Consider the following 41,790-nt stretch of genomic DNA (forward strand, 5'->3'; position numbering starts at 1 on the left):
GGCTGACGGCCTCCCGGGCGCGGGAGCGGCTCAGGACGCCGGGCCGGCCGGCGGGGCGCCGGTGATCGCGGCCCGGTAGAGCGTGCTCACGGCGGTGCCGAAGTAGGCGCTGTAGGAGACCTGCGAGGTGTTGCCGCCGGTGTGGTAGCCGCCGATCACCCCGACCACCGCCCAGCCGCCGAACCAGGGCACCAGCATCGGCCCGCCGCTCGTCCCGCCGACGAAGGCGTCGCAGGCGATGCGCGGGAACGTCCCGGGCTCCGCCGGGTCGTCACTGGCCCATGGCGTGGTCCAGCTCCAGCACTCCAGCGGCTCGGCGGCGCCCGCCGGGTAGCCGATCATCCGTACGGGCGCGTGGACGTACCCGGTCCCGGTGAGCAGCTCGACCGCGCCGACCGCGTCCTGGAGCGGGGTCCCGTCCTGGTTCGGCTCGGTGACGGCGAGGGCCACGTCGTACTCGGCCCCGGCACGGGAGCCCAGGTCGTAGTACTGCTGCGGGACGTAGACCCCGCCGACGCGGACCGGGAAGACACCGAACGGCTTCAGCCCGTCGTGGTACTGCGGCACGAAGGCCAGGTGCCGCTTCGGCGACGTGCCCGCGTAACCCTTCAGGCAGTGCCCGGCGCTGAGCACGAGCGAGCGGCCGGGGCTGCGCACCACGGAGCCGCTGCAGGTGCGTCCGGTGCCGCCGGCGTCGGTCCAGAAGAAGGTGCCCGCCTGCGGTATGCCGGTGAAGCTTCTGCTGGGCGGGATGTACTCGCCGGGGCGGGGCCCGTCCACCGCGGGCGGGGCGGCGGAGGCGGCCGGACCGGCCCCGTCGCCCTTGGCGGTGTCGCCGGGCAGGGCCGCCGCCATCCTGGCCGGGGTCCAGTAGGCGTCGAGCCCGGCCGCGACGGGGTTCGGGCCGGCCGGCCCGCCGTCGGCGAAGGCCGCCGGGGCGAGTCCGGCGCAGAGCATCAGGGCCGACGCGCAGGCGGCGGCGTAGCGGACGATCCTTGTATTGCGCACCATCAGTTCCCCTCGGAGCGGACACAAGTGACGGTTCACCCTACGGGCGGCCCGTGCCCGCGTCCGCTGTTCCGCGCAGCGGGGGGACCGGTCGGTGCGGGCCGGTCCGGTGCGCGCTCACTGGCCCATGACGTACTTCACCGTCGGCCCGGTGGTCCAGCCGCCGTCCACGGCGAGTTCGGCGCCCGTGACGTACGACGCGGCGTCCGAGAGCAGGTACACGACGGCGCTCGCGATCTCGTGCGGCTCACCGACCCGGCCCATGGGGGTGTTCGGGTACTTGCCCTCGCCGCGCTCGATGCCGACGGACGCGGTCATCGGGGTGTACGTCATCCCGGGGTGCACCGAGTTGACCCGGATCCGGGCGGTGCCCAGTTCCACCGCGCCGATCTTCGTCAGCCCCCGCACACCCCACTTGGAGGCGCCGTAGCCGGCGGTCAGGGCGAGCCCCATCAGGCCCGCCGCCGAGGAGACGTTGACGATGGAACCGCCGCCGCACTCCTTCATCGCGGGGATCACGCTCCGCATGCCGATGAAGACGCCGGTGAGGTTGACGTCGAGCACCCGGCGGAAGTGCTCGACCGACTCGGACTCCAGCAGCCGGCCGGTCGAGATGCCGGCGTTGTTGACGAGCCCGTGCAGTGCGCCGAACTCCGCCACGGCGAAGTCGGCGACCGCGCGCCAGTCCTGCTCCGAGGTGACGTCGTGCCGCAGGAAGCGGGCGTGCGGGCCGAGTTCGGCGGCGGTGGCCTCGCCCTCGCTCTGAAGTACGTCGGTGATGACCACGCGGGCGCCGGCGGCGACCGCCTGACGTGCCGCCTCGGCGCCCAGGCCGCGGGCCGCGCCGGTGACGACGACGGTCTTGCCGGTGAGGTCGTGCATGATGTGCTCCTTGGGGTGTGATCCTGGCGGGCGGGCGCCCGCGCGGACGGCCGGCGGCCCGTCAGAAGTGGGTGCCGCCGTCGATGCGGACCTCGGTGCCGGTGATGAACCGGCCGTCCTCGCTGCCGAGCATGGCGACCACGGACGCCACCGTCTCGGGGCCCGCGAAGCCCTGGCCGAGCGCCGGGGCGAGCTTCACGAACAGGCTCATGTCGGCGTCCTCGGGCAGCCCCGGGCCCGCGCTCTGCCCGCTGGCGCCGCTGCCGTCCGTCATGCCGGAGGAGATGGAACCCGGCTGCACGGCCGTGAACCGGATGCCGCGCCCCGCGTACTCGGCGGCCAGCGCGTGCGTCATGGACTGGATGCCGCCCTTGCTCGCCGCGTACGCCGCCATGTACGGGTGCGCGAACATCGCGGAGGTCGAGCTGAAGTTGACGACCGCCGCGTCCCGCCCTTCCAGCAGCGCCGGTATGCACTCGCGGATCACCAGGAAGGTGCCGACCAGGTTGACCTGGAGGACGCGGGTGAAGGCCTCCAGACTCGTCTCGTGGGTGTGCGAGGAGCGCAGGATCCCGGCCGCGTTGACCAGGACGTCCAAGCCGCCGAGTGCGGTGAGGGCCGAGGCGACCCCCTCGCGTACCGAGGTCTCGTCGGCGATGTCGACCACGAGCGTGGTGAGCCGGTCCGCGGCGGCACCGGCCTTCGCGACGGTGTCGCGCAGACCCCGCTCGCTGACGTCGGCGGCCACGACGGTGCCGCCCTCCGACAGGATGCGCAGCACGGTGGCCTGGCCGATGCCCGAGCCGCCGCCGGTGATCAGTGCGCGACGGCCTTCATAGCGGTTCATGTGCGTGTCTCCAACCCGGCCCCGGCGGTCGCCGACGGGGCCATGCGGCGCCGGTCTTCTCGCGCCCGGCGCTCCCGATGCCGTCACGGTACGCCTCGGTGACACGTTTTGCCACATCGTCGTACCGTGCCGGACATCGCTTCGGAGGCGTAGGCTTCGGCGGGTGAGCACGAAGCCGTCCGCGACCCTGACCGAGCGCCGCAAGGCCGCCACCCAGCTCGACATCGCCCATGCGGCGGCCGAACTCTTCGCCACGAGGGGCCCCGACGGCACGACGGCCGAGGAGATCGCCCGGCGGGCGGGGGTCGCGCTGCGCACCTTCTACCGGTACTTCCGCTCCAAGCAGGACGCCGTGAGTCCGCTGCTCGCCGACGGCGCCGACCGCTGGCGGTCCCTGCTGGAGGCCGCCGAGCCCGGCACCCCCCTGCCGCAGGCACTGGAGAACGCGGTCTCCCAGGCTCTCGCCACACCGGACGACGAAGCGGTGCGGGCGCTGCTGCGTACCCGCGGGCTGCTGCGCGCCGCGGCGGACGATCCGGCGCTGCGGGCGGTCTGGTACCGCGTCAACCAGGAGTCCGAGGAGCGGCTCGTCCCGGTGCTCGCCCGGCTCGTGGGGCAGGACGCCAGGTCACTCGAGGTGCGGCTGGCGGCGGCCGCCGCCACCGACGCGATCCGTATCGCGCTGGAGACCTGGGCGGGCACCGAGGCCGGCACGCAGGGTCCCGACTCACCCGCCGCCCTCGCGCTGCGCTGCCTGCACCGCCTCGTCGGCGTCATGGAGCCGTGGGGACGGCAGGAAGCCGCCGGGGCGGAGGCCCGCTGAGGCGTGCCTGCCGCGGGCGGGCCCGCAGGCGCAGGGCTCTGCCGGACGCGAAAGGCCTCGGCCCGGCTGGAAAGAGGTCGGGCCCGGCCGGAAAGGCTCAGCCCCGCCGGAAAAGACCTGAGCCCCGCCGAAGAACCTCAGCCCCGCCGAAAGACGTCGGCCCCGCCGGAAGGATCCGGCGGGGCCGAGGCGACGGGTGCCCGGGGCGGGCGGCGGGGCGGGGGCGGGGCGTCAGCCGGCCACCGGCGCGGGCTGCTGCGGCTCGCTGTAGACGCTCTCCACCTCGTCGACCGGGGAGGCCGTCGCGTTGTCGTACTTGGTGTGGTCGAGGATCTTCTCGCGGGCGGCGACGAGGACCGGGATGAGTGCCTGGCCCGCCACGTTGGTCGCGGTGCGCATCATGTCCAGGATCGGGTCGATCGCGAGCAGCAGGCCCACGCCCTCCATCGGCAGGCCGAGGGTGGACAGGGTGAGCGTCAGCATGACCGTCGCACCGGTCAGACCGGCGGTGGCCGCCGAGCCGATCACCGAGACGAAGGCGATGAGCAGGTACTCCTTGACCCCCATGTGCACGTCGAAGATCTGCGCCACGAAGATCGCGGAGATGGCCGGGTAGATCGCCGCGCAGCCGTCCATCTTGGTCGTCGCACCGAACGGCACGGCGAAGGAGGCGTAGTCCTTGGGGACGCCGAGGCGGATCGCCGACTGCTGGGTGACCGGCATGGTGCCGACCGAGGAGCGGGAGACGAACGCCAGCTGGATCGCCGGCCAGGCGCCCTTGAAGAACTGCAGCGGGTTGAGCTTGGCCACGGTGGCGAGCAGCAGCGGGTACACGCCGAACAGGACCAGGGCGCAGCCGACGTAGATGTCCACGGTGAAGGTGGCGTAGTTGCCGAGCAGGTTCCAGCCGTACTGCACGATGGCGCGGCCGATGAGGCCCGCGGAGCCGATCGGGGCGAGCAGGATCACCCACCACAGGGCCTTCTGCAGCAGTTCGAGGATGGACTCGGACAGGGTGAGGATCGGCTGGGCCTTCGGGCCGATCTTCAGGACCGCGACACCGGCGACGACCGCCATGAAGACGATCTGCAGGACGTTCAGCTCGGTGAACGGGGTGACGACGTCGGTCGGGATGATCCCGGTCAGGAAGTCGAGCCAGCTGCCCGCGTGGTCGGGCTTGGCGCCGTCGGCCGCGGTGAGGTCCGAGCCGGAGCCGGGGTTGGAGACCAGGCCGATCACGAGGCCGATCACCACCGCGATCAGCGAGGTGATCATGAACCAGAGCAGGGTGCGGCCGGCCAGCCGGGCCGCGTTGTTGACCTTGCGCAGGTTGGTGATGGACACCATGATCGCGAAGAAGACCAGCGGGGCCACGGCCAGCTTCAGCAGCTGGATGAAGATGCCGCCCACCTTGTCGAGGGTGGTGGCGAGCCAGGACACGTCGTAGGTACGGGCGACGAAGCCGAGTACCAGGCCGACGGCGAGGCCGAGCAGCACCTGGGCCCAGAAGGGGACGGGTATCCGGAAGCCGGACTTCGCGGGCTTGGGTTCAGCGGTGTTCGCGGACACGGACACACTCCAGTAGGAACGCGCGGGGCGGGACGAGCGGGGACGTACGTACAGGAAGCAGCGACCGTGAAGAAGTGTCAACGGCGCCGCCGCATCGGGAAGTTCGCGCTCAGGCGCGACAGGCCGCGGACATGCAGCGGCAGAGATCGACGTGCAGGCGCGCCACGAGCGGTACGCCCGTGACGGCGCGGCGGACGCCCGGGGAGGCGTCGGCGCGGTGCGCGGCTGCTGTCTTCATGACAGGAACGTTAACACTTGTACTTTGAGAACCTCAAAGCGAGTCTTTGATCGAAGCTGACCCGCTCGCTCCCATCGCGCCGGCCCGCTCGCTCCCATCGCGCCGGCGCCGCTCTCAGTGCCGCACCACCGCTCTCAGTGCCGCAGGGCCTCGAACGCGTCGCGTGCGGCGGTCCCGATGGCGAGGTCGATGTCCGGGGCCAGTCCGGCCCGCCGGTCGGAGCGGGTGAGGGCGGCTATCGCCACCCGGTGCCCGGAGTCGGCCTCCACCACACCGATCTCGTGCCGCAGGTGCAAGAACGTGCCGGTCTTGCCGCTCACCCGCAGCGCGTCGGCGCGCAGCTCGCTCGCGAGCCGCTGGGTGAAGAGCTGCGCCCCCATCAGCCGGCGCAGCTCCGCGGTCGCCGCGGGCCGGGAGATCTCGTCCTGCCACACGCGGTGCAGCAGGTCGACGAGCGCCGTGGCGCTCCCGGCGTTGGCGCGCGCGGGATCCAGCATCTCCAGGGTGTGCCGGCCCGAGCGCTCGTCCCGGACGGCCAGCTCCAGGGCGAGGGAGAAGTCGTTCCCGGCCGCTCCGGCGGCGCACTCGTACATCCGGTTCATCCGGTGCCGCACCCGCAGGTCGCCGCAGTCCCAGGCATGGAGCCGGGCGTCGACGTCCGCCGCCGGGACCAGGCCGAAGAGCGCGTCCGCGGCGGCGTTGTCGCTGACCGACAGCATCAGGCCCAGCAGGTCGCCGACGGCCACGGTGGCCGGGTGCCGGAACGCCGACAGCCCTGTGGGCCCGACGCTGCTGGTGGCCGGGTCGACCGTCACCGGCCGGTCGGCGTCGAGGTCACCGGCCGCGATCCGGTCCAGCACCACCAGGGCGAGCGGAACCTTGACCACCGAGGCGAGCGGCACGGGCGTCCGGGCGTCGAAGCCGAGCTGCGCGCCCGTGCCGAGGTCACGGGCGAGGAAGGAGCCGCGCATCCCGAGCGCCGCCCAGTCCGCCGCGATCGCCTCGGCGACATCGAGGAGCGCACCGTCACCGACGAAGTGCGCCGGACGGTACGCCGGGCCCGCGCTCACCCGTGCGCCGCCAGCCGCGCCACCGCGTCCTTGTCGCCGTCCCCGCCCGCGGACCGCGCCGCCGCCGGTCCGGGCGCCGCGGCACCGGTCCCGGAGGCCAGTACGGTCACCAGCCAGCGGGGCACCGGCCGCGCCGCCTGCCCCTCGCTCGCGCGCGGGGCGTACCCCCGGTGCAGCGAGGCGTCGTGCAGTGGCGCCCAGGCGACGCCGTGCAGCCGCGCGAACGGTTCGGTGCACAGCAGCCGCACCCGCCCGGCCAGCGTCTCCGCGAGCGCGGTCGCCATCGGCCCCGCCGGGCGCAGCAGGCCTTCCGGCAGTCCGGCCCGTGCCACGGCGCGGCCGAGCCGGTCCGCCGCGAACGGAACCTGGTCCTCCGCCACGGTGAGCAGCGGGAGGGCGGCCCGCGGGAGTGCGGCGCCGCGCCCCCGGCGGGGCCGCAGGTCCTCCAGGTGGACCGGGCGGGCACCGGGCGCGGGCCGGGCACCGGACGCGCGGACGTCCGGCGCTCCGGCCGGTGCAGCTGCCGGGTCCCGTGCCTCCGGCGTTTCCCCTGGTTCCGGTGCAGCCGCCGGGTCCCGTGCCTCCGGCGTTTCCCGTGGTTCCGGTGCAGCTGCCGGGTCTCGTACCTCCGACGCTTCCCGTGGTTCCGGCGCGGGCGCGCTGCCCACACCGAGCGGCACCCGCAGCGGGGCGTTCTCCGGGGCCACCCGTACCAGTGCGTACGCCAGTGATCCGTCGGCCAGACCCGCCTCCCGCCGCTCCGGCGGCAGTTCCTGCACCCCGAGCGTCACGCCGTGCTCGGCGCCCGCACGGATCACGCGCGCCAGGGCCGCGGGCCCGCAGTCGGCGGGCATCCCCACCATGCGCACGGCCGACTGCCGGGCCGAGCGCGCGGCCCGCCGCAGCCGCTCGGTCCGCTCCAGCACGTCCTGGGCGTACGGCAGCAGCAGGAACCCGAACTCCGTGGTTGCCACCTGGCGCCGCGAACGGTCGAACAGGAGACCGCCGAAGTGCTCCTCCAGCGTCTTGATGCGACGGCTGAGGAGGGGCTGGGCGATCCCGAGCCGGTCGGCGGCACGGGAGAAGCTCGCCTCGTCGACGGTCGCGACGTAGGCCTCCAGGTGTGCGAGCAGGTCCATGGCCCTTTCATATCAATAAGTAATGTGACCATCAATGTTCACTCTTGGACATGAGTGCCCTCCCGCTGATTCGCTGTTCCCTGTCGGCGGCTCCGGCGGCTCCGGCGGCCCCGGCGGCCCGGCGGCCGGCGACGGACAGCGAAACGGACGAACGGGAGATCTCTGCACATGACCAGTGACAGCCCCCTGCGGCGGCGCGGCCTGTTCAAGGCCGGCCTTGCCCTCTCCACGGCCGTGCTCGCCCCCGCCGTGACGGCCGCCCCGGCGAAGGCGGCCGCCGGGACGCCCGCGTCGGCGAAGGCCGCACCGGCCGGGGCGGCGGTCGGATCGCGTCACGTCGCGGACGAACTGCGCGTACTCGAACGAAGGTACGGTGCCCGGCTCGGCGTCCAGGCCCGCAACGCCCGCACCGGGCAGACCCTCTCCTACCGGGCGGGGGAGCGGTTCGCGATGTGCTCGACGTTCAAGGTCTTCGCCGCCGCGGCCGTCCTGCGCGACCACGACCGCTGCGCGCCGCTGGACAAGGTCGTGCACTACCCCCCGACGGACATCCTGCCGAACTCCCCGATCACCGAGCAGCACGTCGGCAGCGGCATGACCGTGGGCGAGCTGTGCGCGGCGGCGATCCAGTACAGCGACAACGCGGCGGGCAACCTGCTGCTGCGCGAGCTGGGCGGACCGGCCGGCCTCACCCGCTTCTTCCGCTCCCTCGACGACCGGGTGAGCCGCCTCGACCGCTGGGAGACCGATCTGAACACCGCGGTTCCGGGCGACCCGCGCGACACGACCACGCCCGGGGCCCTCGCGGCGAGCCTGGAGCGGCTGACCCTGGGACGGGCGCTGACCGGCGGTGACCGTGAACAGCTCATCACCTGGCTGAAGGGCAACACCACCAGCGCCGAACGCTTCCGCAAGGGGCTGCCGGAGGGCTGGGTCGTCGCCGACAAGACGGGCACCGGGGACTACGCGTCCGCCAACGACATCGGCGTCGCCTGGACGACCCGCGGCACCCCCGTCGTGCTGACGGTCCTCACCTCGAAGTCCGCGAAGGACGCGGCGGTGGACAACGCCCTCGTCGCCGAGGCGGCCGGTGTCGTCGCGCGCACCCTCGCTCCGGGCGAGTGACGGGACCCGCTCCACCGGTCCCGCGTCCATCCGCTGACCAGAGTCAGAGGATGGACGCGGGACAGATCGAGCGGGTGCGGCGCTTCAACCGCACGGTGACCGGACGCGTGGGCGTGCTCCACGACCACTACCTGGGGCGCGACCGCCCGGTCGGCGAGGCCAGACTGCTCTGGGAGATCGGCGAGCAGGGCCAGGACGTACGACGGCTGCGCGAGCGCCTGGGGCTCGACTCCGGTTACGTCAGCCGGCACCTGCGCTCCCTGGAGGCCGACGGGCTGGTGACCGTGGAGCCGCCGCCCCGCGACCGGCGGGTGCGCACCGTCCGGCTCACCGGCGCGGGCCGGGCCGAGCGCGCCCTGCTCGACGCCCGCAGCGACGACCTGGCCGGCTCGCTCCTCGCCCCGCTCAACGACACCCAGCGCGCCCGACTGGTCGCCGCGATGGCCGAGGTCGAGCGGCTGCTGACCGCGGCGACCGTCGCGCTGGACACGGTCGCCCCCGACCACCCCGACGCCCAGTACTGCCTGCGGTCCTACTTCACCGGGTTGCAGGAGCGCTTCGACACCGGCTTCGACCCGGCGCGGAGCCTGCTGCCCGACGCGGGCGAACTCCTGCCGCCCCGGGGCCTGTTCCTCGTCGCCCGGCTGCACGGCGAACCCGTCGGCTGCGCGGGCCTGAAACTGCCGCCCGGCGCCCCGGCGGAGACCAAACGCATGTGGGTCGCCCCGCAGGCCCGCGGGCTCGGCCTCGGCCGCCGCTTCCTGGCCGAGCTGGAGGCGCGGGCCGCCCGGCACGGATGCGACCTGCTCCGCCTGGACACCAACAAGGCGCTGATCGCCGCGCGGTCGCTGTACCACTCCTGCGGCTTCGAGGAGGTGGCCGCCTTCGACGACGAGCCGTACGCCCACCACTGGTTCGAGAAGCGGATCACCGCGCCGGCATCCGGCGGCCCCGGCACCGGCTGACGAGGGGCGCGGCCGGCCGGGGCGGCGCGCTCAGCGGTCGGCGGGGAGGAAGGGCAGCAGCAGCTCCAGCAGGGCGGCGGGACGGTCGAGCGGGATGATGTGGCCGCAGTCCTCCAGGACGTGCCCGGTCAGCCGGTCGGCGTGGGGTCGCAGCTGGTGTTCTAGCGCGCGGCCCACCGGGTGGGCGCCGATCGTGAGGGCGGGCACCGTCAGCCGGGCCGCGGCCACGGCCGCGCGGATCTGCCGGTCGCTCTCCGGCAGCGCCCGGTAGGGGCCGAGCGCCCCGCGCAGTGCCCCCGGCCTCGCGTAGGCGGCGACGATCGCCTCACGGACGTCCTTCCGCACGCCGCGCCCGAGCGTGCCGCGATCGAGGAACCACTCCACGTACGGCGCCTCGTTCCCGGAAAGGACGCGCTCCGCGAACCCCGCTTCACCATGGAAGCCGAACCACCAGGGCGGACCGCCGGCCAGGAAGTCCCCGGCACCGGGCAGGCTTCCCAGCAACGACTCCATCAGCACCAGTCGCCGCACCAGGCCGGGCCGGCGCATGGCCAGCAGGAAGGCGGGCGGTGTGCCGGCGTCGATGCCCACCACCGCCGCCGAGGTCACGCCGAGGGCCGTCAGCAGGCTCTCGGCGTCGGCCGCCAGAGTGCCCGCGTCGTATCCGTCCGCCGGCCGGTCGCTGTCCCCGAAGCCGCGGAGGTCCGGGGCGATGACCCGGTACCGGCCGGCGAGTTCGGCGAGGACGTCGGTCCACAGCCGCCAGGTGTGCGGGAAGCCGTGCAGCAGCAGGACGGCCGGCCCCCGCCCGGCGAGGGCCACGTTCAACTCGACACCGCCCACCGCGACCCGGCGCACCTCGACGTCGACGGCGGTGCCCGTGGCGTCGACGGCGGCGCCTGTGACGTCGGGGCCGGTGCGTGAGGCGTCGAAGATGCTCGTCGCATCCGTCGCATCCGTCGCATCCGTCGTGTCCGCAGGGTTGATCGTGTTCGTCGTGTCCGTCGCACCCATGTGTGCTCCCTTGAGTAACCAATGGTGACAAGGGAACCGTAGGGAACTAACCTGGACCGGCCAAGACCGCACTTCTCCCTCAGGTGGTGAGTTCCAGGTGACCTCCCAGGCCACGGACGTCCCCGCCCCCGCCCCCGGGCGCGGCGACCTGTTCGACCCGCAGTGCCCCACCCGCGCCCTCCTCGACCGTATCGGGACGAAGTGGACGTCGATGGCGGTCAAGGTGCTGGCGCGGGAGCACCCCGGCGAGGTGCGCTTCGGCGAGCTGCAACGCCGGATGCCGGGGGTCTCGCAGAAGATGCTGTCGGTCACTCTGCGCAACCTGGCGTGCGACGGTCTGGTCGCGCGCCGGGTCGAGCCGTCCGTCCCGCCGGGCGTGCACTACCGGCTCACGCCGCTCGGCCTGTCCCTGGAGAGTGTGCTCGCCGCGGTCCGGACCTGGGCCGAGGAGCACATGTCCGAGGTGGACCGGGCGAGGGAGGCGAGCCTTCGGGAGGGGGCCTGAGCAGCCGACTGGCCCACGGCCCCGCGCCGGGCGCCCGGGTCAGTCCACCGGCCAGGTGTGCGCCGGAGCGTTGAGGTGCATGTAGTCGATGTACAACTGCGTCATCCGGCGCAGCGACTCATGACGGCCGGCGCGGCCGGTGGCGTCGAGGCGATGGAACATCTCCTTCTGCCACACGGCACCGTTGCGGCCGGTCACGCACCGCTGCTCGATGATGCCGAGCAGCGGCTCCCGCCAGGCCTCGTCCATCCCGGAGAGTTCCAGTCCCTCGTGGGCCATCGGCAGCAGTCGCCGCAGGACGAGTTCGGGCACCGGGACCTCGCCCGTCCCCGGCCAGTACAGCCGGGCTTCGATACCGTGCCGTGCCGCCGTGTGGAGGTTGTCCTCGGCGGCCGAGAAGGACATCCGCGACCACACCGGCCGGTCCTCCTCGACCAGGGCCCGGGTGATCCCGTAGTAGAACGCCCCGTTGGCGAGGGTGTCGGCGACGGTCGGGCCCGCGGGCAGCACACGGTTCTCCACCCGCAGGTGCGGCTTGTCCTGGGCGACGGCGTAGACCGGGCGGTTCCAGCGGTAGATGGTGCCGTTGTGCAGGGTCAGTTCGGCCAGTTCGGGGATGTCGCCGCGGTCCAGCGTCTCGGCGGGGTCCTGTTCGTCGCAGAGCGGCAGCAGCGCCGGGAAGTAGCGGAGGTTCTCCTCGAAGAGGTCGAAGACGCTGTTGATCCACCGCTCCCCGAACCAGACCCGCGGCCGCACCCCCTGCACCTTGATCTCCTGCGGGCGGGTGTCGGTGGCCTGCTCGAACAGCGGGACCCGGGTCTCGTGCCACAGTTCCCTGCCGAACAGGAACGGCGAGTTCGCCGCGAGCGCGACCTGGACCCCCGCGACCGCCTGCGCCGCGTTCCAGTAGCCGGCGAACTCCTCCGGTGAGACCTGGAGATGGAACTGGGTGCTGGTGCAGGCGGCCTCCGGGGTGATCGTGTCCGCGTACGTGCGCAGCCGGTCGACGCCGTCCACCTCGATGTGCAGATCCTCGCCCCGGGCCGCGAAGACCTGGTCGTTGAGCAACCGGTAGCGCGGGTTCTCCGAGAGCGCGGCCTGGCCCACGTCCTCCTGCCGCAGCGTGGGCAGGATGCCGACCATGATCAGGTGCGCGCCGACCGACCTGGCACGCCGGTCCGCGTGATTGAGCGCGGCCCGGATCTCGGACTCCCACGCGTCGGGGCCGCCCGCCGTCAGCGCCCGGGGCGGGATGTTGGTCTCCAGGTTGAACCGGCCCAGTTCGGTGGCCCAGGCGGGGTCCGCGATCGCCTCCAGCACGTCGACGTTGCGCATCGTCGGCTCCGCCCGGTCGTCGACGAGGTTCAGCTCGATCTCCAGCCCCACCTGGGGACGCCCAGACTCGAACCGTGACTCGCGCAGCATCTGCGCGAACGCGTCGAGACAGTCCTGCATCTTGCCGCGGTACCGGCGGCGGTCCTCGCGGGTGAAGACCGTCGCCGGGACGTCCCGTCCCATCGGCGCTCCCCGGTCGACTTCTGGCCCCCCTCGGACAGCTGTCCCCCCAGCGTCGCACCCCCGGCCCGCTCCGACCACGCGGGACGCGGGGCCGGGCGCTCCCCGGGGCTCGGGCGGCGTCCGCGTGCACGGTGGCCCACGGTGCGGTACCCGCAGGGACGGGGCGCCGTGCTCTGCGTGACGTACAGGCGGGGAGGCAGCAGTCTCGTGGTCGACGCGCCGGACAAGACACTGGACGGCGAGGTCGCCGTCGTGGGCGGCGCGTCCCGCAACCGCGGCCGGCGCATCGGCACGCCCCTGGGGCCGAGGGCTCGCGGGTGGCCGTGCACCACAACAGCGACTCCTCCCGGGCCGAGGCCGAGGCCGAGGATGTGGTCGCGCGGATCGGACTCGTGGCGGAGCAAACCTGGGAGCTCCGGGGGCGTGATCTTACGGATCGCTGACGTCCTGCCCCGCCCGTGTCCCGCCTGCTCCCCGACCGCGCCGCCGGTGCGAGACTCGCTGGTGTGAGACGCGTACTCGTCGTGGACGACGACCCGACCGTGTCCGAGGTCGTCGCCGGGTACCTCGACCGGGCCGGCTTCGCGGTCGACGTGGCCGCCGACGGCCCCGCCGCCGTGGCACGGGCCGTCACCCACCCGCCCGACCTCGTGGTCCTCGACCTCATGCTGCCCGGCATGGACGGGCTGGAGGTCTGCCGCCGCCTGCGCCGGTACGGCCCGCTCCCCGTGATCATGCTGACCGCGCGGGGCGACGAGGAGGACCGGATCCTCGGCCTGGAGGTCGGCGCCGACGACTACGTCACCAAACCCTTCAGCCCGCGCGAGCTGGTCCTGCGCGTGGCATCCGTCCTGCGCCGCGCGGGGACAGCGGCGGCGGGCCCCGGACCGGCCGGGCACGGGCCGGGCGCCGGACCGGCCGGGGACGGGCTGGGCGCCGGCCCACTCGCACTGGACCGCACCGCACGGCGCGCCACCCGCGACGGACGCGAACTCGCCCTCACCGTGAGGGAGTTCGACCTCCTGGAGTACTTCCTGCGCCATCCCGGCCGTGCGACGGGCCGGGAAGAACTCATGCGTCAGGTGTGGGGCTGGGAGTTCGGCGACCTGTCGACCGTCACCGTCCACGTGCGGCGGCTGCGCGAGAAGATCGAGGACGACCCGGCCCGCCCCCGGCTGATCAGCACGGTGTGGGGCGTGGGCTACCGCTTCGACCCCCCGGCGGCGCCCGCCGCGGACGGGGAAGGAGCCCCTGATGGCCGGTGACATGCTGCTGATCGCCCTGTACGCGGCCATCGGCGCGGCGGCGGCGGGACTGGCGGGCGCGGTGGTCCTGAGAATGCTGCGCCACCGCTCGGTCGCGCTGTCGCTGGCCGTGGTCGCGGCCGTCACCGTGACGGCGATGTTCGCGGGGACTCTGCTGGTGTCGTCGGCGATGCTGCTGTCCGACCACGACCTGTGGGTCGTCACCGTGGTGTGCGCCATGGCGGCGGTCGTCTCGCTGGCGGTGGCGCTCGTCCTCGGCCGGGGCGTCGTCAAGGGCGGCCGCGCCCTGGCCGAGGCCGCCCGCGCCCTCGGCGACGACGGCGGCTTCACCCCGCCCGCCGAGCCGCCCGTGGCCGAACTGGCCGAACTCAGCCGCGAGTTGTCGGCCACGAGCGCCCGCCTGGCGGTCTCCCGGGAGCGGGAGCGCGCGCTGGAGGCCTCGCGCCGGGAACTGGTCGCCTGGATCTCCCACGACCTGCGCACCCCGCTGGCCGGTCTGCAGGCGATGGCGGAGGCCCTGGAAGACGGTGTGGCCGACGATCCCCGCGTCTACCACGCCCGTATCCGTGCCGAGGTCGAGCGTATGAGCGGCATGGTCGGCGACCTCTTCGAACTCTCCCGCATCCAGGCCGGCGTCCTCGCCCTGGCCCGGACCCGCATCTCCGTCTACGACCTCGTCGGCGACGCCATCGCGGGTGCCGACGCGCTGGCCAGGGAGCACCGGGTACGGCTGGTGGGGGAGGGGGTCGAGCCGGTGCCGGTGGAGGTCGACGGCCGCGAGATGTCCCGTGTCCTGGCCAACCTGCTCGTCAACGCCATCCGCCGCACACCCGCGGACGGCACCGTGGCCGTCGCGGCCCGGCGGGAGGCGGACAGCGTCGTCCTGTCGGTGACCGACGGCTGCGGCGGCATCCCGCCGGAGGACCTGCCCCGCGTCTTCGACACCGGCTGGCGCGGCACCGACGCCCGCACCCCGCCGGCCGGCGCGGGCCTGGGCCTGGCCATCGTCCGCGGCATCGTGGAGGCCCACCGGGGACGGGCCACGGTCCGCAACGTGCCAGGCGGCTGCCGCTTCGAGGTCCGCCTGCCGACGGCCGGCTGAGAGGAGGCTCTCCCGGTCCCCGGTCCCCGGTCCCCGGTCCCCGGTCCCCGGTCCCCGGTCCCCGGTCCCCGGCCCCGGTCCCCGCCCTGGCTCGCGCACAGCGGTCGTCACCGGCCGGTCCGGCCGTCAGGGCGGACCTGCCCCGCCCGCCGGTCCGCCCCGCCGGAGACGCGCGGCTCAGCTGGGCCGGTAGCGTTCGGCGAGCCGGGGGCTCTGCCCGCCGAAGGCGGCGAGTTCGGCTTCGAACACCGTACGCAGCAGCCGACCGTCCTCGACGCCGGGGGCGCAGACCACCTCACCGAGTTCCAGACCGCGCAGGCCCGCGGTGACGACGTCCTCGGCGGACATCCGGGGCACGGCGCCGAGATCCATGCCCTGCCGCTCGTGGAACTCCGTAGCCACCACACCGGGGCACAGGACCTGGACCCGTACCCCCGTGCCGCTCAGCTCGGCGTGCAGCACCTGGGACATGGTGACCAGGTGGGCGAGGGCCCCGGCGTAGACCGCACGGCGCGGCATCTGGGCGGCCGGGGCGGGACCGCTGAACGCGATCATGCCGGCCACGTTCACGACCGCGCCCGCCTTACGGGCGAGCATCCCAGGGACCGCGGCGCGCGTCAGCATCGTCGGGGCCACGACCTTGACGTGCACCAGTTCGCGCGCCTTGCCGGCGGGCAGGTCCGCGAGCGGCATGTAGTGGGCCACACCGGCGTTGTTGACGAGCATCGACAGCGGCTCGTCGGCGCACAGGGCCGCGACCGTGTCCACGCCGTCGTCGGTGGACAGGTCGGCGACCACGGGACGGACCTGGACACCGGGGAACTCGGCGGCCAGTTCCTCCAGGCGGTCGGCGCGCCGGCCGACGGCGATCACGTCGTGACCGTCGCCCGCCAGACGCCGGGCGAATGCCCTGCCGATGCCCGAGGTGGCCCCGGTGACCAGTGCGAGCTTGCTCATGACGGCTCCTGTACATGGGGGGTGAGGCGGTGGACGCCTGCATGGATTCCACCCCCCAACGTGCCGCCGGGGCGCCGACCCGGCCAGTGCCCCCGTGATCCTGGTCGCGGCAGGACCAGGCAGCCCGCGTATGGCAGCCCGTGTATGGCGGCCCGCACAAGAGGCGCGCACCAGGCCGCGCGCACCAGGCCGCCCGTGCGTGGCCGCCCGTGCGAGGCAGGGGGTACCTGGCATCCGGTGACGCGTGCCGCCGCGCGCTACCGCCGGGCCCGCTCGGGAGGCTGGTGCCCCTCGACGAGCCGGGCGAGGTTCGCCAGCGCCATGCGGGTGCCCCTCTCGTTGTCGGGGGCGGGCACGGCGTCGGGGATGCCCTCGTGCACGATCAGGACGTCGGTGCCGCCGTCCGCGTCGGTGAGCGTGGTCGTCATCGTCATCGTGCCGCGCAGCGCCGGGTCCGCGGTCTCGAACTCCAGCACCTCGACCACCCGCTCGTCCGGTACGAGCCGGGCGAAGCGGCCGTGGTAGGTGTCGGTGCGCGGCGCCGACTTCCCGTCGCCCGCGGGCGTGTCGTAGGTGAGCGAGACGCGGAACCGCCCGCCCTCGCGGGCCTCGAACTCGTGCACGTGACCGCGCATGCCGGCCGGTACCCGCCAGCGCGCGATCGCCTCCGGGTCGACGAGCGCCGCGTACACCGCCGTACGAGGGGCACGCACATGGCCGGACAGACGTGTCGCATACATGGCGTCAAACATAGAGCTTCCGCTCCGGGAGCGGTCCCGGAGCGGAAGAAGGGCCGCGGCCCGCTCAGGCTCCGCGGTGCACGACGCGGCCACCGGTCACCGTGAGGCGCACACCCGCCCGTCCCCGGGCGAGCGCGGCGGACCCTCAGCCGTCGACCGCGGCGTCCGGCCGCTCCCGCGCGACGCGCCGGTGGTCCTCCGCCGCCCGGGGCTGCGGGCCGAGGGCCCGGTGCGTGGCCCGGAGCAGGAGGAGGGTGGTGTCGTCGGCCCCGGCGGGGTGGTCCAGCGTCAGCGTGCCGGCGATCTCCTCGAGCGGGGTGTCCGGCGGTCCGGCGGCGGCGAAACGGTCCACGAGGCGGGTGAGGGCCCGGTCGGGATCGGTACCGGGCAGTTCGGTGAGACCGTCGGTGTAGAGGGCGAGGACGGCCCCTTCGGGCAGACAAAGCCGCACGTGCGGGTAGGCGGCCCGCGGGTCGATGCCGAGCAGGAGCCCGCCCGGCAGGTCCAGCACCTCGACCCGGCCGTCGGGGTGGCGCAGCAGGGGGTGGGGGTGCCCGGCGCGGGCGAGGAGGAGGCGGTGGCGGCGCGGGTCGAGACGGAGGTAGACCGCACTGGCCAGGAGGTCGGTGTCGAGCGCGGTGAGCAGGCGGTTGGTGAGGCCGAGGACCCGGCGGGGATCGGCGCCGCTGGAGGCGTGGGCGCGGACCGCGGTGCGGATCTGGCCCATGAGCGCGGCGGCGGGCCCGTTGTGTCCCTGGATGTCGCCGATGACGGCGGCGGCCCGGTGGTGGCCGAGGGGGATCAGGTCGTAGAAGTCACCGCCCACGCTCATGCCCTCGGCCGCGGGCAGGTACCGGACGGCGGCCTCCAGGCCGTGGATGCGCGGCAGCCGCCGGGGCAGGAGGGCGTCCTGGAGGTCGCGGGCGAGGCCGCTGGCGTTGTCGTAGCGGCGCGCCCGCGCCAGCGCCTGGGCGATGAGCCCGGCCAGAGCGGTGAGCGTGGCCCGTTCCTCGGGGACGAAGCGGCGGGGCCGATCGTAGGACAGGACACACGCGCCGACGTCGTGTTCGGGGACGAGCAGCGGCAGGACCGCCCAGGCGCAGTCGTGGCCGAGCGCGGCGTGCCGCGGGTAGAGACGGGCCATCTCCCGGCGGCTCTCCAGGAAGAGCGGCGCCCCCGTCGCCAGGGCCCGGGTGCCGGGGGTCTCGGTGCCCGCAGGGGGGCGGTCGATGCTCCCCAGCACGTCGGGCGGGTAGCCGTGCGCGCCGATCACCCGCAGCCGGCCGTCCCCCTCCAGGGTCAGGAGCACCGCGCGGGCGGCGCCGAAGACGGGCAGCATCTCGTCGGCGACGAGGCGCACCACGTCCCGTACCCCCGTGGCGTTGGCGAGAGCGCCGACCAAGTGCAGCACGTGGTACACGCCCTCCAGACGCGCGGGTGCCTGCGGTGGGTGCGTCCGGCCGGGCTGACGGGGCGGTTGGGGCTCGGGGGCGGAGTCGGTGATGCGCACCGTGATGCCGGAGGCGTCCGGGTACAACTGGAAGCACAGCCAGCGGTCCGGGGGGCGCAGCACCGTGAACGCGGTCGGCTGCCGGCTCATCGCCGCCGCGCGGTAGCGCTCCTCGTAGACCGGGTGGTCCAGCCAGGGCAGCGCCCGCCACAGCTCCTGCCCCGTCAGCTCGTCCGCGGGGGAGTCCAGCAGCGCGGCGGCGGCCTGCGTGGCGAGGGCGACGCGGCCGTCGACGCCGAGCACGCACACCCCCTCCGGCAGGCGGGCCAGCGCCGAGCCTTCCAGGAGCTGTCCCGGGGCGGGCGGGGTGCCCGGCAGGACCAGGGGCTCCGCCGCGGGCCGGATGGGCTGCCCGGTGCCCACGGCGTGCGCGAGGACGCGGCCGAGCGCGGTGGCCGCGGCCTCCAGCCGGTCGCGCTCGCCGGCGTCCAGCCGTTGCGGGCGCGAGCCGGCCCAGTTCACGAAGAGCGCGCCGTGCGCCTGCCGGCCCGCGATGAGGGGCAGACAGGCGAACGCCAGCCGGTACGGCAGGATCAGCGCCGTGCGCGGGTAGCGGCGGGCCAGTTCCTGGGCGCCGGCCACCCACACCAGCTTGCGTTCGCGCGCAGCTTCGGCCACACCGACCGGGGCGTCCAGGCGGATCCGGCGCCAAGGACCGGCGAACTGCGGTGGCAGGCCGGCGTACACGGCGAGCACGAGGGCGTCCCCGGCCGGATCGAGCAGGTACACACCGCCGCCGTACGCGCCGAGCGCCGACACCGCTCCCGCCAGGCACACGCCCAGCTCCTCAAGACCCCGTTGGTCGTCCGCGGCGGGAGGGCCCTCCCCGTCCGGAACACCGTTCGCAGCGGAGTCATCGCACATAGGCACCACCCTGCGGCCGCCGCGGAGCCGGGGGTCCGACCGCGATCGTTCGCCAGGGACCGGGGGCCCGGCTCCCACCTTCCACTATTCCACGGAACCGGGTGTGCCCGGTCGGTTCGGCGAGGGCGGCGGGCTCGCCGTCGGGCTGAGCACGGGCGGCGGCGCGTCACGAAGGGCGGCCGGCCTCCCAGGCCGCCTCGATCATCCGGAAGATCTCGTCCACCGCGGCCTCCGGGTCGGCCGCCTCACGGGCCAGGGCGTAGGCGTCGATCGCGAACCGTGCGATCGTCCGGCAGGCCGTCGCGTCCTCGGGCAGGCCGAGATCGGCGGCGACGGCCCTGCCCAGCGAGTCCGCGTGGCGCAGCCTCATCGACTCCTCGTACTCCCGCAGGGAGGGTGAGGAGTCGATCATGCGCCAGATGGGGGCGGCACCGTCCGCCGTGCAGTGCCGCACCAGGGCCAGGACCTCGCGGCGCAGCGCGGGGACGAGCGGTTCGTCCGCCGCCCGGCCGGTGACCGCCTGGGTGAGGCGTTGCTCGAAGCCGGCGTCCTGCTCGAACACCAGGGCCTCTTTCGAGGCGAAGTGGGAGAACAGCGTGGTGACGGCCACGTCGGCCTCGGCGGCCACGTCACGGATGCCCACCGCGTCGTACCCGCGTTCCAGGAAGAGCCGCAGGGCGGTGTCCGCGATCTTCTGGCGCGTCGCGGCCTTCTTGCGCTCACGGCGTCCGGTCGGCACGGTCATGGGCTGATGCTACCAGCTGCAAAACGCTAACCGTTTTGAAAACCTAACGGTTAGTGCTACGGTCGGTCGCATGAAGAAAGTGAGCTTCGCCGAGTTCGGCGGCCCCGAAGTCCTGCACCTCATCGACGCCGAGGAGCCCCGTCCGGGCCCCGGCCGGATACGCATCGCCGTACGGGCGGCGGGCGTGAACCCCGTCGACTGGCGGCTCCGGGAAGGCCAGATCCTCGGCGCCCATCCGGTCTCGTTGCCCTCCGGGGTCGGGCAGGATGCCGCAGGCGTGGTCGAGGAGGTCGGCGAGGGCGTGGAAGGCGTCGGGGTCGGCGACCGCGTGTTCGGCGAAGGGTCGAGCACCTACGCCGAGTCCGCCGTGCTGTGGGCCTGGGCCCCGGTGCCCGAGGGCCTGACGTTCGAGGAGGCGGCCGGTTACCCCTCGGTGGTGGAGACCGCGCTGCGCATCATCGGCCAGGTCGGTGTGCGGCCCGGGCAGACGCTGCTGGTCAGTGGCGCGTCCGGGGGAGTGGGGTCGGCCGTGCTGCAGATCGCCCGTGACCGCGGCATCACGGTGATCGGCACGGCCGGCGCCGCCAACCAGGACTACCTGCGCGACCTCGGCGCGCTCGCCACGACCTACGGTGACGGCTGGGTCGAGCGGGTGCGGCGGCTCGGCCGCGTCGACGCGGCGCTCGACCTGGCCGGCTCGGGCGTCATCCGTGAACTCGTGGAGCTGACCGGGGACCCGCGGAAGGTGGTCTCCATCGCCGACCTCGGCGCGCCGGACCTCGGTGTCCGGTTCTCCGGTGTGGCCGGCAGCATGCCGGACGCGCTCGCCGAGACCGTCGACCTCATCGCGCGGGGCCGGCTCCACATCCCGGTCGAGAAGACGTACACGCTCGCCGAGGCCGCCGTCGCCCACCGCGACAGCCGGGCCGGGCACGCGCGCGGGCGCCGGGTCATCGTCGTCTGAGCACTCGCCCGCCCGGTGGTCACCGCGGTCGCTAGGGTGACGGCCATGGAAACGATCCTGGTCAGTGCGTGTCTGCGCGGGGTGCCCTGCCGGTTCGACGGGCGGCACAAGGCGTCGCCCGCGTCCCAGGAGGCGGTGGCCGGCCGGGCCGTCGTCCCCTTCTGCCCCGAGGTCGCGGGCGGCCTCACCACACCGCGCCGGCCGGCGGAGCTGGTGGGCGGCGACGGGCACGACGTGCTCGACGGCACCGCGCGGGTGGTGGAGGACACCGGGCGGGACGTGACGGAGCAGTTCGTGGCCGGGGCCCGGCGCGCGCTCGCGGCCGCCCGGCGCGGCGGCTGCACGCAGGCGCTCCTGATGCCGCGCAGCCCGTCGTGCGGACGGGGCACGGTGTACGACGGCACGTTCACCGGGAGTGCGGTGCCCGGGGACGGCGTCACGGCGGCACTGCTGGAGCGCAACGGCATCACCGTGCGGGCCGCTCCCGGCGTGTGAGGCCGCCCCCGGGCGTGCGGGCTCGGGGGCGGGGTGGGGCCGCTCCGGGCCGGGGGGCCCGGCGGCGTGCGGGCCCGGCGAACGGTGTGCGGCCGTTCCAGGCCCGGGGCCCGGCGTACGGGGCCGACGACCGGCGTACTGGCCGGCGCCGCCCGCCCCGCCGTGGCCGGCCGTCTCGCCGGCCTTCACCACCCGCGGACGCCACAGCGGCCCGTGCCGGCCGTGGCCGGACGCCACCCACAGCGTCCGGCCGTGGCCGCTACGGGCCGCCAGGTCAGTGCAGCCCTCGGGGGCCGCTCAGCAGACCGTCGTGAAGGTGGGCACCTGGGCCGCGGCCCGGGGGATGCACGGGGTGTCCTCCTCCGCGGCGATCTCCGGGGTCATGCGCTGCAGCTCGTCGAGGTCGTCGGTCATGTCCGATCTCCTTTCGTGAGGGTCCCGGACTCCCCGGTCGGGAGCGGGACGTCACACGGCCCGCGCTGTGGCGCGCGCACCGCGGTCGACGGGGCCGCCGGACGGGTGTCCGGCAGCCAGGGGCGCGGGCCGCCGTGCAGCAGCCGCAGCAGGAAGCCGACGACCCCGCCGAGCCCGGTGTGGTGACCGGTGCTCACCTCGCGCAGGGTGTCGTCGGCGGGCAGGAGGAGTCCGTGGCGCAGCGCCGTGCGGCTCAGGACCGCCTCGACGGCGTCGTGCGCGCGCCGGTGGTGACTGCTCTCGCCCGTGGCGTGCGCGAGGTCCAGCAGCAGGTGCCCGTTGCCCGCCACGCCGTGGCAGTCGGCGGGCGGCAGCAGCCAGCGGTCGGCGTGCACGGCATTGGCCGCGCCGCGCGCCGTCCGCAGGTGAGCGGGGTCGCCGGTGACCTGCCACAGCCGCAGCAGGAACGTGCCGACGCCGGACGATCCGCTGCACCAGTTGGTCAGGGGCACGGTGTCGTCGGGCCCCGCGGTCCAGCGCAGCGCGTCCCCGTCCTCGACGGCGGCCTCGGCCAACGCCTCCCCGGCCCGTACCGCGGTGGCCAGGCACCGGGCGTCCGAGGTGGCCCGGGCAGCCTCGACGAGGAACGTGCCGATGCCCGCCGCGCCGTGCGCGAACCCGTGGTGGACCACGGGCCGGGCCGCGGGCCCGTCCTCGGAGGGCACCGTCCAGCGCGGACGCGCCCGCTCGTCCGTCCCAGCTGCCGCGAGGATCCCCTCGGCGCAGCGCGCGATGCGGTCCCGGAAGCGTTCGTCGCCGGTGTGTGCGAGGAAGTACGCCTGGGTCAGGCCGGCCCCGGCCGTCCCGTGGACGACGTCCGGGACGGGACCGGTGACCGGGACCCGCAGTGCCATCTCCCGGGCGGCGGCCACGAGCGCGGGATCCGCGAGCAGCAGCCCGGCGTCCAGCAGGGCCCAGGCGGTGCCGGACCGGCCGAAGTGCAGGCCGGGCAGCACTCTCGGTTCGCGCTCGGCACGCTCGAGCGTCCAGGTGGCCACGGTGCGTACCGCCTCGCGCAGCCGCCCGTCCCCGGGCCGCGTCCGCGCCGCCCGGGTGAGTACCCCGAGCGTGCCGGCCGATCCGTAGTACACGTTGCAGGGGTCGGTGGTGGCGGCGAAACCGTCGGCGGGCCACAGCCGCTCGGGGTCGTCGGGGCGCAGCGTGTCCAGGAGGTGGCGCAGGCCGTCGCGGAGCAGGCGCTCCGCGTCCGCGCCGGGGACGGCGGCCGGGCCGTGCGGGGCGCGTACGGGCCCGGGGGCGCCCCCGCGGCGGCCGGCGCGGTCGCCGGCGAGGAAGGCCCGCGCGCGCTCCAGGGGCCAGCGGTGGCGCGGGTCGTCGTGCAGCAGGCCGAGGACGAGGGGCGTGAGGCGGCGCACGGCCGGGCTGTGCGGTGCCAGCGCGGCGAGGCGGCCCTCCAGGCGGCGCAGGGCCGCCCGCCCGGGCGGCAGATCGGCGGCCAGCAGCGGCTCCGTCCCCGTCGCCAGGAGGAAGAGCACGGCACCCAGCGAGTACAGGTCGGCCGACGGATCGGGCAGGGTACGACGGCCGGGGCCGGGAGCCAGCTGTTCCGGTGCGCCGTAGCCGAGGGTGCCGCCGCCGGGGGCGGGTGCACCGGCGCACGCGGCCAGTTCGAGGTCGATGAGGCGCAGTCGGCCGCCCCGGGCGACGAAAACGTTGTCAGGGGAGAGGTCACGCAGGACGACGCCTTGCGCGTGGACGCGGACGAGCACGTCCGTCAGCTGCCGGGCCATGTCCAGCACCGTCCGCGACGACGGAGCGCCGCCCCGCGTCCGCGCCCGCAGGTTCCACAGTCTGAGCGGGACGCCGTCCAGCTGCTCCTGCACGAGGAACACGTGGTCGTCCTCGGTGAGGAAGGCGATCTTCGCGGGGGTGAGGCCGAGCGGCGCGAGCCGGTCGAGCATCTCTCCTTCGTTGCGCAGCAGATCGCGTACGTCGGTGCCCAGCGCGGTGGCGTCGATGTGCGCCCTGCCCTGCTTGACGACGACCGGAGCGTCCGTGTGCCGGTCCGTCGCCCGGAAGACACCGCCCTTGGTGCTGAGCCGCAGGGCGGCGCGCACCACGAAGCGGTCCCCGATGACGACGGGCCCGGGGGACCGCCGCGCCTGCGCGGAGGGGGCGGCAGCCGTCTGCCCGGCGGCCGTGCGGGCCGCCTCGAAGGGGTCGGCCACCCCGGCGGGCGGCGTGTACCAGGGGTCCCGGACGTCGGGGACGCGCCTGCCCTCGGCGTTCACCAGGGTGGGCCGGTAGACACCGTTGTCACCGAGGACCGGCACCGGCCGGAACCCTCCGTACCGGTAGTGCACCAGGCTGCCCGGACGAAAGGGGCGGTCCGACAGGATCCTGGGACCCGGCAGCCCCGCCGTCGCGGTGTGCAGCTCGGCCGCCACGGTGGGAAGACGCTCAGCACTATACGGATAGACGGTGATGAATTTCCCCGCGGAAGCCCGGTCGTATTGCCGCGAAACCAATTCCCGCACGCGCTCCCCGGAAGCCGCCACCTTGAAATCGAGACCATGCCGCAGAAGGACCACGGCGACTTTCTCCAGAATTTCCGCGGCGGACAGCGGAGTGGCGGATACATGGAGTTTCCAGCCCTGGTCCGGCAGGTCCCCGTCGGCGGGCGACACCCGGCACCACAGGGCGTCGCGGGCGATCCGCCACTCCTGGCCGGCAGCGTTCCGCTCCCGCACCAAGGGCGCGAGCACCGATTCGGGGTCGAAGGGGCGAACCGTGCGGTCTGCTCGTGGTGAGCCTTCCGCGACCCGGTCCAGGCTTCCCGACGTCACCCTGCGGCCTCCGAGGTCATCGTTTCCGACGTGTCGCGCGCTGCTGCGATCATCACCGTCCCGCGGTGCCGGGAAACCTTGTCCCCATGTAAAGAAAAGGCAAATCAAAGGCGCTGGATCTGCCTTGTAGCGGAAATGGCCGATGCCATCGCAATTGCCCAATTTGGTGGAGCGGCTGCCGTATTGCCGTGTCCTCCCAAGGCGGCTCGCGCCCTGGGCGATCCGCCTTGCCCTGACGGCCGGTCCGATGAAGACGTCCGCGCAGCTCCTCGACGACGGCTTCGGCGCGTTCCTCACCTCGTGGCGGACCTACGCCTTCGGAGCCGGCGGTGTCCGCGCGACGCTCCTGCCGGAACACGCCCTGTGAGGCGGGCCCCTGGCGGCCTCTCAGGTGGCCCTCGCCCTCGGCGACGCCCCGCGCCGGGCACCGGCCGGGGCGGACGCCCGGCGTAAGATCAGGCGCCCCTACCGGGGGTACTACGCTGACGGCATGACGCACTTTGATGTCCTCGTCCTCGGCGCAGGCCCCGGCGGATACGTCGCCGCCATTCGCGCAGCCCAGCTCGGCAAGTCAGTGGCGGTCGTCGAAGAGAAGTACTGGGGCGGTGTCTGCCTGAACGTGGGCTGCATCCCGTCCAAGGCCCTGCTCCGGAACGCCGAGATCGCCCACATCCTCACCCAGGAGAAGAAGACCTTCGGCATCAGCGGTGACGCCACCATGGACTTCGGCGTCACCCACCGGCGCAGCCGCTCCGTGGCCGAGGCCAGCGCCAAGGGCGTGCACTACCTGATGAAGAAGAACAAGATCACCGAGATCGACGGGTGGGGCACCCTCACCGGCCCGAAGTCGGTGGACGTCAGGGGCGCCGACGGCGCCACGGCGTCGTACAGCTGCGACAACCTCGTCATCGCCACCGGCGCGCAGGTCAGGATGTTGCCCGGCATGAGCCGCAGCGCCAACGTCGTCACCTACGAGGAGCAGATCCTGGACGAGGATCTGCCGCGCTCCGTCATCATCGGCGGCTCCGGCGCGATCGGCGTCGAGTTCGCCTATGTGCTGCGGAACTTCGGCGTCGAGGTGACCATCGTGGAGTTCCTCGACCGCATGGTGCCCACCGAGGACGCCGACGTCTCCAAGGAACTGCTGAAGCACTACCGCAAGCTGGGCGTCGACGTCCTGCTCTCCACGAAGGTCGACTCCGTCGAGGACACCGGCTCGGGCGTCCGCGTCACCGTCAGCCCCGCCGCCGGCGGCGAAGCACGCGTGCTGGAGGCCGACCGGATGCTCGCCGCGTTCGGCTTCGCGCCCAGGGTCGAGGGCTACGGGCTCGAGGCGACCGGCGTCCAGCTCACCGAGCGCGGCGCGATCGCGGTCGACGCCCGCGGACGCACCAACGTGCAGGGCGTCTACGCCATCGGCGACGTGACCGGCAAGCTCATGCTCGCCCACACCGCCGAGGCCATGGGCGTGGTGGCCGCCGAGACGATCGCCGGGGCCGAGACGCAGGAGATCGACTTCGCGATGATCCCGCGGGCGACCTTCTGCCAGCCCCAGATCGCCTCGTTCGGCTACTCGGAGGCGCAGGCCAGGGAACTGGGCTACGACGTCAAGGTCGCGCAGTTCCCCTTCTCCGCCAACGGCAAGGCCCGCGGCATGGGCGAGGGCGTCGGCTTCGTCAAGATCGTGGCGGACGCCCGGCACAACGAGATCGTGGGCGCCCACATGATCGGCCCCGAAGTGACCGAACTGCTGCCCGCGCTGACGCTCGCCCAGATGTGGGACCTGACCGCCGACGAGGTCGCCCGCAACGTCTTCGCCCACCCGACGCTGTCGGAGGCGATGAAGGAGGCCGTCGAGGGCATCGCGGGGCACATGATCAACCTCTGAGCCCGGCACCCGCGCCCCGCCCCCGACGGAGGGCGGGCATGGCTCACGGCCCGGTCCCGCGCGCTGCGGGGCCGGGCCGTTGCCGGTGCGCCTGCCCGCGCTCAGCGGCCGCCGAGCAGTTCCAGCGTGTCGATCACCCGGTTGGAGAAGCCCCACTCGTTGTCGTACCAGGCGACGACCTTGACGTGCCGTCCGTCGACGCGGGTGAGGGCGGAGTCGAACACCGCCGAGGCCGGGTTGCCGGTGATGTCGGACGACACGAGCGGGTCCTCGGAGTACTCCAGGATCCCGGCGAGCGGTCCCTGCGCGGCGGCCCGGTACGCCGCCAGCACCTCGTCACGGCTCACGTCGCGGGCGACGGTCGTGTTCAGCTCGACGATCGAGCCCACCGGGACCGGCACGCGGATCGAGTCGCCCGACAGCTTCCCGTCGAGGTTCGGCAGCACCAGCCCGATCGCCTTCGCCGCGCCCGTCGTGGTCGGCACGATGTTGACGGCGGCGGCGCGGGCCCGGCGGGGGTCTCGGTGCGGGCCGTCCTGGAGGTTCTGCTCCTGCGTGTAGGCGTGCACCGTCGTCATGAAACCGTGCTCGACACCGGCGAGTTCGTCGAGCACGGACGCCAGCGGCGCCAGCGCGTTGGTCGTGCAGGAGGCATTCGAGACGATCGTGTGCGCCTGCGGGTCGTACGCGCCGGTGTTCACGCCGAAGGCGAGCGTGACGTCGGCGCCGTCCGACGGCGCGCTGACGAGCACCCTGCGCGCTCCGGCGTCGAGGTGGGCGCGGGCCGCCGCGGCCGAGGTGAACCGGCCGGTCGCCTCCAGCGCGACGTCGACGCCCAGCTCCGCCCACGGCAGCCGAGCCGGTTCCCGCTCGGCGAGCACCTTGATGCGGCGGCCGTCGACGACGAGGGTGTCCCCGTCCACCGACACCGGGCGGCCGAGCCGGCCGGCCGTCGTGTCGTAGGCGAGCAGGCGTGCGAGCGTGGCGGGTTCGGTGAGGTCGTTGACGGCGACGACCTCCAGGGCGCTGTCGCGTTCGAGCAGCGCGCGCAGCACGTTGCGTCCGATGCGGCCGAATCCGTTGACGGCGATGCGAGTCATGAGTGGCGTTCCTTCCGTTCGCCACCAGGTTCGCCAGTGGCGCCCGGCCGGGACAGCGGCGCGAGCGCCACGGTTCGCAAGGATCGTGCCAGTGAGCCAGTGAGCCAGTGAGCCAGTGAGCCAGTGTGCCGGTGTGCCGGTGAGCCAGTGAGCCGGTGTGCCGGGTCAGCCGGTCAGCCGGTCCGCACGCGGACGGTCGTCACCCGGGCGGAGGTGTGCCCGCCCCTTCGTCACTCGCCCCGGGCGAAGGTGCGCCGGTACTCGCTCGGTGTGGTGCCGAGGACCCGCTGGAAGTGCAGCCGCAGGTTCGCGCCGGTGCCGAGACCCACGTCGGCGGCGATCTGCTCGACACTCAGCCCGGACCGCTCCAGCAGCTCCCGGGCCAGGTCGACACGGGCGCGCATGACCCACTGCATCGGCGTGTACCCCGTGTCCTCGGCGAAGCGGCGGGAGAACGTGCGGGGCGACACCGCCGCGTGCCGGGCGAGCGCGCCGAGGGTGAGTGGCTCGCCCAGCCGGTACAGCGCCCACTCGCGGGTGGCGGCGAACCGCTCACCGAGCGGCTCGGGCACGCTGCGCGGCACGTACTGCGCCTGGCCGCCGCTGCGGTAGGGCGCCGCGACCAGCCGCCGGGCCGCGTGGTTCGACGCGGCCACCCCGAGGTCGCCGCGCAGCATGTGCAGGCACAGATCGATGCCGGAGGCGGCTCCGGCCGACGTGAGGACACTGTCCTCGTCGACGAACAGCACGTTCTCGTCGACCCGGACGAGCGGGTGCTTCGCCGCGAGCGCCCGCGTGTAGTGCCAGTGGGTGGTGGCCCGCCTGCCGTCGAGCAGGCCCGTGGCGGCGAGCGTGAAGGCACCCGTGGAGATGGCGGCCAGCCGCGTGCCCCGGCCGTGGGCGGCGACGAGCGCGTCGACGACCGCCGCGGGCGGGTCGTCGCGGTCCGGGAACCGGTGGCCGGGGAGGAAGACGACGTCGGCCCACGCGAGCGCCTCCAGCCCGTGGGCGACGTGGTACGACAGCCCGTCACCACCGGTCACCAGGCCGGGGGCCGCGCCGCACACACGTACCTCGTACGGCATGCTCGCGCGCGTCGTGAACACCTGGGCGGGGATCCCGACGTCGAGCGGTTTCGCGCCGTCGAGCACCAGGACGGCGACGCGGCGCAGACGGGAGGCTGACACCCGAGAAGGGTACGCGGCACCCCTGCGCAGCGGCCGCCGTCCTCTCCCTGCGGGCCGCCGGGCAACGGAAGGAGCGACCGGCGGGGGGAGCGGCGGAGCAGCCGGCGGAGGGGCCGGCGGAGCGGTGCCGACGCGCCGGTGAACTGGTGTGCTTCGCACAGAGGTTGGCACGTATCTTGTGCAGCGGACACTCCATGCTCGACCGGACAGGGACGGACGGTATCCATGACCCACCCCGCGAACACCCCCGGGCCGGCGGCGCATCCGAGGATCGACACCTCGGTGCCGCACTCGGCCCGGATCTGGAACTACTGGCTGGGTGGCAAGGACAACTACCCCGTCGACGAGGAGGCCGGCGACGCCTACACCGCCGTCTTCCCCGGCATCGTCACCATCGCCCGCAGCAGCCGCGCGTTCCTGCGCCGCAACATCACCCACCTGGTCGCCGAGGCGGGCATCCGGCAGTTCCTCGACGTGGGCACCGGCCTGCCCACGGCCGACAACACCCACGAGGTCGCCCAGCGGATCGCCCCCGAGGCACGGATCGTCTACGTCGACAACGACCCGATGATCCTGGCGCACGCCCGTGCCCTCCTGTACTCCACGGCGGAGGGGGCGACCGCCTACATCGACGCCGACGTGCTGGACACGGAGCGCATCCTGGAGGCCGCGGCCCAGACCCTCGACCTCACCCGCCCCACCGCCCTGATCCTCAGCAACATCCTGGGACACGTCCCCGACCACGAGCAGGCGTGCTCCCTCGTCACCCGGCTGATGGACGCCCTGCCCTCCGGTAGCTACCTGTCCGTCAACGACGGATCGCGGGGCATCGACCCGGTCTTCGAACAGGCCCAGGACTCCTACAACGAGAGCGGTGCCGCCCCGTACATCCTGCGCACCGTCGAGCAGATCACGGCGTACTTCGACGGCCTGGAGCTCGTGGATCCCGGGGTCGTCCCGGTCACTTTCTGGCGGCCCGAACCCTCCGATCCCGCTCCGCAGCCGATCGGCGAGCACGGGGGTCTGGCCCGCAAACCGTGACCCGCCGGCCGCCGTGGTGGGAGACCGTCAGGTGATCCGGTCTCACCTCGGCGCGCCGTGCGTTCCCTCTCACGGGTGTGCCGAAGGGGCGTCACTAGTCCGAATGCAGCGCTCCGATGGTGCGTACCGCGTATCCCGCTGACAGTGATCACGTCGCACCTGCGATCCCGAAGAGCGGGCATCGTGCCGGCTCTCGCAGTCGTGACGGAAGGATCACCATGCGTATTTCCCGCACTCTGTTCGTAACAGCGGCGATCGCCTCCGCCGCTGCCTTCTCCGCTCCCGGCGCCGGTGCCGTGAGCATGCACGCGCTCGCCCCTGCGCAGGCCACCGTCGTCCAGGGCACGCTCACGGGAGACGACTCCGACGGCCAGGGCAGCGACGGTGACCGCTCGTCGAAGGGCGACCGTGGTGGCGAGGACCGTGGGGGTGACCGCGGGGGTGACCGCGGTGGGGACCGTGGCGGCGAGGACCGCGGCGGTGACCGCGGTGGCGACCGTGGCGGCGACCGTGGCGGCGACCGCGGTGGGAACAAGCCGCACGGTGGTGTCCACGCCGGTGGCGGTGCGCTGGCCCTGGCGAGCATGGGCGACAACGGCGACTCCGGCGACCGTGGTGACAACGGTGACCGCTCGTCGAAGGGCGACCGCGGTGGCGAGGACCGCGGTGGCGACCGCGGTGGGGACCGTGGGGGTGACCGCGGTGGGGACCGTGGCGGCGAGGACCGCGGTGGTGACCGTGGCGGTGACCGCGGTGGCGACCGTGGCGGTGACCGCGGTGGGGACAAGCCGCACGGTGGTGTCCACGCCGGTGGCGGCGGTCTGGCCCAGTCCAAGGACACCCTGGGGGTGGGAGCCGCTCTCGTGCTCGGCGGCGTCGGAGCGGGTGCCTACATGCTGCGACGCCGCAAGGTGTCGGGCACGTCCGTGGCCTGAACCGGCCCCAGTCCCCCGTCGGTGCGCTGCCGCGGCCCAGCGTCCCTCCCCGGGAGGAACGCGCGGGCCGCGGCGGCGGCGCCCACCCCGCCGAGCGGGGCCCGCACCACCTCTTGACGAAAGGCACCGTCCATGGCTTTCCAGCGTCCGCCGCAGACGGAACGGTCCGGGACCGGGAACGCACCTCGCCGCGGCCGGCTGCGCCTGCTGTGGCCCGCGGCTGCGGTCGGCCTCGGACTGGTGCTCATCCACCAATCCCTGGGCACCGCCCCGGTGACCAGCCCCCGGCAGGCCGGCCGCCCCACGGCGGCGGCCCCCCGCGCGACCGGTACCGCGCGGCCCGTGCAGCCCGCGCCGTCCACGTCCGCCGAGGCCGACGACGGAGCGCTGCCCCGATCGGCCCCCGAACGGATCTCCATCCCGGAGATCTCCGTGGACGCGCCGTTCACCAAACTGTCCCTGGACACGACCGGACACCTGAGCCCGCCGCCGGCCGACGACACCAACCTCGTCGGGTGGTTCCAGGACGGAGCCTCACCCGGCGAGCGCGGAGCGTCGATCGTGGCCGGCCACGTCGACACCACGACGGGGCCCGCCGTCTTCGCCGGGCTGGAGTCGCTCAGCACCGGCGACAGCGTGGACATCACCCGCGAGGACGGCATCGTCGCACACTTCGAGGTCGACGCCGTGGACACCTTCAGCAAGGCGAAGTTCCCCGACGACGAGGTCTACGCGGACACCCCGACTCCGGAGTTGCGCCTGATCACCTGCGGCGGCAACTTCAACCGCACCAGCCAGGACTACGAGTCCAACGTGGTCGTCTTCGCCCACCTCGACTCCAGCTCCCCTTCCTGAGACACAGGGGCGGGGCGGTCAGGAGCGCGGTCGTCGCACGGTGAGATCGGCGACGACGGGCCGGTGGTCCGAGGCCGTCGTGACGGCCTCCCGGACCCCGGTGACCGCGATCCCGGGGGAGAGCGCCACGACATCGATGCGGCGCACCGGGGCGGCCGCCGGATAGGTCCCGCCGCCGTCGGGCGCGGCGTCGGCCAGCGGCCCCCACAGCCTCGCCAGCTCGGGCGCGCCGGGTTCGGCGTTGAAGTCGCCGACGAGGACCTTCGGTCCGCGCTCCGCGTCCAGCACGGCCAGCATGTCGTCGACCTGGGCGCGGCGCACCGACGGATCGGCGCGGTAGTCCAGATGGGTCGTGTACACGTGCACCACGGCGCCCCGGGCCCGTACCGCGACCTCGGCGAAGCCCGGCGCGGGTTGCGGCACCGGGTCGGTCGACTGGGTGGACAGCCGGGTGATCTCGTGGTTCTCCGCGCTCACCACCGGGTAGCGGCTCAGCACCGCGACACCGAACTGCCGCCGCCGCGTCCGCGGCGGCTCGGCGGGCAGGTCGTAGATCGGCGCGAAGAACACCCGCATGTGCAGCCGCCGGGCGAGGTCACGCGCTTCGTCGGCGTATCCGCTCCGGGCGCCCCAGTGCACGTCGACCTCCTGAAGGCCGATCACATCCGCGTGCAGGTCCCGGATCGCCCGCGCGGTGCGGCCGAGGTCGAAGACGCCGTCCTCGCCCGCCCCGGCGTGGATGTTGTACGTGGCCACCCGCAGCGGCACGGAGGGGGCCGCCTGCCGTGGCGCGGCGGCCCCGGGCCAGGCGGCACCCAGCGTGAGCGTGGCGGTGAGCGCGGCGGCGGTCAGGACGCGGCGGGCGAGCGAGCGGTGAGTGCGTGTCACACGGTCCTCCGGACGAGAGTGTGATGCGGCCTTCGCGGGGGCGGTGCGGCGGGCCGGCTTCCGGGTGTGCCGGAGCCGGCGCGCGGGCGGGCGGCGGCCCGGGCGGCGCCGCCGACAGGAGCGTACTGGCGGGGGAGCGCGCCGCGAACCGTGCGGCGACGAGGACTTCGTGAGTCCCACGGGCTTCCGCCCGTCCCCCCGGGGGGTTCGCCCGTCCCCGGGGGTTCGCCGGTCGCTCATGCCATAGGGCCTGAGCGGCGGAAAGTCAACGGTTGACTTGGCCGAATGCCGCTGCCATCTTGGCAAGCGCTTTCTACGGGACTTTCCCCAGGTCGTCCGCACAGCGCCCGGTCCCGCCGGGAGCCTTCACGTCGAGGGGGACGTATGAAGGAAGCAGCCGCAGCCCCCGGGGTCGCCGGGCCCGGGTCCGGGTCCGCGTCCTTGCCGGGCGGCACCCGTCCGGTCTTCTCCGGGCGCCACACCCACCTGTGGGCCTTCCTGCTCGCCGGATGGCTGATCAGCTACGCCGACCGCACGGTCACCGGGCCGGTCGTCTCCTGGATGATCGACAGCAGGGCCGGCTTCATCGGGGACGCCGCGCATCCCGCCACACTGGGCGGCCTGATCGGCTCCATGTTCTTCACCGGCTACATGCTGACCCAGTACGCGGGCGGCCGCCTCGGCGACCGCTACGGCCACCGCGAGATGCTGGTGGTGTCCCTGCTGTGGGCCGGGCTGATGACCTTGGTGTCCGGGCTCGCGGGCGGTCTCGTCGCCTTCGTCGTGGCCCGGGTCCTCACCGGCCTGGGGGAGGGGGTCTTCTACTCCAACGACCGGGTCCTGGTGATCGCCCACACCCCGCCGGCCCGGCGTACGGCGGGGCTCGGCATCGTCCTGTCCGGGCTGTCGATCGGACTGACCGTCGGCGTCCTCGCCACCCCGCACCTGATCGACTGGGGCGGCTCGCTCGGCCTGGGCGGCCGGGCCTGGAGCATGCCGCTGTACGTCTTCGGCGTCGTCTCGCTGCTGATCGCCGCCGCCACCTGGGCGTTCTTCCGGGGCCGCGGGGACCGCCCGCTGCGGCTCGGGCCGCCCACGGTGCGGCTGATCGGCTACTCCCTGCCCACGGCCGCGGTCATCGTGGTGCTCTTCCTGTGCGCCGACGCCTTCGGCTGGCCCGACTGGCTGACCGCGGTGGGCTCCGGGGTCCTGTTCGCGGGAATGCTCGCGGTCGTCGTACGCGGCATCGTGCGCGAAGGACGGTCCGCGGCGCTGCTCAACCGCAATGTGTGGCTGGTCTGCGTCGCGTTCGTCGCGGTCATGTGGAACCTGTGGTTCTTCTCCTTCTGGTCGGTCCAGATCGTCAAGGAGAGCGCCCACAGCAGCCTGGGCGCGGCGGCCCTGACGGCCGCCTTCAACGCCGGCGCCGGCATCATCGGCTTCCCCGTGGGCGGCTGGATCGCCGACCGCCGCGTACGCGCGGGCAAGGGCCGCAAGCCGCTCGCCGTCACCTGCGCGGTCGTGCACACGGTCCTCGCGACCGCCTTCGGGCTCAGCCTGCTGGACGGCAGCCCCTCCCTCCTGCTGCTCGGTCTGATCCTGTTCTTCTCCGGCCTGTTCTTCAACGCGCTCCAGCCCATCGTCCACAGCCTCCTGGGCGACCTGGCCGGCGCGGAGAACCGCGGTGCGCTGTTCGGGCTGTTCAACCTCGTCGCGGAGGCCGGAGCGGTGGCCAGTCCGGTGGTCAGCGGAGTCCTGCGCGACGCCACCGGGAGCTGGGCGCCGGGCGTGTTCACGGCGGCCGGTGTGATGGCGGTGTCCGTGGCGCTGTACATGCTGGTGAAGGAGCGCGTTCCGGGAGCGGGGTGACGGTCCGCCGGCCGCGGCGGGCCGGGCCCGCCAGGCCGTCCCGCACCGAACCCCCGCACTGAACCCCCGCACCGAACCGCCGGCCCGCACGAACCGGCGCCTCGTGCGGCACGGCACCGCACCGCACCGCCTCGTACGGCGCCGCCGGGTGAACCGGTCGGCGCCGGAGGAACCGGGTGCGACCGGCTGAAGCGGGCGCGCCGTCGGGTGCACCGGGCGGCGCCGGTGGGCCTGCGGCGCATCCGTCTGTCATGCGTGGGGCCCGATGTACGCTCGCGCACTTCTGTTGATGATATGAAGAAGCCTTTTCAGGCTTTGTCGTCGCCGCGGCCCGGACATCACCAGGGTGGATTTCCACCGCTTGTGAGGTGAGGCCGCATGGTGCAGGTCGAGCGATTGCTGGCCGACTGCCTGGACGACGCACGCGCCGCCCCGATGGGCACGGTACCCCTGGACGCCGAGGACACCGGTTATGCGGCGGCGCGCCGCACGTTCCTGGCGGCAGGGCTGCACGCACTGCGCGAGCACGCACCCGGCGCCGGATGGGTCCAGCTCAACGTCCGGGCCGAGCCGGCCGGCTGGCCCAGCCTGTACCGGCGCCTCGCCGTGACCGCACGGGACCTGCTCGGCACCGGGACGGCCCGCGACTTCTTCTTCATGCACAAACCGCCGGGACTGCGCGTCCGGTTCCACGCGGCGCAACCGGCCCGGGCGGAGGAACTGCGCGCCACCCTGATCCGCCGTCTCGCCCCCGCGGCGGACGGATCCTGGGCGGAGCCGGTCTGCGACGTCTACGAGCCGGAGACCTACCTCTTCGGCGGCCCCCGCTCCATGCCCCACGTGCACAGGCTGTTCACCGCGGACTCGCTGGCCTGGCTGGACGCCCACACCGCCGTCGCCGGTGAACCGGTCCCCGCCGACTGGCGCATCTCCCTGACGCTGCTGGGCAGCGTGTTCGACGGCCTGGGCATCGTGGGCTGGGAACACCGCGGGGTCTGGCAGGCCGTACGCGACGGGACCGGCCGCCGGCTGCCCGGTGGGCTCGGCGACGCGGCCCGGCAGCGCGCCGCCGACGGCATCCGCGCGTACTGGGACCAGAGCCCCGCCGACCGTCTCGCGGCGCTGCCCGAGCCCTGGCGGGACGTCCTTCGCCCGCACAACCGTCAGGTGCGGCGCGCCGCGGAGCGCTGGCGCGCCCACTACTTCGCCTCCGGCGGCGCCTCGGTCGGCCCGCGCCGGGCCGCCGCACACCACGTGATCTTCCACTGGAACCGCGGGCGGCTCTCCACGGCACGCCAGTGCCTGCTCACGGAGGCCCTGGCCGGCGACGCCCACGAGAGGCGGGCCCCCGCCACCGGCGGTCCCGAGGAGGCGGACTGAGCATGGGCCACTCACCGGCGGACACGCCCGGGACGACGAACGCGGCCGGACAACTGCTCGGCAACACGGCGCTGCTGCGCATCGCGGGGATGCCCTGCGACGCCTGGACGGCGGCGGGCGCACCCCGCCTGTTCGACAGCGTTCTGCGGCACGCCGACGCCACCGGGCAACTCGCCGCCCGCGGCCGCGCGCTGGCCGACCGGCTGGGCGAGGAGGTCGTACCGCACCCGGCGCTGCGGGCCGCCGACCGCGGCGCCGTGCTCGCTCTGCGGCGGCGGCTGCACTCCGGGCTGCCGCCACGCCCGGCGGACCACGGCTTGCTGCTGCGATCCCCCGCCGTCCCCGCCGACCTCGCCGCCGACGTCCACCACCTGCTGCGCCGCACCGAGGCGGCCGACGAGACCCTGGCCGGGCTGCGGCACGCGATCGCGGCCGAGCAGGTACGCCTGGCCGCGCGGGCCTGGCAGACCGCCTGCGCCAGCCCCTTCCTGCGAGCCTTCCTCGACAGCGCCGCACCGGGACTCGCCGACGACGTCGGACGGCGGCTGGCCGAGGGGCAGTCCTGGTCGAGCAGGCAACTGCGCAAACGCACCGCCTACCTGTGGCGGGCCGTCGGACGGGCGGCGGCGAAGACCACACCGCGCGGCTGGGCCGGCCAGATCGCCGCGCTCCCGGTCGCCGCCGCCGACGACCGCCCCCTGCTCCTGGAGCACAACACCTCCCTCGGCGCCCTCGCCGCCGTCGCCGTGGAGAACGTGCACCTGATCCGCACCCGCACGGCGCCCCCCGAACTGCGCACCGCCGACCCCGGCCTCCTGCTGACACCGGCCCCCCTGCACTTCACCGAGCCGCCCACCACCGGCCCCGGCACCACCCCCGGTCAGGTCCGCTGTTACGTCGTCGACCCGCGCGAGCCGGGACGGCTGAGGCAGATCGTGCTGCGCCGCACCCGCGCCCTCGAAGGCGTCCTCGCCCTCCTCGCCGACGGTCCGCGGCCCCTCGGCGAACTCGAAGCGGCGCTGGCGCACGCGGCAGCCCCGCCCGGCAGCCCGGCCATGGCCTCTACCGAGGTGCTGCGCGGGTTCGTCCAGCACCTGCTCTCCCTGGGCGTCCTGCAGATCTGCCGGGAACCGCGGCAACACCGCGTCGACTGGATCCCGGCCGGTGCCGTCACCGCCGACGGCGCCCTGCCCCGGGCGCCCGGGGCCGAGGAGACCGGCCACTGGTTCCTCGACTCCTACCGCCGCCCCGCCGCCCGCACCCACGTGCCGGGCCACTCCGCCGCACGCGTGCTGCGCGGCCTGCGGATCGCGGCCCGCATCGCCGCCCTGCACGCCGCCGACAGCCCCCCGGACCTCCCCGCCCAGCGCCCCGAACTGACCGGCCTCACCGAACACCCCCGCCCGGTCAGCGAGTTCCTCGCCGAGCGGCTGCCCGCCGAACGTCCGCAGCCGCCCCGGCACCACACCGGATGGGCACCCGCCCGCGACGACGCCGGCGCCTACGCCCGCCTCCTGCACCACCTGGACACCGCGGCCCGGTCCGGCGTCGCACGCGTCGACGTGGACGACGACCTGCTGGACGACCTGGGCGCACCACCGCCCGAGGCCGCCCTGCCGTGCTGGCCGATCGACTGCCTGCTGCGCCCCCTCGGCCCGGCCGCAGGGCGAGGACCGGTGGCCGTCCTGGAGACGGCCTCGGCCGCGGGCGTGCTCGACGCCCGGTTCGCCGACGGCCTGCGCGCGCTGTACGGCGAGTACGGCAACACCGACGCCTACCGGGACTTCCTGGCCGCCGTCGAACGCCGTACCGGAGTCAGGTTCGTCGACCTGCTCGTCCCGCCGCTGAACGAGCGGTCCGCCAACGCCGTACGCCGTCCCGTCACCACCCGCTGGTGGACCGGCGACCCGGACCCCACGCCGTACTACGGACCGGCCGGCCGGCAGGCCCGCTACCTCCCGCTGGACCGCATCAGCCTGCGCCGCAGCGGCGGGCGGATCATCGCCGAGGCGGACGGCCGCCGCATCGTCCCCGTCTACCACGCCACCCGGTCACCCGCGCCGCCCTACGACACCCTCGTCCGGCTCCTGCTCGCCGCGAGCCATCCCGCGGCCTCCTACCTGCTCCGCCTGGACGCCCTCGACGCGGCCCTGCCCGAGCGGCCCGTACTGCCGCGGCTGACCGCGGGCGACGACCTCGTCCTCGCCCCGGCCACCTGGCGGGTCGACCGCTCCCGCCTGTGGGAACCGGGCGACGACCCGCTCACCAAGGTCCGCACCCTCGCGCTGCTGCGCCGCGCCGCGGGCCTGCCCAGGCACGCCTTCGTACGCACCGCTCCCGGGGGGAAACCGGTGCCCGTGGACCTCGCGTCGCTGACGGCCCTCCACGTCGTCGAGCGGCTGTGCGCCCAACAGGCGGGCGCCACCCTGCTCGTGGAGGAGATGCTGCCGGGCCCGCGGGACCTGCTGCTGCGCGACCCGGTGCACGGCGGGGCGGCCGTCGCCACCCAGGTACTGCTCCGCCTGCCGCACGACCGCGGCGCCGGCCGGCTCGCCGAGGCCGCCGCCGACGCGCTGGTCCACGGCGAGCCGCACGACGTCCCCGGCCCGCCCGCCAGGTGGTCCGCCGGGGCGGCCATCACCCGATGAGACAGAAGGGGAAGTCCCATGCCCAACACCGAACTCACCGAACTCGACGCCCTCATCAGCGACCTCGACGAGCGGATCAGCGACAGCGACCTGCCGTCCGCGGCCGCGAGCACCGCCGGGTGCAGCGGCCTGTGCACGATCATCGTCTGTGGCACGGTCGTGATCTGCTGACCACCCCCCACAGGAGCCGCCCGCCCCGGCGGGCGGCTCCGTCCCGGCCGATCCGAGGAGAGCGATGGCGTCCGAGACCGCCGCACCGGCCACCGCCCGCGACGAGGTGCACGCCTTCGCCGTCCGCTACCTGAAGGAATGGACCGCGGCCCCCCGCCCCGCCCGCCACCCCTGCGACCCCGGGATCCCCGTCCTGGCCGACCTGGTCGCGGACAGGGACACCGCCCGCGCCGCCGTCGCCGTCTGGGCCCGGGCCGCGGGGCGGGGCCCGGCCCACCCGGCCCTGCACGACGGAGGCCTCGCCGGCACCCTCGCCGGACTGCGCCTGGGCGAACGCCTCCACCCGCCGCTTCGCCGGGCCGGCGACCGGCTCGCCGCCCACCTGGCCCGGCGCCTGCCGAAGTACCGCACCCACGGCGTCGCCTTCCCCGACTACGACCTGATCTCCGGCCCCGCCGGCACCCTGCTCGCCCTGTGCACGGGCCGCCCCGACCCCGCGGACCTGCGCCCCCTCACCGCCCACCTCGCCCTCCTGTGCGACGAGCCGGAACTGCCCCGGCTGCGCACCGGTCAGTACGCGCGGCACCCCTACCTGTCCTGGGTGCAGGGCCGCATCAACACCGGCATGGGCCACGGCGTCGCCGGAGTCGTCACCGCGCTCACCGCCGCCCTGCGCCGCGCCGGACCCGACCCGGCGCTCACCACCGCACTCACCCACGCCACCGGCTGGCTCGTCCGCCAGGCGTACGACGACGACCGTGCCGTCCGCACCTGGCCCGGAGCCGGACTCGACCGGCCGCCGCCGGTGGCGGCCCAGCCCCGGCAGGCATGGTGCTACGGCGCGCCCGGGGTCGCCTGGGCCCTGTGGGACGCCGGTGACGCCCTGGGCGACGCGGCGATCGCCGACTGGGCCGCCGCGGCGTTCCGCATGCTCGCCGAGCACTACGACGAGACCTTCCACCTCTTCGGTGACACCGCCGCCGACCGCCTCGGACTGTGCCACGGCGCCGCGGGGGTCCTGTGCGTCGCCGACGCCCTGCGCCGCCACGCCCGGCTGCCCGCGGCCGCCGCGCTCGCGGACCGCCTCGTCCACCACCTCACGACCAGACTGCCCGAGCAGCCGCCCGCCCACTGGTCCACGGATCTGCTCAACGGCCTGCCCGGAGTCCTGAGCGCGCTCCTCACGGCCACCGCGCCGGCCCCCCGCGCCTGGCTGCCCTGCCTGGGCCTGCGCTGATTGCCGGCCCGGGGGCGACCAGTGCCGGGTCCTCACCGACCCGGCGGCGCTTGCGGGCGGTACGCGGAGGGGGCGCGGCCCAGCAGGCTCCGGAACGCGGTCGTGAACGCGGCCGGGTTCTCGTACCCGAGCGACACCGCGACCCGGGTCACCGGCGTGCCCGCGGCCAGCGCGTGCACCGACCGCAGCACGCACGCCCGCTGCCGCCACTGGGCGAAACTGAGCCCCGTACCGCGCCGGAAGAGACGGCCGAGGGTGCGTTCGCTGACGTTCAGGGCGGACGCCCAGCGGGCGGGCGGATCATGGATGTCGGGAGCCCGCAGGAACGCCTCGCACAACCGCCGCAGGTCCGGATCGGCGGGCAGCGGTACGTCGAGGGGGAGCGGGGCGAGGGTGCGCAGCTCGTGCAGGATCAGCTCGACGACAGTGGCGTCCCGCCCGTGCTCGGCGTAGTGCGGCTCCATGTCGACGGCCGCCAGGATCAGCGCCCGCAGCAGCGCGGAGACCTCCACCACGCGGCAGCGGTCCGGGAACCACGGGGCGGCACCGGGCTCGATGTACAGACTGCGTGTGCTGACACCCGTCATGGTGACCTGGTGCCGCACCCGCGGCGGGACGAGGACCGCGCGGGCCGTGGGCACCGTCCAGGCGCCGTCGGCCGTCTCGACGTCCATCACACCGGTGGCCGCGTACAGCACCTGGGCACGCCGGTGCTCGTGGAAGGGCAGGAGGTGCCGGTGCGGATAGTCCGTGCCGATGGCGAGCACCGCCCGGTCCAGACCGTCCACCTCGTCGACGGAGATGTTGCGCACGGGCCGACCCTACCCCTGGCTGTCGTCAGCGCGTAAGAAGCTGGCGAACAGTCGATGGCCCGCCACCCGCTGCGGTCCTTAGCGTCGTCACCGTGCTCACTCTGTCCTCGTTCCTCACCCTCCTCCTGTTCGGCTGCCTGACCGGCGTCACGACGGTGCTCTTCGGCTTCGGCGGCGGATTCGTCACCGTCCCCGTCGTCTACGGCTTTCTGAGCGCCACCTCCTCCGGCGACGGCACCGACGCCATGCACGTGGCCGTCGCGACCTCGACGGCCGTCATGGTCGTCAACGCCGTCTCCGCCACCGTGGCCCAGCACCGGGCGGGCCGGCTGCGCAGGGAGTACATGTGGCCGCTGGCCGGTTTCGTCCTGCTGGGCGCCGCCCTCGGCTCGCTCGTCACCACCCGGCTCAGCGGCACCCTGCTGAACGTGCTGTTCGCCGCCTACCTGCTGGTCACCATCGCGGACAGCCTCCTGCGCAAGGGGTTCCTCGCCGTCGACGGCGACGGCGAGCCGCGCCCCCTCGGCCGGTTCACGACGACGCTCGGCGGCGTCGGCATCGGCACGGTCGCCGCCGGTCTCGGGGTCGGCGGCAGCGTCATGACGGTGCCGCTGCTGCGCCGCCGCGGACTGCCGATGGCCACCGCGACCGCGCTGGCCAACCCCCTCAGCGTCCCCGTGGCCCTCGCGGGCAGCCTCGTCTACGCACTGGCGCCCGCCGCCCCCGCGCACACCGGCAGCGTCGGCTACGTCGATCTCGCGGCGGGCGCCGCGCTGCTCTGCGGTTCCCTGCCGACGATCGCCGTGGTCAGGCGGTGGGGCGGACGGGTCCCCGACCGGGTCCACTCCGCCGCCTACGTGGCCCTGCTCGTCCTCGTCCTCATCGTCATGCTCGTCACCCGGTCGTGGCGGTGAGGGCGGCCCCGCTCCCGGGCCCCGCTCCTCGGTCCGGCCGCACCGCGGGAGGCGGCAGCGCACGAGGGTCCCGCACGACCGGTCGCGCGCCTGGAAGGTGCCGGGGGAGCCGGCCCGTCAGGTCGGCCCGTCAGGCCGGCCCCGCCTGTCGGGCCGCCGTCACGCGGTCGCCGGCGCCCGGGCGGCGAGGTCCACGACCGTGCCCCTCGTCCAGGCGGGCTCGGCCGCCCACACCACCC

General features: G+C 74.4%; 36 protein-coding genes. 18 read left to right on the plus strand and 18 right to left on the minus strand.

Annotated features, from left to right (window positions below):
• Positions 1–30: 30 nt before the first annotated feature.
• The 3 genes from ACFC02_RS24430 to ACFC02_RS24440 all read right to left on the minus strand — a co-directional run bounded on the left by ACFC02_RS24430 (position 31) and on the right by ACFC02_RS24440 (position 2,737).
• Positions 31–1,011, minus strand: coding sequence for a trypsin-like serine peptidase (locus ACFC02_RS24430; RefSeq protein WP_376361091.1), 981 nt, complete (start codon positions 1,009–1,011; stop codon positions 31–33).
• A gap of 114 nt (positions 1,012–1,125) precedes the next feature.
• Entirely contained in the window at positions 1,126–1,890 is a 765-nt protein-coding gene (locus tag ACFC02_RS24435; RefSeq protein ID WP_376361094.1) for a glucose 1-dehydrogenase, read from the minus strand.
• A 61-nt stretch (positions 1,891–1,951) separates the two neighbouring features.
• Positions 1,952–2,737, minus strand: coding sequence for an SDR family NAD(P)-dependent oxidoreductase (locus ACFC02_RS24440; RefSeq protein WP_376361097.1), 786 nt, complete (start codon positions 2,735–2,737; stop codon positions 1,952–1,954).
• Positions 2,738–2,900: 163 nt separating this feature from the next.
• On the opposite strand from ACFC02_RS24440, the gene ACFC02_RS24445 reads away from it, so the two are divergent.
• Positions 2,901–3,560, plus strand: a complete 660-nt coding sequence (locus tag ACFC02_RS24445) for a TetR/AcrR family transcriptional regulator (RefSeq protein WP_376361100.1) — start codon at positions 2,901–2,903, stop codon at positions 3,558–3,560.
• A 231-nt stretch (positions 3,561–3,791) separates the two neighbouring features.
• Here ACFC02_RS24445 and ACFC02_RS24450 read toward each other — a convergent pair whose 3' ends face one another.
• From ACFC02_RS24450 to ACFC02_RS24465, 4 genes are all read right to left on the minus strand, one after another.
• Entirely contained in the window at positions 3,792–5,129 is a 1,338-nt protein-coding gene (locus ACFC02_RS24450) for a dicarboxylate/amino acid:cation symporter (protein ID WP_376361103.1), read from the minus strand.
• A 109-nt stretch (positions 5,130–5,238) separates the two neighbouring features.
• Positions 5,239–5,367 carry a hypothetical protein gene (locus tag ACFC02_RS24455; protein ID WP_360961219.1) on the minus strand — a complete coding sequence of 43 codons (129 nt, stop codon included), beginning with the start codon at positions 5,365–5,367 and terminating at the stop codon, positions 5,239–5,241.
• 134 nt (positions 5,368–5,501) lie between these two features.
• Positions 5,502–6,437 carry a serine hydrolase gene (locus tag ACFC02_RS24460; RefSeq protein ID WP_376361108.1) on the minus strand — a complete coding sequence of 312 codons (936 nt, stop codon included), beginning with the start codon at positions 6,435–6,437 and terminating at the stop codon, positions 5,502–5,504.
• Positions 6,434–7,576 carry a LysR family transcriptional regulator gene (locus ACFC02_RS24465; protein WP_376361111.1) on the minus strand — a complete coding sequence of 381 codons (1,143 nt, stop codon included), beginning with the start codon at positions 7,574–7,576 and terminating at the stop codon, positions 6,434–6,436. Before ACFC02_RS24465 ends, ACFC02_RS24460 begins: the two co-directional genes overlap by 4 nt.
• 168 nt (positions 7,577–7,744) lie before the next feature.
• On the opposite strand from ACFC02_RS24465, the gene bla reads away from it, so the two are divergent.
• The gene (gene bla / locus ACFC02_RS24470; RefSeq protein WP_376361114.1) at positions 7,745–8,701 is read left to right on the plus strand and encodes a class A beta-lactamase; all 957 of its coding nucleotides are present in this window, start codon (positions 7,745–7,747) and stop codon (positions 8,699–8,701) included.
• 50 nt (positions 8,702–8,751) lie between these two features.
• On the plus strand, positions 8,752–9,666 hold the full coding sequence (locus ACFC02_RS24475; RefSeq protein WP_376361117.1) for a GNAT family N-acetyltransferase: 915 nt from the start codon (positions 8,752–8,754) through the stop codon (positions 9,664–9,666).
• A 30-nt stretch (positions 9,667–9,696) separates the two neighbouring features.
• Here ACFC02_RS24475 and ACFC02_RS24480 read toward each other — a convergent pair whose 3' ends face one another.
• The gene (locus ACFC02_RS24480) at positions 9,697–10,680 is read right to left on the minus strand and encodes an alpha/beta fold hydrolase (protein ID WP_376361120.1); all 984 of its coding nucleotides are present in this window, start codon (positions 10,678–10,680) and stop codon (positions 9,697–9,699) included.
• Between the two features lie 97 nt (positions 10,681–10,777).
• Here ACFC02_RS24480 and ACFC02_RS24485 point away from each other — a divergent pair, with 97 nt between their 5' ends.
• Positions 10,778–11,185 (plus strand): winged helix-turn-helix transcriptional regulator, encoded by a 408-nt coding sequence (locus ACFC02_RS24485; RefSeq protein ID WP_376361123.1) that lies wholly within the window; start codon positions 10,778–10,780, stop codon positions 11,183–11,185.
• 39 nt (positions 11,186–11,224) lie between these two features.
• On the opposite strand, the gene ACFC02_RS24490 is transcribed toward ACFC02_RS24485, so the two are convergent.
• On the minus strand, positions 11,225–12,703 hold the full coding sequence (locus ACFC02_RS24490) for a glutamate-cysteine ligase family protein (protein ID WP_376361126.1): 1,479 nt from the start codon (positions 12,701–12,703) through the stop codon (positions 11,225–11,227).
• A gap of 506 nt (positions 12,704–13,209) precedes the next feature.
• Between ACFC02_RS24490 and ACFC02_RS24495 the strand changes: the two genes are divergently transcribed.
• Positions 13,210–13,968, plus strand: coding sequence for a response regulator transcription factor (locus ACFC02_RS24495; protein WP_376361129.1), 759 nt, complete (start codon positions 13,210–13,212; stop codon positions 13,966–13,968).
• A complete protein-coding gene (locus ACFC02_RS24500) occupies positions 13,958–15,070 on the plus strand; it encodes a sensor histidine kinase (RefSeq protein ID WP_376361131.1) in 1,113 nt (370 codons plus the stop codon). Before ACFC02_RS24495 ends, ACFC02_RS24500 begins: the two co-directional genes overlap by 11 nt.
• Before the next feature lie 177 nt (positions 15,071–15,247).
• On the opposite strand, the gene ACFC02_RS24505 is transcribed toward ACFC02_RS24500, so the two are convergent.
• From ACFC02_RS24505 to ACFC02_RS24520, 4 genes are all read right to left on the minus strand, one after another.
• Positions 15,248–16,027: an SDR family NAD(P)-dependent oxidoreductase gene (locus ACFC02_RS24505; protein WP_376361134.1), complete on the minus strand. Its 780-nt coding sequence runs from the start codon at positions 16,025–16,027 to the stop codon at positions 15,248–15,250.
• A gap of 257 nt (positions 16,028–16,284) precedes the next feature.
• Positions 16,285–16,767: an SRPBCC domain-containing protein gene (locus ACFC02_RS24510; protein ID WP_376361137.1), complete on the minus strand. Its 483-nt coding sequence runs from the start codon at positions 16,765–16,767 to the stop codon at positions 16,285–16,287.
• Between the two features lie 145 nt (positions 16,768–16,912).
• Entirely contained in the window at positions 16,913–19,054 is a 2,142-nt protein-coding gene (locus tag ACFC02_RS24515; RefSeq protein WP_376361140.1) for a SpoIIE family protein phosphatase, read from the minus strand.
• A gap of 253 nt (positions 19,055–19,307) precedes the next feature.
• The gene (locus tag ACFC02_RS24520) at positions 19,308–19,886 is read right to left on the minus strand and encodes a TetR/AcrR family transcriptional regulator (protein WP_376361143.1); all 579 of its coding nucleotides are present in this window, start codon (positions 19,884–19,886) and stop codon (positions 19,308–19,310) included.
• 70 nt (positions 19,887–19,956) lie between these two features.
• Between ACFC02_RS24520 and ACFC02_RS24525 the strand changes: the two genes are divergently transcribed.
• Together ACFC02_RS24525 and ACFC02_RS24530 are read left to right on the plus strand one after the other, a co-directional pair.
• A complete protein-coding gene (locus ACFC02_RS24525; protein ID WP_376361146.1) occupies positions 19,957–20,850 on the plus strand; it encodes an NADP-dependent oxidoreductase in 894 nt (297 codons plus the stop codon).
• 45 nt (positions 20,851–20,895) lie between these two features.
• Positions 20,896–21,345 (plus strand): DUF523 domain-containing protein, encoded by a 450-nt coding sequence (locus ACFC02_RS24530; protein WP_376361150.1) that lies wholly within the window; start codon positions 20,896–20,898, stop codon positions 21,343–21,345.
• Between the two features lie 410 nt (positions 21,346–21,755).
• On the opposite strand, the gene lanL is transcribed toward ACFC02_RS24530, so the two are convergent.
• On the minus strand, positions 21,756–24,626 hold the full coding sequence (gene lanL / locus ACFC02_RS24535) for a class IV lanthionine synthetase LanL (RefSeq protein WP_376361153.1): 2,871 nt from the start codon (positions 24,624–24,626) through the stop codon (positions 21,756–21,758).
• A 490-nt stretch (positions 24,627–25,116) separates the two neighbouring features.
• Here lanL and lpdA point away from each other — a divergent pair, with 490 nt between their 5' ends.
• On the plus strand, positions 25,117–26,514 hold the full coding sequence (lpdA, locus tag ACFC02_RS24540; RefSeq protein WP_360961171.1) for a dihydrolipoyl dehydrogenase: 1,398 nt from the start codon (positions 25,117–25,119) through the stop codon (positions 26,512–26,514).
• Between the two features lie 101 nt (positions 26,515–26,615).
• Here the strand turns inward: lpdA and gap are convergent, their stop codons facing one another.
• A complete protein-coding gene (gene gap / locus ACFC02_RS24545) occupies positions 26,616–27,614 on the minus strand; it encodes a type I glyceraldehyde-3-phosphate dehydrogenase (protein ID WP_376361158.1) in 999 nt (332 codons plus the stop codon).
• Between the two features lie 230 nt (positions 27,615–27,844).
• On the minus strand, positions 27,845–28,801 hold the full coding sequence (locus ACFC02_RS24550; protein ID WP_376361161.1) for a GlxA family transcriptional regulator: 957 nt from the start codon (positions 28,799–28,801) through the stop codon (positions 27,845–27,847).
• A gap of 225 nt (positions 28,802–29,026) precedes the next feature.
• On the opposite strand from ACFC02_RS24550, the gene ACFC02_RS24555 reads away from it, so the two are divergent.
• The 3 genes from ACFC02_RS24555 to ACFC02_RS24565 all read left to right on the plus strand — a co-directional run bounded on the left by ACFC02_RS24555 (position 29,027) and on the right by ACFC02_RS24565 (position 31,632).
• Positions 29,027–29,842 carry an SAM-dependent methyltransferase gene (locus ACFC02_RS24555; RefSeq protein WP_376361164.1) on the plus strand — a complete coding sequence of 272 codons (816 nt, stop codon included), beginning with the start codon at positions 29,027–29,029 and terminating at the stop codon, positions 29,840–29,842.
• A gap of 218 nt (positions 29,843–30,060) precedes the next feature.
• Positions 30,061–30,777: a hypothetical protein gene (locus ACFC02_RS24560; RefSeq protein WP_376361167.1), complete on the plus strand. Its 717-nt coding sequence runs from the start codon at positions 30,061–30,063 to the stop codon at positions 30,775–30,777.
• A gap of 132 nt (positions 30,778–30,909) precedes the next feature.
• A complete protein-coding gene (locus tag ACFC02_RS24565) occupies positions 30,910–31,632 on the plus strand; it encodes a class F sortase (protein ID WP_376361170.1) in 723 nt (240 codons plus the stop codon).
• A gap of 18 nt (positions 31,633–31,650) precedes the next feature.
• On the opposite strand, the gene ACFC02_RS24570 is transcribed toward ACFC02_RS24565, so the two are convergent.
• Positions 31,651–32,520, minus strand: coding sequence for an endonuclease/exonuclease/phosphatase family protein (locus tag ACFC02_RS24570; protein ID WP_376361173.1), 870 nt, complete (start codon positions 32,518–32,520; stop codon positions 31,651–31,653).
• A 384-nt stretch (positions 32,521–32,904) separates the two neighbouring features.
• Between ACFC02_RS24570 and ACFC02_RS24575 the strand changes: the two genes are divergently transcribed.
• The 5 genes from ACFC02_RS24575 (at position 32,905) to ACFC02_RS24595 (ending at position 39,825) form a co-directional block, all read left to right on the plus strand.
• Positions 32,905–34,389 (plus strand): MFS transporter, encoded by a 1,485-nt coding sequence (locus ACFC02_RS24575; protein ID WP_376361176.1) that lies wholly within the window; start codon positions 32,905–32,907, stop codon positions 34,387–34,389.
• Positions 34,390–34,767: 378 nt separating this feature from the next.
• Positions 34,768–35,769: a thiopeptide-type bacteriocin biosynthesis protein gene (locus tag ACFC02_RS24580; RefSeq protein ID WP_376361179.1), complete on the plus strand. Its 1,002-nt coding sequence runs from the start codon at positions 34,768–34,770 to the stop codon at positions 35,767–35,769.
• A 2-nt stretch (positions 35,770–35,771) separates the two neighbouring features.
• Positions 35,772–38,417 (plus strand): lantibiotic dehydratase, encoded by a 2,646-nt coding sequence (locus tag ACFC02_RS24585; protein ID WP_376361182.1) that lies wholly within the window; start codon positions 35,772–35,774, stop codon positions 38,415–38,417.
• An 18-nt stretch (positions 38,418–38,435) separates the two neighbouring features.
• Positions 38,436–38,588: a hypothetical protein gene (locus ACFC02_RS24590; RefSeq protein ID WP_376361184.1), complete on the plus strand. Its 153-nt coding sequence runs from the start codon at positions 38,436–38,438 to the stop codon at positions 38,586–38,588.
• A 64-nt stretch (positions 38,589–38,652) separates the two neighbouring features.
• On the plus strand, positions 38,653–39,825 hold the full coding sequence (locus ACFC02_RS24595) for a lanthionine synthetase LanC family protein (RefSeq protein WP_376361186.1): 1,173 nt from the start codon (positions 38,653–38,655) through the stop codon (positions 39,823–39,825).
• 32 nt (positions 39,826–39,857) lie between these two features.
• Here ACFC02_RS24595 and ACFC02_RS24600 read toward each other — a convergent pair whose 3' ends face one another.
• Positions 39,858–40,637, minus strand: a complete 780-nt coding sequence (locus ACFC02_RS24600; protein WP_376361189.1) for a helix-turn-helix transcriptional regulator — start codon at positions 40,635–40,637, stop codon at positions 39,858–39,860.
• A gap of 92 nt (positions 40,638–40,729) precedes the next feature.
• On the opposite strand from ACFC02_RS24600, the gene ACFC02_RS24605 reads away from it, so the two are divergent.
• Positions 40,730–41,551, plus strand: a complete 822-nt coding sequence (locus tag ACFC02_RS24605; RefSeq protein WP_376361192.1) for a sulfite exporter TauE/SafE family protein — start codon at positions 40,730–40,732, stop codon at positions 41,549–41,551.
• Positions 41,552–41,790: the final 239 nt, after the last annotated feature.

The sequence above is a fragment of the Streptomyces sp. NPDC056160 genome, assembly GCF_042268205.1.
Lineage (GTDB): Bacteria > Actinomycetota > Actinomycetes > Streptomycetales > Streptomycetaceae > Streptomyces.

Coding starts and splice junctions, on each gene's coding strand:
- ACFC02_RS24430 (WP_376361091.1), bottom strand. CDS start 1,011: ATGGTGCGCAATACAAGGATCGTCCGCTACGCCGCCGCCTGCGCGTCG.
- ACFC02_RS24435 (WP_376361094.1), bottom strand. CDS start 1,890: ATGCACGACCTCACCGGCAAGACCGTCGTCGTCACCGGCGCGGCCCGC.
- ACFC02_RS24440 (WP_376361097.1), bottom strand. CDS start 2,737: ATGAACCGCTATGAAGGCCGTCGCGCACTGATCACCGGCGGCGGCTCG.
- ACFC02_RS24455 (WP_360961219.1), bottom strand. CDS start 5,367: ATGAAGACAGCAGCCGCGCACCGCGCCGACGCCTCCCCGGGCGTCCGC.
- ACFC02_RS24465 (WP_376361111.1), bottom strand. CDS start 7,576: ATGGACCTGCTCGCACACCTGGAGGCCTACGTCGCGACCGTCGACGAG.
- bla (WP_376361114.1), top strand. CDS start 7,745: ATGACCAGTGACAGCCCCCTGCGGCGGCGCGGCCTGTTCAAGGCCGGC.
- ACFC02_RS24475 (WP_376361117.1), top strand. CDS start 8,752: ATGGACGCGGGACAGATCGAGCGGGTGCGGCGCTTCAACCGCACGGTG.
- ACFC02_RS24480 (WP_376361120.1), bottom strand. CDS start 10,680: ATGGGTGCGACGGACACGACGAACACGATCAACCCTGCGGACACGACG.
- ACFC02_RS24490 (WP_376361126.1), bottom strand. CDS start 12,703: ATGGGACGGGACGTCCCGGCGACGGTCTTCACCCGCGAGGACCGCCGC.
- ACFC02_RS24500 (WP_376361131.1), top strand. CDS start 13,958: ATGGCCGGTGACATGCTGCTGATCGCCCTGTACGCGGCCATCGGCGCG.
- ACFC02_RS24505 (WP_376361134.1), bottom strand. CDS start 16,027: ATGAGCAAGCTCGCACTGGTCACCGGGGCCACCTCGGGCATCGGCAGG.
- ACFC02_RS24510 (WP_376361137.1), bottom strand. CDS start 16,767: ATGTATGCGACACGTCTGTCCGGCCATGTGCGTGCCCCTCGTACGGCG.
- ACFC02_RS24520 (WP_376361143.1), bottom strand. CDS start 19,886: ATGACCGTGCCGACCGGACGCCGTGAGCGCAAGAAGGCCGCGACGCGC.
- ACFC02_RS24525 (WP_376361146.1), top strand. CDS start 19,957: ATGAAGAAAGTGAGCTTCGCCGAGTTCGGCGGCCCCGAAGTCCTGCAC.
- ACFC02_RS24530 (WP_376361150.1), top strand. CDS start 20,896: ATGGAAACGATCCTGGTCAGTGCGTGTCTGCGCGGGGTGCCCTGCCGG.
- lpdA (WP_360961171.1), top strand. CDS start 25,117: ATGACGCACTTTGATGTCCTCGTCCTCGGCGCAGGCCCCGGCGGATAC.
- gap (WP_376361158.1), bottom strand. CDS start 27,614: ATGACTCGCATCGCCGTCAACGGATTCGGCCGCATCGGACGCAACGTG.
- ACFC02_RS24555 (WP_376361164.1), top strand. CDS start 29,027: ATGACCCACCCCGCGAACACCCCCGGGCCGGCGGCGCATCCGAGGATC.
- ACFC02_RS24560 (WP_376361167.1), top strand. CDS start 30,061: ATGCGTATTTCCCGCACTCTGTTCGTAACAGCGGCGATCGCCTCCGCC.
- ACFC02_RS24565 (WP_376361170.1), top strand. CDS start 30,910: ATGGCTTTCCAGCGTCCGCCGCAGACGGAACGGTCCGGGACCGGGAAC.
- ACFC02_RS24575 (WP_376361176.1), top strand. CDS start 32,905: ATGAAGGAAGCAGCCGCAGCCCCCGGGGTCGCCGGGCCCGGGTCCGGG.
- ACFC02_RS24580 (WP_376361179.1), top strand. CDS start 34,768: ATGGTGCAGGTCGAGCGATTGCTGGCCGACTGCCTGGACGACGCACGC.
- ACFC02_RS24585 (WP_376361182.1), top strand. CDS start 35,772: ATGGGCCACTCACCGGCGGACACGCCCGGGACGACGAACGCGGCCGGA.
- ACFC02_RS24590 (WP_376361184.1), top strand. CDS start 38,436: ATGCCCAACACCGAACTCACCGAACTCGACGCCCTCATCAGCGACCTC.
- ACFC02_RS24595 (WP_376361186.1), top strand. CDS start 38,653: ATGGCGTCCGAGACCGCCGCACCGGCCACCGCCCGCGACGAGGTGCAC.